Here is a 57671-nt window from a genome sequence, read left to right as displayed (position 1 = left end):
TCGGCCACTCCGACCCCGGCGGACTGTCACCGGACCGGCCGTTCAAGGACTTCGGCTTCGACTCGCTGACCGCGGTGGAACTGCGCAACCGGCTGGGCCGGGCGACCGGGATACGGCTGCCCGCGACCGTGGTGTTCGACCACCCCACCCCCGCCGCACTCGCCGGATACCTGCGCGGCGAACTCGTCGGCGACGCCACTGGGAGCAACCCGGTGGCCGCCGCCCCGGTGGTGGCCGCCGACGAGCCGATCGCCATCGTCGGCATGGCCTGCCGCTTCCCGGGCGGAGTCGCCTCCCCGGAGGACCTGTGGGACCTGGTGGCCGACGGCGTCGACGCCGTCGGCGGGTTCCCCACCGACCGGGGCTGGGACGTCACCGGCCTGTACGACCCCGACCCGGACCACCCGGGCACCAGCTACACCCGGCACGGCGGCTTCCTCTACGACGCCGGCCGGTTCGACGCCGGGCTGTTCGGGATCTCGCCGCGCGAGGCCCTCGCCATGGACCCGCAGCAGCGGCTGCTCCTGGAGACCGCCTGGGAGGCGCTGGAGCGGGCCGGGATCGATCCGTCCTCGGTACGCGGCAGCCAGACCGGCGTGTTCACCGGCGTGATGTACCACGACTACGCCACCACGCTGCGGGAGCTGCCCGAAGGCGTCGAGGGACACCTGCTCACCGGCACCGCCGGAAGCGTCGCCTCCGGCCGGGTCGCCTACACCCTCGGTCTGCAGGGGCCCGCGGTCACCGTGGACACGGCGTGCTCCTCCTCGCTGGTGGCGATGCACCTCGCGGCACAGGCGTTGCGCTCCGGTGAGTGCTCGCTGGCCCTGGCAGGCGGTGTGACGGTGATGGCCGAGCCGACCACGTTCACCGCGTTCTCCCGGCAGCGCGGCCTGGCCGCCGACGGACGGTGCAAACCCTTCGCCGGGGCCGCCGACGGCACCGGCTGGTCCGAGGGCGTCGGCCTGCTGCTGCTCGAACCGCTGTCCGCCGCGCGCCGCGACGGCCACCGGGTGCTGGCCGTGCTGCGCGGCTCGGCCGTCAACCAGGACGGCGCGTCCAACGGCCTGACCGCACCCAACGGCCCCTCCCAGGAACGGGTGATCCGCACCGCACTGGCCGCCGCCGGAATCTCCCCCCAGGACGTCGACGCGGTCGAGGGCCACGGCACCGGGACACCGCTGGGCGACCCGATCGAGGCACAGGCGCTGCTGGCCACCTACGGGCGGGACCGCGCCGGCGATCCGCTGTGGTTGGGCTCGGTCAAGTCCAACATCGGGCACGCGCAGGCCGCGGCCGGAATGGCCGGCGTGATCAAGATGGTGCAGGCGATACGGCACGGGGTGCTGCCCCGCACCCTGCACGTCGACGAGCCCTCACCGCACGTGGACTGGACGTCCGGTGAGGTGCGGCTGCTGACGGAGGCGCGACTGTGGCCGGAGCGCGGCCGCCCGCGCCGGGCCGGGGTGTCCTCGTTCGGCATCAGCGGGACGAACGCGCATGTCGTCATCGAGCAGGCGGAGCCGGAGGCGTCCCCCACCGCCGAGCGAGTCGATGGGGCCGGTGAGCCCGGTCAGGCCGAGGGGTTCGCCGAGACAGGGCCGGTTGAAGGGGTCGCCGAGGCCGGGCAGGTGGACGTGTTCGCTGGGGCGCGGCCGTACACCGAGCCGTGGCTGATGCCGGTCGTCGTGTCGGGGCAGACCGACGAGGCCCTGCGCGCGCAGGCCGCCCGGCTGGCGGTGCATCTCGCCGAGCACCCCGGCGACCGGGTGCGGGACATCGCCTGGTCCAGCGTGGCCGGCCGGGCCGCGCTGGAGCATCGCGCGGTCGTCCTGGCCGCCGGTCCGGAGCAACTCGGCGAACGGCTCGGCGCGCTGGCGGAGGGCCGGGACGTTCCGGGTGCGGTACGCGGTACCGCGGCCGACGCGGCACGGCGGGTGGCGTTCGTGTTCCCCGGCCAGGGCGCGCAGTGGGCCGGGATGGCGCTGGAACTCCTCGACTCCGCACCGGTGTTCGCCGCCCGGCTGGCCGAGTGCGCCGCCGCGATCGAGACGTACGTCGACTGGTCGGTGCTGGACGTGCTGCGCGGGCTGCCGGGCGCGCCGACGCTGGAACGGGTGGACGTGGTGCAGCCGGTGACCTTCGCGGTCAACGTGTCGCTGGCCGCGCTGTGGCGCTCGTACGGCGTGGAACCGGAGGCGGTGATCGGCCACTCGCAGGGCGAGATCGCCGCCGCCTGCGTGGCCGGCGCACTGTCGCTGGCCGACGCCGCCGCGGTGGTGTGCCTGCGCAGCCGCGCGCTGACCGAACTCTCCGGCAAGGGCGGCATGATGTCGGTGGCGCTGCCCGCCGACGAGGTGCGGGCCCTGTTCACCGACGACCGGCTGGGCGTGGCCGCGGTCAACAGCCCCACCTCCACCGTCGTCTCCGGCGACCCGGACGCCCTGGAAGAACTACGCGCCGCGTGCGAGGAGCGCGGGGTGCGGGCCCGCCGTATCGCGGTGGACTACGCCTCGCACTCCACCCACGTCACCGCCGTGAAGGAGAGCCTGGCCGAACTGCTCGCCGGGATCAGTCCGCAGGCGGCGCGCACCGAGCTGTACTCCACGGTCACCGGGCAGCGGCTGGACACCCGCGAACTCACCGGCGAGTACTGGTACACCAACCTGCGCCAGACCGTCCGGTTCGCCGACGCGGTGCGCACCGCGCTGGACGCCGGGATCGGCACCTTCATCGAGATCAGCCCGCACCCGGTGGTCGCCCCGGGTGTGCAGGAGACGGTGGACGCCGCCGGCGCGCGGGCCGCCGTGCTCGCCACGCTGCGGCGCGACGACGGCGGCTGGCCGCGCTTCGCCCAGTCGCTGGCCGAGGCGTTCGTGCGCGGGGCCGGGGTACGGCTGGCCGAGGTGTTCGAGGGGACCGGTGCCCGACGGGTCGACCTGCCCACGTACGCCTTCCAGCACCGCTGGTACTGGCTGGCCGAGCAGGCCGGACCCCGGTCCGACACCTGGCGCTACCGCGTCGAGTGGCGGCCCGCCGGCCCGCCGGAGCGCACCGGACCGGACGGCGAGTGGCTGGCGCTGGTGCCCGCCTCCGGCGCCGACCAGGACTGGCTGAAGACGCTCACCGGCGGCCTTCCGGTGCGGACCCTCACCGTGGACACCGAGCACGCCGACCGCACCGGCCTCACCGACCGGCTGCGCCGCGCGCTGGCCGAGCACACCCCACGCGGGGTGCTGTCCCTGCTGGCCGCCGACCGCCGCCCGCATCCGGACCACCCGGTGGTGCCCGCCGGAGTGGCCGCCACCCTGGCCCTGGTGCAGGCGCTCGGCAATCTGGACGCGGCGGTGCCGCTGTGGCTGGTGACCTCCGGCGCGGTGAGCACCGGCGCCACCGATCCGCTCCGCGAACCGAGTGCGGCGCAGGTGTGGGGCCTGGGCCGGGTGGCGATGCTGGAACACCCGGCGTTCTGGGGCGGCCTAGTCGACCTGCCCGCCGAACTCGACGAGGCCGCGCTGGAACAGCTGCGCGGAGCGCTCGCGGGCGACTGGGGCGAGGAGGACCAGCTCGCCGTGCGCGGATCCGGCACGCTGCTACGGCGGTTGGTGCGCGCCCCGCTCGACGGCGGCGCGACCGGCGACTGGCGGGCCCGCGACACCGCGCTCGTGACCGGCGGCACCGGCGCGCTCGGCCCGGAGGTCGCCCGCTGGCTCGCCGCACAGGGCGTACGGCACGTGGTACTGGTCAGCCGCAGCGGCGCGGACGCCGACGGGATCGCCGAACTGACCGCCGAACTCGACGGCCTCGGCGTACGGCTGACCGCGCGCGCCTGTGACATCGGCGACCGGGCCGCCGTGGCCGCCCTGCTGGCCGGGCTGCGCGAGCAGGGCGAGACGGTACGCACGGTGGTGCACGCCGCCGCGCTGATGCGGCTGGCCCCGCTCCCCGACACCGACCTCACCGAGTACGCCGACGTCCTCACCGCCAAGGTCCAGGGCGCCCGGCACCTCGTCGAACTGCTCGACCCGGCCGAACTGGACGCCCTGGTCTTCTACTCCTCCATCGCCGGAGTGTGGGGCAGCGGCGACCACGGCGCCTACGCAGCCGCCAACGCCGAACTCGACGCCCTCGCCGAGCAGGCCCGCGCCACCGGTCTGCCGGTCACCTCAGTGGCCTGGGGCGTCTGGGACGGCGCCCGCTTCCCCGACGGGGTCGACGCCGGCCAACTGCGCCGCCAGGGACTGCCGTTGATCGCCCCCGGACCGGCGCTGGACGCGCTCCGCACCGTCCTCGAACGCGCCGAGAGCGGGCTGTCGGTCGCCGACGTCGACTGGGCCAGGTTCATGCCGCTGTTCGCCTCGGCCCGCAGCAGGCCGCTGTTCGCCGAGATCCCCGAGGCCCGGCGCGTGCTGGACGGCCCGTCCGAACCGGGAGCGCAGCCGTCCGGCTCCCCCTGGGCACAGCGGCTGGCCGGGCTGTCGGACACCGAACGCCGCAGCACCCTGCTACGGCTCGTACGCGAGCAGGCGGCCGTCGTGCTGGGCCACTCCGGTGCGGCCGCCATCGGCGCCGACCACGCCTTCCGTGACCTGGGCTACGACTCGCTGACCGGGATCGAACTGCGCAACCGGCTCGGCGAGGCAACGGGCCTGGCCCTGCCGGCCACCCTCGTCTTCGACCAGCCCACCCCGGCCGCGGTCGCCGCATACCTGCGCACCCGGCTCGCGCCCCCCGAACCACCCCTCCTCACCGAACTGGACCGGCTCGCCGAGCGGCTGTCCCGGACGGACGCCGACGACGACCGGGCCGGCATCGAACTGCGGCTGCGGGCGATGCTCTCGCAGTTCAGCAGCGACTTCAGCAGGGACATCAGCGGGGACTTCAGCAGCGACGAGGAGGACTTCGACCCGATGTCGAACGAGGAGATGTACGACCTCATCGACCGCGAACTCGGCGCGAACTGAAGGGGGTTGCACATGTCCGAAGAAGAGAAGCTGCGCGGCTACCTGAACCGGGTCATGGTCGACCTGCGCAAGGCCAACCGCCGCCTGCAGGACGTCGAACAGTCCCGCACCGAACCCATCGCCGTCGTCGGCATGGCCTGCCGCTACCCCGGCGGGGTCCGCTCCCCGGAAGACCTGTGGCAGGTGCTCTCCGAGGGCCGGGACGTCACCGGCGAACTGCCCACCGACCGCGGCTGGGACGTCGACGGCCTCTTCGACCCGGACCCGGAGCGCTCAGGCCACAGCTACGTACGCCGCGGCGGCTTCCTGGACGACCCCGGCGCGTTCGACGCGGGTTTCTTCGGGATCTCGCCGCGCGAGGCGCTGGCCATGGACCCCCAGCAGCGGCTGCTCCTGGAGACCTCCTGGGAGGCACTGGAACGGGCCGGCATCGACCCCACCGCACTGCGCGGCACCCGCACCGGCGTGTTCGTCGGCCAGAACTACCAGGAGTACGGCACCGGACTGGCCCACGCCCCCGCCGGCGTCGAGGGACACCTGGTCACCGGCGTGGTCCCCAGCGTGCTCTCCGGCCGGATCTCCTACACCCTCGGCGTCGAGGGCCCGGCCATCACCATCGACACCGCCTGCTCCACCTCCCTGGTCACCCTGCATCTGGCCGTGCAGTCGCTGCGCAACGGAGAGTCCACGCTGGCCCTGTCGGGCGGCGTGACCGTGCTGGCAGGACCCGGACCGCTCATCGAGTTCAGCCGCCAGCGGGTGCTGGCCGCCGACGGCCGTTGCAAGGCGTTCTCCGCCGATGCCGACGGCATGGGCATGGCCGAGGGCGTCGGCATGCTGGTCCTTGAGCGGCTGTCCGACGCGCGGGCCAACGGCCACCAGGTGCTGGCCGTGCTGCGCGGTTCGGCCGTGAACCAGGACGGCGCGTCCAACGGGCTCACCGCACCCAACGGACCCTCCCAGCAGCGGGTCATCCGCGCCGCCCTGAACGCCGCCGGGCTGACCCCCGCCGACATCGACGTGGTGGAGGCGCACGGCACCGGCACCTCCCTGGGCGACCCCATCGAGGCACAGGCCCTGCTGGCCGCCTACGGTGCCGACCGCGAACGGCCGCTGCTCCTCGGCACGGTGAAGTCCAACATCGGACACACCCTCGCCGCCGCCGGGGTGGCCGGGGTGATCAAGTCCGTGCTGGCACTGCGCCACGAGACCGTGCCGAAGACCCTGCACGCGGACACCCCGTCCCGGCACATCGACTGGTCCACCGGCACCCTCTCGCTGGCCACCGAGGCGGTGCCCTGGCCACGCGGGGAACGGCCGCGCCGCGCCGCGGTGTCCTCGTTCGGCATCAGCGGCACCAACGCCCACGTCATCGTGGAAGAAGCCCCCGAACCGGAAGCCGCGGAGTCGGAAGCCGCGGAGCCGGCGGCGGCTCCGCGGCCGGTGCTCTCGCTCCCGGTGCCGGTGGTCCTCTCCGGCCGTGGCGCGACGGGCCTGGCCGGCCAGGCCGCACGGCTGCGCGAGTTCGTCGCGGCCGACCCCGAACTGACCGTCGCCCGCCTGGCGTTCGCCGCCGCCACCACCCGGGGTGCTTTGGAGCATCGCGGTGCGGTGGTGGCCGCGGACCGGGATGAACTACTGGCTGGGCTCGGGGAGTTGGCGGCTGGTGGGCCGGGTGATGGCGGTGCCTTGGCTGACCGGGGTGGGCTGACGGGGTTCTTGTTCTCGGGGCAGGGGTCGCAGTGGTCGGGTATGGGGCGGGAGCTGGTCGAGCGGTACGCGGTGTTCGCGGAGTCGTTCGCGGATGTGTGTGGGCGGCTGGAGTCGGTGTCGGGGTCGCCGGTTCGGGAGGTGATTCTCGATGGCGGTGATCGGCTGGATGGGACGTTGTTCGCGCAGTGTGGTCTGTTCGCGGTCGAGGTTGCGTTGTTCCGGCTTCTCGAATCCTTCGGTGTGGTGCCGGACTTCGTGGTCGGGCACTCGGTCGGTGAGGTGGCGGCCGCACACGTGGCCGGGGTGTTGTCGCTGGATGATGCGGTCACTTTGGTGTGTGCGCGTGCGGGGTTGATGCAGGAGTTGCCGTCGGGTGGGGCGATGCTCGCGGTCAATGCCACGGAGGCGGAGGTCGCGGGGGTTCTGTCCGGCGAGGTGGGGATTGCGGCGGTCAACGGGTCTCGTTCTGTGGTGGTCTCCGGTGCGGAGCAAGCGGTGGAAGGTGTTGCCGGCGAGGCGCGGGCGCGGGGCTGGCGGAATACCCGACTGCGGGTGAGCCATGCGTTCCATTCGCCGTTGATGGAGCCGGTGTTGGACCGGTTCCGGGAGGCGATCGCAGGGGTCACCTTCGCCGCTCCGGGCATCCCGTTCGTGTCCACGGTGGATGTCGATACGGCGCCGGTGAATGCCGACTACTGGGTGCGCAATGTCCGCGAGACGGTCCGGTTCGCCGATGCGGTGGCTTACCTGCACGAGCAGGGTGTGACGAGGTTCGTGGAGGTCGGCCCGGACGCCGCGCTGACCGCCGTAGGACCGGGCTGTCTGCCGGAGGACGCGACCGCGGCGTTCGTGCCGCTGCTCCGCCGCGACCAGCCGGAATCGGTGACCCTGCCCACCGGACTGGCCCGCTTCCACGCACAGGGCGGCGGCATCGACTGGACCCGCTATCTGCCCGCCGCCGACCCGCTCGACCTGCCCACCTACGCCTTCCAGCACCGCCGCTACTGGCTGGAGAACGCCGAGCCGACCGACCCGGCCGCGCTCGGTGCGCTGCCCGCCGGGCATCCGCTGCTCGGCGCGCTGGTCGCCCTGCCCGGTGCCATCGACACCGTCCTGACCGGGCGGTTGAGCCTGCGGTCCCAGCCCTGGCTGGCCGACCACCAGGTCACCGGCACGGTGCTGCTGCCCGGCACCGCGTTCGTCGAACTCGCCCGGCACGCCGCCGAACTGCTCGGGGCCGACCAGCTGGACGAGCTGACCCTGGAGGTCCCGCTCGTCCTGCCCGCCGAGGGCGCCCTCGCCCTGCGGGTCGTCGTCGGAGAACCCGACGACGCCGGCAGCCGCGCTGTCGAGGTGCACTCCCGGCCCGAGGGCTCCACAGTGTCCTGGACCCGGCACGCCACCGGCGTGCTGTCCGAGAGCGGCGACGACAGCGTCGGTGCGGATCTCGTGCAGTGGCCCCCGGCCGACGCCGAGCCGGTCGACCTGGACGGGTTCTATCCCCGGCTCGCCGAGACCGGCCTCGGCTACGGCCCGGCGTTCCAGGGACTGCGGGCCGCCTGGCGGCGCGACGACGTGATCTTCGCCGAGATCACCCTGCCCGACCGACAGCGTGGCCAGGCAGGGGAGTTCGGCCTGCATCCGGCGCTGCTGGACGCGGCACTGCACGCCCTCGCCCTGCGCGGTGCCGACGGCCTGCGGCTGCCCTTCGCCTTCCGGGGGGTCCGCTGGTACGACACGGGCGCGACGGCGCTGCGGGTCCGGCTCACCGCCGAAGGGGAGGACGCGGTCCGGTTGGACCTGGCCGACGGCAGCGGGACCCCGGTCGGCACCGTCGAACACGTGGTGCTGCGTGCCCTCACCGGCGAACTGCGCACGCCCGCACGGCTGGACTCGGTGTACCGGCTGGACTGGACGCCCGCCCGCACCGGACGCCCTCGTGACACGGGAGCCGATGTGCTCCTCCGGGTCGAGGACACGCCCGTGGCCGAGCGCGTCGCCGCCGTACTGGAGCGGGTGCGCGCCCGGCTCGCCGAGGAGCCCGAGCCGGGGGCCCGGCTGGTCCTGGTCACCCGGGGCGCGGTCGCGGCCACCGCCGACGAGGTGCCCGACCCGGCCGGCGCCGCCGTGTGGGGGCTGGTGCGCTCGGCGCAGATCGAGTGGCCCGACCGGTTCGTGCTGCTGGACACGACCGACCTCACCGTCACGGACGCCGAACTGACCGCGGCACTGGCCACCGACGTACCCCAACTGGCCCTGCGGGCGGGCCGGGTGCTCGTGCCCCGGTTGGCGCCGGTGACGGAGGCGGTCGGGGAGGCGGTCGGGGACGCTCCTTGGTCGGCCGGGGACGTTGTGTTGGTCACCGGGGCGAGTGGGACGCTCGGGGGCCTGGTGGCGCGGCATGTGGTGGAGCGCCATGGGGTGCGTGGTGTGGTGCTTGCTTCTCGGCGGGGCGGTGACGCGCCGGGTATGGCGGAACTGGCTGCTGAGTTGCGTGAGTTGGGTGCCGAGGTGGCGGTGGTGGCGTGTGATGTGGCTGATCAGGATGCGGTGGCCGGGTTGCTGGCCGAGCATCCGGTGACGGCGGTGGTGCATGCGGCCGGGGTGGTGGACGACGGTCTGGTCACCGGTCTCAGCGAGGAGCGGTTGGCGGCGGTGCTGGCGCCGAAGGTGCTGGGCGCACGCTGGCTGGACGAACTGACCCGCGACCGGGACCTCACCCGGTTCGTACTGTTCTCCTCCGCCTCCGCGACCCTCGGCAACGCCGGACAGGCCGCCTACTCCGCCGCCAACGCCTACCTGGACGCGCTGGCCCGGCAGCGCCACGCCGCCGGACTTCCGGCCACCTCGCTGGGCTGGGGGCTCTGGGAGCAGCGCAGCGGCATCACGGGCGAGCTGTCCGAGGCCGACCTGGCCCGTATCGCCCGCAGCGGTATCGCGGCCCTGCCCACCGCGGAAGCCCTGGCGCTAATGGACGCCGCCGTGCGGCTCGGTGATGCAGCCGTACTGCCGATGCGACTGGATACCCCCGCCCTGCACCGGCTCGACCCGTTGCCGGCCGTGTTCGCCGGCCTGGTCCGTGGCCGCCGCCGTACCCGGCAGCAGTCCGGCTGGGCCGACCGGCTGCGCGCGCTGCCCGTACCGGAGCGCCGCCGCGCCGCCCTGGACCTGGTGCGCACCCAGGCCGCGGGGGTGCTGGACCTCGCCGGCGCCGAGCAGGTCGGCGCCGAGCAGTCCTTCGCCGACCTCGGCGTCGACTCGCTGACCGCGCTGGAACTGCGCAACCGTCTTGGCACCGCCACCGGGCTACGGCTGCCCACCACCCTGGTCTTCGACCACCCCACCCCGGCCGCGCTGGCCGGATTCGTCCTCGCCGAGGCCGGTGACCTGCAGACCGCACCGGAACCCGCCGCGCTCACGGCCATGGCCGCTGCGGACGAGCCGATCGCGATCGTGGGCATGGCCTGCCGCTACCCCGGCGGGGTCGGCACGCCCGAGCAACTGTGGGACCTGGTCGCCGCGGGCCGGGACGGCATCTCCGCGTTCCCCGCCGACCGGGGCTGGGACCTCGGCGCGCTGCCGGTGGGACTGGGCGGATTCCTCGCCGACGTCGCCGGCTTCGACCCCGGACACTTCGGGATCTCGCCGCGCGAGGCACTGGCGATGGACCCGCAGCAGCGGCTGTTGCTGGAGCTGTCCTGGGAGGCGCTGGAACGCGCCGGGATCGACCCGACGGGCGCCCGGGGCAGCCGTACCGGCGTGTTCGCCGGGCTGATGTACCAGGACTACGCGACCCGGCTGGCGCACGTGCCCGAGGAACTGGAGGGCTACCTGGGCAACGGCAACCTGGGCAGCATCGCCACCGGCCGGGTCGCCTACACCTTCGGGTTCACCGGTCCCGCGGTCACCGTGGACACCGCCTGCTCGTCCTCGCTGGTGGCACTGCACCTGGCCGCCCAGTCGCTGCGCTCCGGCGAGTCCACCCTGGCGCTGGCCGGCGGGGTGACGGTCATGTCCAGCCCGACCCCGTTCCGCGAGTTCGACCGGCAGCGCGGCCTGGCCGCCGACGGCCGCTGCAAGTCCTTCTCCGCCGACGCCGACGGCACCGGCTGGTCCGAGGGCGTCGGCATGCTGGTGCTGGAGCGGCTGTCCGACGCGCGGGCCAACGGTCACGAGGTGCTGGCCGTAGTGCGCGGTTCGGCGGTGAACCAGGATGGCGCGTCCAACGGGCTCACCGCACCCAACGGGCCTTCGCAGGAGCGCGTGATCCGCGCCGCGCTGAGGGCGGCGGGACTGTCCCCCTCGGACGTGGACGTGGTGGAGGCGCACGGCACGGGCACCACACTCGGCGACCCGATCGAGGCGCAGGCTCTGCTGGGCACGTACGGCGCCGATCGCGAGCGGCCGTTGTGGCTGGGGTCGGTGAAGTCGAACATCGGACACACGCAGGCCGCCGCAGGCGTGGCCGGCGTGATCAAGGTCGTACAGGCCATGCGACACGGGCGGCTGCCCCGCACCCTGCACATCGACGAACCGACCCCGCACGTGGACTGGTCGGCCGGTGACGTACGGCTGCTCACCGAGGCGATCGACTGGCCGGAGAGCGGGGTCCGTCGGGCCGCGGTGTCGGCGTTCGGGGTGAGCGGGACCAACGCGCACGTGATCATCGAGCAGGCGCCGGCTGTTGAGCCTGTATCTGTCGGCGAGCAGGTGTTGCCGGTGCCGGTGGTGGTGTCCGGGCGGAGTGCTGAGGCGTTGCGTGGTCAGGCGGCGCGGTTGCGTGAGTACGTGCTTGCCGAACCGGGCGTCGGCGTTGCGGAGGTGGCGCGTGCGGCGGCGCTGTCCCGGGCCGCTTTGGAGCATCGCGGTGCGGTGGTGGCCGCGGACCGGGAGGAACTGCTCGCTGGCCTGACGGAGTTGGCGGGTGATGGCGGTGCCTTGGCTGACCGGGGTGGGCTGACGGGGTTCTTGTTCTCGGGGCAGGGGTCGCAGTGGTCGGGTATGGGGCGGGAACTGGCCGAGCGGTACCCGGTGTTCGCGGAGTCCTTCGAGGACATCTGTGCGCGGCTGGAGTCGGTGTTGGGGCGGCCGGTTCGGGAGGTGATTCTCGGCGGTGGCGTGGGGCTGGATGAGACGTTGTTTGCGCAGTGTGGTCTGTTCGCGGTCGAGGTTGCGTTGTTCCGGCTTCTCGAATCTTTCGGTGTGGTGCCGGACTTCGTGGTGGGGCATTCGGTGGGTGAGGTGGCGGCGGCTCATGTGGCTGGGGTGTTGTCGCTGGATGATGCGGTCACTTTGGTGTGTGCGCGTGCCGGGTTGATGCAGGAACTGCCGCGGGGTGGGGCGATGCTCGCGGTCAATGCCACGGAGGCGGAGGTCGCGGAGGTTCTGTCCGGCGAGGTGGGTATCGCGGCGGTTAACGGGGCTCGTTCTGTGGTGGTCTCCGGTACGGAGCAGGCGGTGGAGGGGGTTGCCGGTGAGGCGCGGGTGCGGGGCTGGCGTAACACCCGACTCAGGGTGAGTCACGCGTTCCATTCGCCGTTGATGGAGCCGGTGTTGGACCGGTTCCGGGAGGCGATCGCCGGGGTCACCTTCGCCGCTCCGAGCATCCCGTTCGTGTCCACAGTCGATGTCGACACGGCGCCGATGGATGCCGATTACTGGGTGCGTAACGTCCGGAACACGGTCCGCTTTGCCGAGGCGGTGGCTCACCTGCACGAGCAGGGCGTGACGAGGTTCGTGGAGATCGGCCCGGACGCCGCGCTGACCGCCGTAGGACCGGACTGCCTGCCGGAAGACGCGACGGCATCCTTCGTGTCGTTGCTGCGCCGTGAGCAGCCCGAAGTTCGTTCGCTGGCTTCCGGGTTGGCCCGGTTCCATGCGCATGGCGGCGTCGTCGACTGGGCGTCCTATCTGCCTGCCGCGGCCCGGGTCGACCTGCCTACCTACGCCTTCCAGCACCGCCGCTACTGGCTGGACAGCGCCGAACCGCCGCACCGGAGCGGCTATCCGCTGCTGGACGCGGTCGTGGAGTTCGCCGAGGAGGACGGCTTCCTGCTGTCCGGGCGACTGGCCACCCGGGCGCAGCCCTGGCTGGGGGAGCACACCGTGCTCGGCGCGACCGTCGTACCCGGCAGCGTGTTCGCCGAACTGGCCCTGCACGCCGCCGCGGAGACCGGCGCCGGCGAGGTCGCCGAACTGACCCTCCAGGCGCCCCTGGTGCTGCCCGAGCATGGTGCGGTCGAGGTACAGATGAGGGTCGGCGCGCGAAATGCGGCGGGGGAGCGGCCGCTGACCGTGCACGCCCGCCCGGCCGAGGACGGCAGCCCGTGGACCTGTTACGCCCGCGCTGTACTTGGCTCGGTGTCGGCAGAGCCTCGGGACGCGGAGACCGCCTGGCCTCCGCCGGGAGCCGTCGCGCTGGACGTCGGTTCGGCCTACGCCGAGTTCGCCGCCACCGGGCTGGAGTACGGCCCGGCGTTCCAGGGGCTGCGCGCGGCCTGGCGGCGCGGTGACGAGATCTTCGCCGACATCGAGTTGCCCGATCTGACCGATGCCGGCCGCTACGGGCTGCACCCGGCCCTGCTGGACGCGTCGCTGCACGCCTTGCGCTACCTGCACGAGGACGACGGCGACCGCACCTTGCTGCCGTTCGCCTGGAACGGGATCGCGCTGCGCCGCACCGGGGCGTCCGCGCTGCGGGTGCGGATCTCCCCGGTCGCCGCCGAGGCGGCCAGGATCGAACTGGCTGACGCGACGGGCGCCCCGGTCGGGGTCGTCGAGTCTCTCGCGGTCCGGCCGATCTCGGCCGAACAGCTCGGCCACCATGAATCGCTGTATGCCGAGGAGTTGGTGCCCGCGGCCCTGCCGGGCGGCCCGGAGCCGACCGTGCTGGACTGCGCCGCGCTGGCCGAACTGCCCGACGGGGAACTGCCCGAGGTGGTGGTGCTGGCGGCCGGGACCGAGGCCGATCCGGTGGCCGCGGCCGGTCGGGCGCTGGGCGCGGTGCGGGCCTGGCTGGCCGAGGACCGCTTCGCCGGCACCGGCACCCGGCTGGCGCTGCGGACCCGGAACGCGCGCACCGATCCGGCCGCCGCCGCGGTCTGGGGTCTGCTGCGCTCGGTGCAGCAGGAGCACCCGGACCGCTTCCTGCTGGCCGACTCCGAGGACGCCGACGATACTGCCGCTGCCGCGGGCACCGACGGCGCCGGGATTCCCGCCGCCGCCTGGAACGTGCCCGGCGGGCAACTGGTGGTGCGCGACGGCGCGGTGCTCGTGCCACGGCTGTCCCATGTCCCGCTGGCCAGGATCACCGACCGGGACGGCGCCATCTGGGATCCGGGCGGCCCGGTGCTGATCACCGGGGGACTGGGCGCACTCGGTGCGGCCCTCGCCCGTCATCTGGCCGACGACTGCGGAGTGCGCGAACTGGTGCTCACCGGCCGCCGCGGCCCGGACACCCCGGGCGCCGCCGAACTGGCCGGCGACTTGCGTGAGTTGGGTGCCGAGGTGGCGGTGGTGGCGTGTGATGTGGCTGATCGGGATGCGGTGGCCGGGTTGCTGGCCGAGCATCCGATGACGGCGGTGGTTCATGCGGCCGGGGTGGTGGACGACGGTCTGGTCACCGGTCTCAGCGAGGAGCGGTTGGCGGCGGTGCTGGCGCCGAAGGTGCTGGGCGCACGCTGGCTGGACGAACTGACCCGCGACCGCGAGCTGACCGACTTCGTGCTGTTCTCCTCCGCCGCCGGGGTGCTCGGCGCCGCCGGGCAGAGCGCCTACTCGGCGGCCAACGCCGCACTGGACGCCCTGGCCAGGGCCAGGTACGCCGCCGGGCTCCCGGCCACCTCGCTGGCCTGGGGGCTGTGGGAGCAGCGCAGCGGCATCACCGGCGAACTGTCCGGTGCCGACCTGGCCCGCATCGCCCGCGCCGGGCTGCGACCACTGACCACCCCCGAGGCGCTCGAACTGTTCGACCTCGCGCGCACCGTCGACGAACCGGTACTCGCCCCGATGCGCCTGGACCGGACGGCCCTGCGCACAGGCGGCCCGGTCCCGGCGGTCCTGCGCGGCCTGGTCCGGGAAGCGCCCGCCACGGCCGCTGCCACGGCCATGGCCGCCGGCGTGAACTCCGCACCCGCCGCCGCACTGGCCGTGTTGTCCGGACCCGACCGGGAGAAGGCGCTCCTGGAGCTGGTCCGCGCCGAAGCGGCCAGGGTGCTGGCCTACGACTCGCCGGCCGCCGTGGCCGAACACCGAACCTTCGCCGAACTCGGCGTCGACTCGCTGGCCGCGGTGGAACTGCGGAACCGGCTGTCCGAGACCACCGGCATCCGGCTGCCCGCCGCGGTGGTGTTCGAGTACGCCACCCCGCTGGCGCTGGCCGCGCACCTGCACACGTCCATGCCCGCGGCCGACGGCACACACGCCGGCTCGCCGCTCGCCGGGCTCGACCAGCTCGAAGAAGCCCTGGCCGGTGCCGAACCCGGCGCCGTGGACCAGGCGAAGCTGCGCATGCGGCTCACCGCGCTGCTCGCCAAGTACGGCGGCGAGGAGCAGTCCGGCGCCGCACCGGAGCACGACCTGTCGTCGGTCTCCGACGACGAACTGTTCGGCCTCGTCGACGGCCTCGGCGCCGACCAAGGGTGAGGAAGGGAACCGCGTGGCTAACGAGGACAAGCTCCGGGACTATCTCCGGCGTGCGCTGACCGAGGCGCAGAGTGCGCAGCGCAGGCTCGCCGAGATCGAACAGGCCAGGCGCGAGCCCATCGCGATCGTCGGCATGGCCTGCCGCTACCCCGGCGGCGTCGGCACCCCCGAGCAACTGTGGAAGATGCTGGCCGCGGGCCGGGACGGGATCTCCGGGTTCCCCGCCGACCGCGGCTGGGACCTGGCCGGACTGCCGGTCGGGCTCGGCGGGTTCGTCGCCGACGCCGGTGACTTCGACCCCGGGTTCTTCGGGATCTCGCCGCGCGAGGCGCTGGCCATGGACCCGCAGCAACGGCTGCTCCTCGAGACCTCCTGGGAGGCGTTCGAACGCGCCGGGATCGACCCGCTCACCGCACGCGGCAGCCGCACCGGTGTCTTCGCGGGCGTGATGTACCACGACTACGCGACACTGATGGACAGCGTGCCCGAGGAACTGGAAGGTTTCATCGGCAACGGCAACGCCGCCAGCATCGCCACCGGCCGGGTCGCCTACACCTTCGGTCTCGAAGGCCCCGCCGTCACCGTGGACACCGCCTGCTCCTCGTCCCTGGTCACCCTGCACCTGGCGGTACAGTCGCTGCGCTCCGGGGAGACGACGCTGGCCCTGGCCGGCGGCGTGACCATCATGTCCACCCCCGGCACCTACGTGGAGTTCGACCGGCTCGGCGGACTGGCCGGTGACGGCCGCTGCAAGGCGTTCTCCGCCGACGCCGACGGCACCGGCTGGTCCGAGGGCGTCGGCATGCTGCTGCTGGAGCGGCTCTCCGACGCACAGCGCAACAACCACCCGGTGCTCGCCGTCATCCGCGGCTCCGCCGTCAACCAGGACGGCGCCTCCAACGGGCTCACCGCCCCCAACGGCCAGGCACAGCGCCGGGTCATCGTGGAGGCACTGACCAACGCCGCACTGTCCCCCGGGGACATCGACGCGGTGGAGGCACACGGCACCGGCACCTCGCTGGGCGACCCGGTGGAGGCGCAGGCCCTCCACGGCGTCTACGGCGCCGATCGCGAGCGGCCGTTGTGGCTGGGGTCGGTGAAGTCGAACATCGGACACACGCAGGCCGCCGCAGGCGTCGCCGGCGTGATCAAGGTGGTTGAGGCGATACGCCACGGGGTGCTGCCCCGCACCCTGCACGTCGACGAACCGACCCCGCACGTCGACTGGGCCGGCGGCCCGCTGGAACTCCTCGCCGAGTCCCGGCCCTGGCCGGAGACCGGGGTCCGTCGGGTCGCGGTGTCGGCGTTCGGGGTGAGCGGGACCAACGCGCACGTGATCATCGAGCAGGCGCCGGCTGTTGAGCCTGTATCTGTCGGCGAGCAGGTGTTGCCGGTGCCGGTGGTGGTGTCCGGGCGGAGTGCGGAGGCGTTGCGTGGTCAGGCGGCTCGGTTGCGTGAGTACGTGCTTGCCGAACCGGGCGTCGGCGTTGCGGAGGTGGCGCGTGCGGCGGCGCTGTCCCGGGCCGCTCTGGAGCATCGCGGTGCGGTGGTGGCCGCGGACCGGGAGGAACTGCTCGCCGGGCTTGAGGAGCTGACGGACGGGTCGGTCACCGGCGTTGCCGGGCACGGGGGTGGCACCGGGTTCTTGTTCTCGGGGCAGGGGTCGCAGTGGTCGGGTATGGGGCGGGAACTGTCTGAGCGGTACCCGGTGTTCGCGGAGTCCTTCGCGGACGTCTGTGCGCGGCTGGAGTCGGTGTTGGGGCGGCCGGTTCGGGAGGTGGTTCTCGATGGCGGTGATCGGCTGGATGGGACGTTGTTCGCGCAGTGTGGTCTGTTCGCGGTCGAGGTTGCGTTGTTCCGGTTGCTGGAGTCGTTCGGTGTGGTGCCGGACTTCGTGGTGGGGCATTCGGTGGGTGAGGTGGCGGCCGCACACGTGGCTGGGGTGTTGTCGCTGGATGATGCGGTCACTTTGGTGTGTGCGCGTGCCGGGTTGATGCAGGAACTGCCGCGGGGTGGGGCGATGCTCGCGGTCAACGCTACGGAGGCGGAGGTCGCGGAGGTTCTGTCCGGCGAGGTGGGTATCGCGGCGGTCAACGGGGCTCGTTCTGTGGTGGTCTCCGGTGCGGAGCAGGCGGTGGAGGGTGTTGCCGGCGAGGCGCGGGAGCGGGGCTGGCGTAACACCCGACTCAGGGTGAGCCATGCATTTCATTCGCCGTTGATGGACTCGGTGTTGGACCGGTTCCGGGAGGCGATCGCCGGGGTCACCTTCGCCGCTCCGAGCATCCCGTTCGTGTCCACAGTCGATGTCGACACGGCGCCGGTGGATGCCGACTACTGGGTGCGTAACGTCCGGAACACGGTCCGCTTTGCCGACGCGGTGGCTCACCTGCACGAGCAGGGCGTGACGAGGTTCGTGGAGGTCGGCCCGGACGCCGCGCTGACCGCCGTAGGGCCGGACTGTCTGCCGCAGGATGCGACCGCAGCTTTCATCCCGTTGCTGCGTCGCGAGCAGTCCGAAGTTCGTTCCCTGGCAAGCGGGTTGGCTCGGTTCCATGCGCATGGCGGTGGCGTCGACTGGGCGTCCTATCTGCCTGCCGCGGCCCGGGTCGACCTGCCTACCTACGCCTTCCAACGCCGCCGCTACTGGCTGGAGTCGGCCCCCGGCGGCAACCTAGCCGCCTCGGGACTGCTCCCGGCCGGCAATCCGCTGCTCGGTGCGGCCACCGCGCTGGCCGGGTCGGACGCGTATCTGCTCACCGGCCGGCTCTCGGTGGTGTCCCAGCCCTGGCTGGCAGACCACCGTGTCAATGGTGCGATCGTGCTGCCCGGCGCGGCGTTCGTGGAGCTGGCGGTGCAGGCCGCCGACCGTGTCGGCTGCGACCGGGTCGAGGAACTCGTGCTGAGCGCGCCGCTGGTGCTGACTGACACGGGCGCGGTCCGGCTGCAGTTGGCCGTCCGCGAGGCGCAGGACTCCGGCCATCGCGCCGTGGAGATCTACTCTCTGGCCGAGGACGCGTCCGAGGACGAGCCGTGGACGCTGCACGCCACCGGCACTCTCGCCGCCGGCCCGCACGAACCCGTCGCCGCCGAGGAGGTCTGGCCGCCGACGGACGCCACCCCGGTGGCCGTGGACGCCGCCTACGCCGATCTCGCCGCTCGCGGCCTCGGCTACGGACCGGCGTTCCAGGGGCTGCGCGCGGCCTGGCGGCGCGGTGACGAGATCTTCGCCGACATCGCCCTGCCCGACGAACTCCGCGACAGGGCTGGCGGGTTCGGGCTGCACCCCGCGCTGCTGGACGCCGCCCTGCACGCGCTCGCGCTCACCGACGACACCGGTACCGCGCGGCTGCCGTTCTCCTGGGCCGGCGTCCGGCTGCACGCCGCCGGAGCAGCCGCCCTGCGGGCGCGGCTCGCCCCCACCGGCGAGGGTGCCTTCGCGCTCGACCTGTTCGACGGCACCGGTGCCCCGGTCGCCTCCGTCGAAGCGCTGACTCTGCGGGCCGCGACCGGACAGGGGACGAGCCGGGTGCCCCGGGACTCGCTGTTCCGGCTGGACTGGGACACCGTCCCGGCCCCCGCCGAACCGGCCGTCGGCCGGTGGGCGGTGTTGGGTGCGCTGCCCGAGTCCCTGGCAGCCGGCCTGCGGGCCGGCGGGGCCGACCTCGCGGGTGACGGTGCCGCCGACGTCACCGTGCTGGCCGTTCCAGCGGGGCAGCCCGCCGAAGCGGTCACCGCCACCGTGCTGCGGCAGGTGCAGGAGTGGCTGGCCGGCAGCGCGGCGCCCGCCCGGCTGCTCGTGGTCACCACCGGCGCGGTCGCCACCGAACCCGCCGACCCCCCGGCCGACCCGGGAGGCGCTGCGGTGTGGGGGCTGTTGCGCGCCGCGCAGGCCGAACAGCCCGGGCGGATCGTGCTGGCCGACCTCGACGACACCGCCGAGTCCCGCCGCGCACTGTCCGCCGTGCCGGCCAACGGGCAGCCTCAACTGGCGTTGCGCCGAGGCCTGTTGCGCACGCCGCGGTTGGTCAGGTCCGAGCTGGTGCCGCCCGTGGAACCGCACTGGCGGCTGGCCGTCACCCGCCCCGGCACTCTGGAAAACCTCGCGCTGGTGCCCGCCCCGGCCGCGGCGGCTCCGCTGCGGCCGGGCCAGGTGCGCATCGCCGTGCGGGCCGCCGGGCTGAACTTCCGTGACGTGCTCATCGCTCTGGGCATGTACCCCGGCGAGGTGGCCCTCGGCGGCGAGGGCGCCGGTGTGGTCACCGAGGTCGCCGACGACGTCACCGACCTGGCACCGGGTACTCGGGTCACCGGCCTCTTCGGTGACGCGTTCGCCCCGGTCGCGGTGGCCGAGCGGGCGGCCGTGGCACCGGTTCCGGACGGCTGGACGTTCGAGCAGGCCGCCGCCATGCCGATCGCGCACCTCACCGCCCAGCTCGGCCTGGTCGAGCTCGCCGGACTGCGGGCCGGAGAGAAGGTGCTGATCCACTCCGCGGCCGGCGGCGTCGGCACGGCCGCCGTACAGCTGGCCCGGCACCTCGGCGCCGAGGTCTACGGCACCGCGAGCGAGGGCAAGTGGCAGGTGCTGCGCGACCTCGGTCTGGACGACGCGCACATCGCCTCCTCGCGGGACACCGGCTTCGCCGCGAAGTTCGGCCCGGTGGACGTCGTACTGAACTCGCTGTCCGGCGAGTTCGTGGACGCCTCGGCGGGGCTGCTGCGCCCCGGCGGCCGGTTCCTGGAGATGGGCAAGACCGACCTGCGCGACCCGGCCGACTTCCCGGACGTCGACTACCTGCCGTACGACCTGATGCAACTCCCGCCGCAGGAGATGCAGCGGCTGCTGGTCGCGGTGCTGGAGCTGTTCGCCGCGGGCGCGCTGACCGTACCGCCGCCCTCCGTCTGGCCGGTCTCCCGGGCCGTCGACGCGTTCCGGTACCTCAGCCAGGCCCGGCACACCGGCAAACTGGTGCTCACCCTGCCCCGCCGGCTCGACCCCCGGGGCACCGTCCTGATCACCGGCGGCACCGGCACCCTCGGCGGGCTGGTCGCCCGGCATCTGGTGCGCGAGCACGGCATAAGGCACCTGGTGCTGACCAGCCGCCGTGGCAGCGCCCCCGAACTGGAGGCCGAGCTCACCGGACTCGGCGCCGACGTGCGCGTGGTGGCCTGCGACGCCGCCGAACGGGACGCGTTGGCCGCGTTGTTGGCCGACGTGCCTGCCGAACATCCGCTGACCGCCGTGGTGCACGCGGCCGGGGTCTCCGACGACGGGCTGTTCACCGCGCTCACCCCGGAGCGGCTGGCCGCGACGCTGCGGCCCAAGGTGGCTGCCGCACTGCACCTGGACGAGCTGACCCGCGGCCTGGACCTGGCCGCGTTCGTACTGTTCTCCTCGGCCACCGGCACCCTCGGCGGCCCAGGGCAGGCCAACTACGCCGCCGCCAACGCCTGCCTGGACGCACTGGCCGGCCGACGGCGCGCCGCCGGGCTCCCCGCCCAGTCGCTGGCCTGGGGGCTCTGGGCCCCGCCGAGCGGCATCACCGGCGAACTCTCGGCCGCCGACCTGGCCCGGATGGCCCGCGCCGGAGTGCAGGCGCTGTCCGCCGAGGAGGGGCTGGCGCTGTTCGACGCGGCGTTGACCGTGGACGAGCCGGTGCTGCTGCCGGCCAAGGTCCGGTTGCACACCGCCGACCCGGCGCTGCTGCCACCCCTGCTGCGCGGCCTGACACGCGGCCCGCGACGTCGTACCGCCGCAGCGGCCGGGTCCGGTACGGCCACCCGTCCGGCCCACCTCACCCCCGAGGAACTGCTGACCCTGGTGCGCGCCGAGACGGCCGCCGTCCTCGGCCACGCCGACGCCGACTCCGTCGACCCGCGGGCGGAGTTCCGCGCACTCGGAGTGGACTCGCTGTCCGCGGTAGAACTGCGCAACCGGCTCACCGCGGCCACCGGCACCGCCCTGCCCGCCACGCTGGTGTTCGACTACCCGACCCCCGCCGCGGTCGCCGGACGCCTGCACCAGGACACGCCCGAGAACACGCCCGCGCCGGCCCCGGCCGGTGTCGGCACCGACGAGCCCATCGCGATCGTCGGCATGGCCTGCCGGTTCCCGTCGGAGATCCGCTCCCCGGAACAGCTGTGGCGGTTCCTGCTCGACGGCGGTGACGGCATCACCGGGTTCCCGGCCGACCGCGGCTGGGACCTGGACTCGCTGTTCGACGCCGACCCCGACCGGCCGGGCACCTCCTACACCCGGCACGGCGGATTCCTGCGCGCCGCCGCCGACTTCGACGCCGACTTCTTCGGCATCAACCCGCGCGAGGCGCTCGCCACCGACCCGCAGCAGCGGCTACTCCTGGAGACCTCCTGGGAGACCTTCGAACACGCTGGGATCGACCCGGCCGCGGTGCGCGGCAGCCGGACCGGGGTGTTCGTCGGCGTGATGCGCCAGGACTACGGACCGATGCTGCACCACGCCGCCGAGGGCGTGGAGGGCTACCGGCTCACCGGCAGCGCGGCCAGCGTCGCCTCCGGCCGGCTCGCCTACACGTTCGGCCTGGAAGGCCCCACCCTGACCGTCGACACCGCCTGCTCGTCCTCGCTGGTGGCCCTGCACCTGGCCGCCCAGGCGCTGCGCCGCGGCGAGTGCGACCTGGCGCTGGCCGGCGGGGCCACCGTGATGGCCACCCCCGGGCTGTTCGTGGAGTTCTCCCGGCAGCGCGGCCTGGCAGCCGACGGCCGGTGCAAGTCGTTCTCGGCCGACGCCGACGGCACTTCATGGTCGGAGGGCGCCGGGATGCTGCTCGTGGAGCGGCTCTCCGACGCCCGCGCGGCCGGGCACCCGGTGCTGGCCGTGGTGCGCGGCTCCGCGGTCAACTCCGACGGCGCTTCCAACGGGCTCACCGCCCCCAACGGCCCGTCCCAGCAGCGGGTGATCCGCACCGCGCTGGCCACGGCCGGACTGTCCACCGGGGACGTGGACGCGGTGGAGGCACACGGCACCGGCACCACCCTGGGCGACCCCATCGAGGCGCAGGCCCTGCTGGCCACCTACGGCCAGGGCCGGGACGGCGAGCCGCTGTGGCTCGGGTCGGTCAAGTCCAACATCGGGCACACCCAGGCCGCCTCCGGTGTCGCCGGGATCATCAAGATGGTCCTCGCCCTGCGGGAAGGGCTGCTGCCCCGCACCCTGCACGTCGGCGCACCCAGCCCGCACGTGGACTGGGCCTCCGGCGCGGTGTCCCTGCTCACCGAGGCACGGCCCTGGCCGGAGACCGGCCGGGCCCGCCGTGCCGCCGTGTCCTCGTTCGGCGTCAGCGGCACCAACGCGCACATCGTCATCGAGCAGGCCCCGGCCGAGGCGGCTCCGCAGCCGCGGGACCGGACGCCCCTGCCGCTGCCGGTCGTGCTCTCCGCCCGCACCGAGAGGGCCCTGACCGCCCAGGCCGCCCGGCTGCTGACCCACCTCGGCGACCACCCGGACCTCGAACCGGCCGCGCTGGCGCACTCGCTGCTGACCACCCGCGCCGCGCACCCGCACCGGGCGGCGGTGCTGACCGGTCCGCATGCCGGGGGGCTCCACACCGGACTGGCCGCCCTCGCCGACGGCACCCCCGACGCCGACGTGGTCACCGGCTTCGCCGCCGACGCCGGGAAACTGGCCTTCCTGTTCCCCGGCCAGGGCTCCCAGCGCCTCGGGACCGGTCGCGAACTGGCCGCAGGGTTCCCCGCCTACGCCGAGGCGTTCGACGCGGTGTGCGCCGAACTCGACCGGCACCTGCCCCGGCCACTGCGCGAGGTGCTGTTCGCCGCCGAGGGCAGCCCCGAGGCCGCCCTGCTCGACCGCACCGACTTCACTCAGGCCGCGCTGTTCGCCGTCGAGGTCGCACTGGTCCGGCTCACCGAGAGCTGGGGGCTGCGCCCGGATCTGGTGGCCGGCCACTCCGTCGGCGAGATCGTCGCCGCACACATCGCCGGAGCGCTCACCCTGCCCGACGCCGCCACGCTCGTCACCGCCCGCGGCAGGCTGATGGCGGCGGGCACGGCGGGCGGCGCGATGGTCGCCGTCCAGGCCACCGAGGCCGAACTCGCCCCGCTGCTCGCCGAGTACGCCGGGCAGGTGCGGCTGGCCGCCGTCAACGGCCCGACCGCGGTGGTGGTGTCCGGCGACGCCGACGCGGTCGCCGAGATCGGCGCGCACTGGCGCGAACGAGGCCGCCGTACGCGGCAGTTGCGGGTAACCATGGCCCCGCACTCCCCGCACATGGACGGCATCCTGGACGAGTACCGGGAGATCGTCAGCGGCATCCCGTTCGGCGCGCCACGCCTGCCGGTCGTGTCCACGGTGACCGGGGCGCCGCTGTCCGAGCGGGAGATCACCGACCCGGAGCACTGGGTGGCCAACGTCCGGGACAGTGTGCGGTTCCTGCCCGCGGTGCGCGCCCTGGCCGCGGCGGGGGCCACCGCGTTCGTCGAGATCGGCCCGGCCGCCGCACTGACCGCGATGGCCCGCGACTGCCTGACCCCGGCCGAACCCGACGACGAGCCCGACAACGGACCCCACTCCGGAACGGTCGTGCTGCCCACCCTGCGCGACGGCCGGGACGAGTTCCCGGCCCTGCTGGACGCGCTGACCCGGCTGCATGTGCACGGCATCTCCGCCGACTGGGCCGCGGTCACCGAAGGCCGCGCACCGGCGCCGGTCCCGCTGCCCACCTACCCATTCCAGCACCGCCGGTTCTGGATGACCGGCGAGACGGCCGCCGACGCCGGCGCGGCCGGCCTCGGCACCGTCGGGCACCCGCTGCTCGGCGCGGCCGTCACGCTGGCGGACGGCGCCGGGGTGCTGTTCACCGGGCGACTGTCCACCACCGCCCAGCCCTGGCTGGCCGACCATGTGGTGGCCGGCCGGATCGTGCTGCCCGGCACCGCGTACGTCGACCTCGTCGCCCGCGCCGGGGACGAACTCGGCTGTGGCTGGATCACCGAACTCACCCTGGACGCACCGCTGGTCCTGCCCGAGCGGGGCAGCGCCGCACTGCAACTGGTGCTCGGCACCCCCGACGACCAGGGCCGCCGGACGGTGACCCTGTACTCCCGGGCCGAGGCGGGCACCACCGACGAGCCGTGGACCCGGCACGCCACCGGCACCGTCGAACCGGCGGACGACAGCGCGCCACCGTTGGGCGACTGGCCCCCGGCCGAGTCCGAGTGGGGTGAGCCCGGTGGGCTGTACGAGCTGCTGGCCGACCGTGGCCTCGCCTACGGACCGGTGTTCCGGGGCCTGCGCCGGGTCTGGCGGCACGGCGAGGAGCTGTACGCCGAGGTCGCCCTGCCCGAACCGGCCGAGCCCGCGGGCTTCGGGGTGCACCCGGCGCTGCTGGACGCCGCGTTGCACGCCCTGGCCACCGACCCGGAGGCGACCACGGCCGCCCTGCCGTTCGCCTGGACCGGCGTGACCGTCCGGCAGCCCGGAGCCGACTCGCTGCGGGTACGGCTGACCCCGGCCGACGGTGGCTTCGCCATCGCCGCGTACGACGGTTACGGCGCCCCGGTGCTCACGGTGGACCGTCTCGCGCTGCGCCCGATCCCCGCCGGACTGAGCGCCGGAGACGCCGGGACCGAGGCACTGCACAGGGTCGACTGGACGCCAGTGCGCACCGCCGCGGAGGACCCCGTGCCCACCGACACCGAGTCCCCCGATGCCATCGAGCTCGGCGCGGATCTCGACCTCACCGCGGTGACCGACCTCGGAGAGTGGCTGCTCGCCGCGCTGCCCGCCACCACGAACGACCCGGCCGGCATCGCCACCGCCACCCACCGCGCCCTGGCCCTGCTGCGCACGTTCCTGACCGAGGAGCGGTTCGCCGGCACCACGCTCGCCCTGCGCACCACCGGAGCCGTCGACGGCACCGACCTGGGCGCCGCCGCCGTCTGGGGCCTGGCCCGCTCCGCCCAGTCGGAGAACCCGGGCCGGATCGTGCTGCTGGACAGCGACGGCAGCCTGCCGGACCCCGTCGCCCTGGCCACCGGCGAGCCCCAACTGGCCGTCCGGGACGGCATGGTGCGCGTGCCCCGGCTGGTCCGCGCCGACGTCGGCGAGCCCGCCGTATGGCACCCGGAGGGCACGGTACTGATCACCGGCGGTACCGGCGCCCTCGGCTCGGTACTGGCCCGGCACCTCGCGGCCGAGCACGGCGTACGGCACCTGCTGCTCACCGGCCGCCGTGGGCCCGACACTCCGGGCGCCGCCGCACTGGTCACCGATCTCGCCGAACTCGGCGCCACCGCCCGGGTGGTGGCCTGCGACGTGGCCGACCGGGACGCGCTGGCCGCCCTGCTGGCCGGCATCCCCGACGCGCACCCGCTGACCGCCGTGGTGCACGCCGCCGGTGTGCTGGACGACGGGATGCTCGCCGCGCAGACCCCCGAGCGCATCGACCGGGTGCTGCGGCCCAAGGCGGCCGCCGCACTGCACCTGGACGAGCTGACCCGCGGCCTGGACCTGGCCGCGTTCGTGCTGTTCTCCTCGGCCGCCGGGATCCTGGGCAGCCCCGGACAGAGCAACTACGCCGCCGCCAACGCCGTCCTGGACGGCCTCGCCGCCCGCCGCCGCGCGGCCGGCCTGCCCGCCGTGTCGCTGGCCTGGGGCCTGTGGGCCGGGGGCATGGGCGACACGGCGGACGGCACCGCCCGGCAGCGCATCGAACGCCTCGGTGTGGTGCCGCTCGAACCGGCCGAGGGCATGCGGCTGTTCGACGCCGCCGTACCCGGCGAGAACGCCCTGGCCGTCCCCGTCCGGCTCAACCTGGCCGCGCTCCGCGAGCAGGCCCGCACCGTCCCGCCGGCCCCTGTGCTGCGCGGCCTGGTCCGGGTCCCGGCCCGCCGCGCCGACGGCACCGGCGCGCTCCGGACGGCGTTCGCCGGGCTCGACGAGGCCGCCCGCGGCCGGCTGGTGCACGACACCGTACGCACCGCGGTCGCCGCCACCCTCGGCCACGGCGACGCGGCCGAACTGGGCGACCGGCGCGCCTTCACCGATCTCGGCTTCGACTCGCTGACCTCGGTGGAACTGCGCAACCGGCTGGCCGCCGGCACCGGCCTCGCGCTGCCCGCCACCCTGGCCTTCGACCACCCGAGCATCGCGGCCACCGCCGCCTACCTGCTGCGCAGGCTCACCGCGACCGCCGCCCCCGCGCGCACCGCACCCCGCCGCACCGGCCCGGCCGACGAACCGATCGCCATCATCGGCATGGCCTGCCGCTACCCCGGCGGAGTGCGCTCCCCGGAGGACCTGTGGCGGCTGGTGAGCGGGGACGGCGACGGGATCTCGCCGTTCCCCACCGACCGCGGCTGGAAGACCGAACAGCTCTACGACCCCGACCCCGACCGCGCCGGGCGCACCTATCTCACCAAGGGCGGATTCCTGCACGACGCGGCCGACTTCGACACGGGGTTGTTCGGGATCTCGCCGCGCGAGGCCCTCGCCATGGACCCGCAGCAGCGGCTGCTCCTGGAGACCTCCTGGGAGGCGCTGGAGCGCACCGGCATCGACCCGCTGTCCCTGCGGGAATCCGACACCGGCGTGTTCGTCGGCGTCATGTACCACGACTACGCCACCCGGCTCCCCAGCACCCCGCAGGACGTCGAGGGCTACCTCGGCGCCGGCACCGCGGGCAGCGTCGCCTCCGGTCGGGTCGCCTACACCTTCGGCCTGCAGGGCCCGGCGGTCACCGTCGACACCGCCTGCTCCTCCTCTCTGGTCACCCTCCACCTCGCGGCGCAGGCGCTGCGGGCGGGGGAGTGCTCGCTGGCTCTGGCCGGCGGCGCGACCGTGATGTCCACACCCGGAACCTTCATCGAGTTCTCCCGGCAGCGCGGACTGGCCGCCGACGGCCGGGTGAAGGCGTTCTCCGCCGATGCGGACGGCACCGTCTGGTCCGAGGGCGTCGGCCTGCTGGTGGTGGAGCGGCTCTCCGACGCGCGCCGCAACGGCCACCGCGTCCTCGGTGTGCTGCGCGGCTCGGCGGTCAACCAGGACGGCGCCTCCAACGGACTCACCGCCCCCAACGGCCCCTCCCAGGAACGGGTCATCCGCACCGCCCTCGCCGCCGCCCGGCTGTCCCCCGCGGACGTCGACCTGGTGGAGGCGCACGGCACCGGCACCGCCCTGGGCGACCCGATCGAGGCCCAGGCGCTGCTGGAGACCTACGGCGCCGATCGCGAACAGCCCCTGTGGCTCGGGTCGGTCAAGTCGAACATCGGGCACACCCAGGCCGCCGCCGGGGTCGCCGGTGTGATCAAGGTCGTCCAGGCGATGCACCACGGGGTGCTGCCGCGCACCCTGCACATCGGCGAACCGACCTCGCACGTGGACTGGTCGGCCGGTGCGGTACGGCTGCTCACCGAGGCACGGCCGTGGCCGGAACGGGAGGGGCCGCGGCGGGCGGCGGTGTCCTCGTTCGGGATCAGCGGCACCAACGCCCACGTGATCATCGAACAGGGCCCGGAGGTTGCGGCCCCGCAGCCGGCGCCCCGGCGGGTGGTGCCGGTGCCGCTGTCCGGCAACACCGAGGCCGCACTGCGTGCCCAGGCCGGCCGGCTGCGCACCTGGCTGGCCGCCGCACCGGAGGCCGGAATCGCCGAGTCGGCCGCCGCGCTGACCACGGGGCGCGCCGCGCTGACCCACCGCGCCGTGGTGGTCGCGGCCGACCGCGAGGACCTCCTCACCGGACTGACCGCGCTGGCCGCCGGCGACACCGCACCGCACATCGCCACCGGAACGGCCGGGACCACCGGCCGCACGGTGTTCGTCTTTCCCGGTCAGGGGGCACAGTGGGCGGGGATGGCGGTGGAACTGCTGGACTCCTCGCCGGTGTTCGCGGAGCGGATGGCCGAATGTGCCTCGGCGCTGGGCGAGTTCGTGGACTGGTCGCTGTTCGGTGTGCTGCGGGGTGAGTCTGGTCAGCCGTCCCTGGAGCGGGTGGACGTCGTACAGCCGGTGTCGTTCGCGGTGATGGTGTCCCTGGCCGCGTTGTGGCGGTCGTTCGGCGTCGAGCCGGATGCGGTGGTGGGGCATTCGCAGGGGGAGATCGCGGCGGCGTGTGTGGCGGGGGCGCTGTCCCTGCGCGACGCCGCATTGGTGGTCTGCGTGCGGAGCGGGCTGATCGCCGGGGAACTGGCCGGACACGGCGCGATGGCCTCCGTGACGCTGCCCGCCGACGAGGTGACCGCCCTGCTGCCCCCGGGCGTGACGGTCGCCGCGGTCAACGGCTCCGCCTCGACGGTGGTCTCCGGCGACCCGGCGGCCCTGGACCGGCTGCTGGCCGACTGCGAGGAGCGGGGCACCCGCGCTCGTCGTATCGCGGTGGACTACGCCTCCCACTCCCCGCAGGTCGAACGGATCGAGGCACGACTGGTCGAGGCGCTCGCGGAGGTGCGCCCGCGGACGGCGGACGTGCCGATGTTCTCCACGGTCACCGCCGACTGGGCCGATACCGCCACGCTGGACGCGGAGTACTGGTACCGCAACCTCCGCCAGACCGTTCATTTCGAAGCCGCCGTCCGCGCCTTGGCCGAGCAGGGCCACCGTGGCTTCGTCGAGGTCAGTCCGCACCCCGTGCTGACGCCCGGCATCGACCAGACGCTGGACGGGGTGACCGTCGTGGGCTCGCTGCGCCGCGACGAGGGCGGCCTCGAACGGTTCCTGCTCTCCGTCGCCGAGGCACAGGTCGCGGGGCTCCCGGTGCAGCTGACGGCCGCCTTCGACGGCACCCGGCCCGCCCCGCCGGACCTGCCCACCTACGCCTTCCAACGACAGCGCTACTGGCTGACCGCCCCGGAGCACACCGGAACGGACGCGGCGGACGGCACGTTCTGGGCGGCCGTCGACCCGGCCGACCCCAAGGCCCTGGCCGACCTGCTCGGCGTGCCGGCCGAACCGCTCGCCGAGGTCCTGCCCGCACTGGCCGCCTGGCGCGCCGCCCAGGAGACGACCGCCACCACCGACAGCCGGCGCTACACCGTGGGCTGGCGGCCCGTCGAGGCCACCGACGCCGTGCTGAGCGGCACCTGGCTGGTGGTCGGCCCCGACGACCAGGCCCTGGCCGAGGAGTGCGCCGCCGCGCTCGGCCGCGCCGGGGCCGAGGCCCGCGTGGTCGACCTGGAGACCGTCGCGGCCGAGGCCGGCACGGCGACCGGGGTGGTTTCCCTGCTCGGCCTGGCCGAGGGCCCGCACCCGGACCATCCCGCCGTGCCCACCGGACTGGCCGCCACCCTCGACCTGGTGCGCGTCCTCGCCGACACCGGCACCGCGCTGTGGCTGGTCACTTCCGGGGCGGTCGCCGCCACCCCGGCCGACCGGCTGCGCCACCCCGAACAGGCCATGCTCTGGGGCCTGGGCCGCACCCTCGCGCTGGAGCAGCCGAAGCTGTTCGGCGGCCTCGTCGACCTGCCCGAGGATCCGGGCCGGGGACTCGACCGGCTGGCCGCGCTGCTGGCCGGCACCGAGGACCAGGCCGCCGTACGCGAGACCGGGCTGCTGGTGCCGCGCCTCGCGCACGCCCCGCTGGGCGGGCGCACCCCGGCCCGGCCCTGGCAGCCCACCGGGACCGTGCTGGTCACCGACGGCCTCGGCCCGATGGGACTGCCGGTGGCCCGCTGGCTGGCCGCGGGCGGCGCACAGGCGCTGGTCCTCACCACCGACGACCCGGCCGCCACCGCACCGGACGACCTCGGCGTCCCGGTCACCGTCAGCACCTGCGACCCGGCCGACGAGACCGCGCTCGCCGAACTGCTCGCCACCGTCCCCGCGGAGACACCGCTGACCGCCGTGGTGCACACCGCGGGCACCCTGCGCTCCGGCCCGCTGGCCGGCACCGACCTCGCCGAGGTCGCCGCCACCCTCGACGCGAAGGTACGCGGCGCGGCCAACCTGCACCGGCTCACCGGGGAGTTGGACGCCTTCGTGCTCTTCTCCTCCGTCGCGGCCACCTGGGGCGGCAGCGAACAGGGCGCGTTCGCCGCGGCCAACGCCTACCTCGACGCGCTGGCCCAGCACCGGCAGGCCCGCGGGCTGCCCGCCACCGCCGTCGCCTGGGGCCCCTGGGAAGGCGCCGGGTTCGGTGCCGCGGACGCCGATACCGAGGCCCGGCGCCGAGAGGAACTGCGCCGCCGGGGCGTGCTGGCGCTGCCCCCGCAGGAGGCGCTCGCGGCGCTGGCCGACGCGGTGCGGCACGCCGACACCACTGTGACTGTCGCCGACGTGGACTGGGCCGGCTTCGCACCCGCGTTCACCGCCGCCCGGCCCAGCCCGCTGCTGGGCGACCTGCCCGAGGTACGGGACGCGCTCACCACCGTGACCGGCGAACCGGACGCCGCCGAGTCCCGGCTCGCCGACCGGCTCGGGGCGCTGCCCGAGGCCGACCAGCAGCGCGAACTGGTCGAGCTGGTACGACGGGAGGTCGCCGTCGTCCTCGGGCACGGCGACCCGGACGCGTTGCCCACCGGGCGGCCGTTCACCGACCTCGGCTTCGACTCGCTGGCCGCGGTCAACCTGCGCAACCGGCTCGGCGCGGCCACCGGCGTACGGCTGTCGGCCAGTGCCGTGTTCGACCATCCGACCCCCGCCGGACTCGCCGACCACCTGCGCAGGCAGCTGGTGGTGCCGGCCGCGACCGCCGTCGGCTCGCTGGACGAGGAACTCGACCGGCTGGCCGGAGTGCTGGCCGAGGTGTCCGGCGAGGACGACCGGCGGCGGGCGCTGGCCCGGCTGCAAGGACTGGTCGGCCGGCTGAACCCGCGCGCCGACGGCGGCCGCGAGTCGGTCACCGAGCAGCTCGGGGCCGCCAGCGACGAAGAGATCTTCCGGTTCATCGACTCGGAGTTGAGCTGATCATGAGTGATGTCGACCGTCTCCGCGACTACCTGCGCAAGGTCACCGTCGACCTGCACGAGACCCGGCAGCGGTTGCGGGACTACGAGCAGCGCGACACCGAGCCGATCGCCGTCGTCGGCATGGCCTGCCGCTTCCCCGGCGGCATCGCCTCGCCCGAGGACCTGTGGGAGGTGGTGGCGGCGGGCCGGGACGTGATGTCGGCCTTCCCCACCAACCGGGGCTGGCCCCTGGACCGCCTCTTCGACCCCGACCCGGACCGGCCCGGCACCACCTACGTCAAGGAGGGCGGGTTCCTCTACGACGTGGCCGACTTCGATGCCACGTTCTTCGGGATCTCGCCGCGCGAGGCCCTCGCCATGGACCCGCAGCAGCGGCTGCTCCTGGAGACCTCCTGGGAGGCCCTGGAGCGGGCGGGCATCGACCCGCTGTCGCTGCGCGGCAGCCGGACCGGCGTGTTCGTCGGCAGCGGCGCCCAGGACTACGGGATGCTCGCCGCGCAGGCCGCCGAGGACCTGGAGGGCTACCTGCTCACCGGCAACGCGGTCAGCGTGCTCTCCGGACGGCTGTCGTACACCCTCGGCCTGGAGGGGCCCGCGCTGTCCGTGGACACCGCCTGCTCGGCCTCCCTGGTCGCCCTGCACCTGGCCCGCCAGTCGCTGGCCCGCGGCGAGTGCTCGCTGGCGCTGGCCGGCGGCGCGTCGGTGCTGTCCACCCCGGCCGGGTTCGTGGAGCTGTCCCGGCAGCGCGGCCTGGCCCCGGACGGCCGCGCCAAGGCGTTCGCCGAGGCTGCCGACGGCACCGCCTGGGCCGAGGGCGCCGGGATCCTGGTGGTGGAACGGCTCTCCGACGCGCGCCGCAACGGCCACCGCGTGCTCGCCGTGGTGCGCGGCTCGGCGGTCAACCAGGACGGCGCCTCCAACGGGCTGACCGCCCCCAACGGGCCCTCCCAGGAACGGGTCATCCGCGCGGCGCTCGCCGACGCGGGCCTGGCCGCCGCCGACATCGACGCCGTCGAGGCACACGGCACCGGCACCGCGCTGGGCGACCCCATCGAGGCCAACGCGCTGCTCGCCACCTACGGCCGCAACCGCCCCGCCGACCGGCCGCTGTGGCTGGGCTCGCTCAAGTCCAACCTGGGCCACGCCGGTGCGGCCGCCGGGGTCGGGGGCATCATCAAGACGGTGATGGCACTGCGCGGCGACCGGCTGCCGCGCACCCTGCACGTGGACGCACCCACCTCCGAGGCGGACTTCGCCTCCGGCGCGGTGGCGCTGCTCACCGAGGAACAGCCCTGGCCGGACACCGGCCGCCCGCGCCGCGCCGGCGTCTCCGCGTTCGGCATCAGCGGCACCAACGCACACGTACTGCTGGAACAGGCCGACGAGTTCGCGGCACCGGAGCCGGACCGCGAGAACCCCACCGACGACCGCGGCACACCGACTGCCACACCACGTCCGCGCCCGGCCGCCACCCCGGTTCCGCTCCCCGTCTCCGCCCGCACCCGTGAGGCCCTGCACGCGCAGGCCGAACGCCTGCTGCCCCTGGTACGGAGTGGCATCCCGCTGCCCGACCTCGCCGCGGCCCTGCTGCACTCCCGCGCCGCCCTCGACCACCGCGCCGTGGTCGTCGCCGCCGACCCGGACACCGCCGCTGAGGGACTGGCCGCCCTGGCCGCGGGCCGGTCGCACGACACCCTGGTCAGCGCCACCGCCGTACCGGACGACCGGGTGGTGTTCGTGTTCCCCGGCCAGGGCTCCCAGTGGGCCGGCATGGCCGCCGAACTCCTCGACTCCGCCCCGGTGTTCGCCGCGCACCTCGCCGAGTGCGACACCGCGGCCCGCGCCTTCGTGGACTGGTCCCTCACCGACGTGCTGCGCGGGGCGCCCGGCGCGCCCGACATGGAGCGCATCGAGATCCTGCAACCGGTGCTGTTCGCGGTGATGGTGTCGCTGGCCGAACTGTGGCGCTCCTACGGCCTCACCCCGGCCGCGGTGGTCGGCAGCAGCCAGGGCGAGATCGCCGCCGCCTGCACGGCCGGGGCGCTGTCCCTGCACGACGCGCTGAAGATCGTGGTGCTGCGCAGCCAGTTGTTCGCCGACGAACTGCGCGGCAACGGCGCGGTGGTGTCGGTGGCCGCGCCCGAGGAGCAGGTCCGTGCCCGGCTGGCCGCCCAGGGCGACGCGCTGCACATCGGCGGGGTCAACGGCCCGAACGCGGTCACTGTGGTCGGCGAGCAGGCCGGCCTGGAGCGGTTCGTCGCCGAGGCCACCGCCGACGGGCTGCGTGCCCGGCTGGTCGCCTCCACCGTCGCCTCGCACTGCGACCAGGTGGACCCGCTGCGCGACCGCATCCTGGACATGTTCGCGGACGTACGGCCCACCGCCACGGAGGTGCCGTTCTGCTCCACGGTCACCGGCGACTTCACCGACACCGGCACCCTGGGGGCGGAGTACTGGTTCGACAACGCCCGCCGGCCGGTGGCCTTCGACCCGGCCGTGCGCACCCTGCTGGCCGCCGGGTTCCGGTACTTCGTCGAGGTGAGTCCGCACCCGGTGCTGGTCACCGCCGTGCAGGAGATCGCCGAGGACGCCGGAGCCGATGCCGCCGCGGTCGGTTCGCTGCGCCGCGAACAGGGCGGCCTGGACCGCTTCCTGCGCTCGGCGGCCGACGCGTACACCCGCGGCGCCCCGGTCGACCTCGACGCCGCCCTGACCGGCCGGGAGACCGCCTGGGTGGACCTGCCCACCTACCCCTTCCAACGGCAGCGCTACTGGCCGGAGCCCGACCCCACCGCCGCCACGGCCACCTCCGATCCGATGGAGTCCGGCTTCTGGGAAGCGGTCGAGAACGCCGACCTGGCCGGCCTCAGCGACGCCCTGGAAGTGGACACCGCACCGCTGGCCGCCGTACTGCCCGCGCTGTCGGCGTGGCGACGGCAGCGGCGGGAGCGGTCCGTCGTGGACTCCTGGCGCCACACCCTGGACTGGCGGTCGGTGTCCGACCCCGCGAGCGCCCGGCTCTCCGGGGACTGGCTGCTCGCCGTACCCCCGGGGCACACCGGTCCGGAAGCCGACGCGCTGTCCAGGCACGGCGCCCGGGTGATCCGGGTCGAGGTCACCGTCGGCCCGCCGGACCCGGAAGCCCTGCGCACGGCGCTGGCCGACACGCAACCCGCCGGTGTGCTCGCCCTGTTGGCCTGGCCGGCCGCCGTGACCCTGGTCCGCGCCCTCGTCGAAGCGGGCGTGGCGGCCCCGCTGTGGTTCACCACCACGGAAGCGGTGGCCCTGGACGCCGAGCCGGACGGCGACCCGGACCGGGCCGGGCTGTGGGGCCTGGCCCCCACCGTGTCCCTGGAACACCCCGCCCTCACCGGCGGCATCGTCGACCTGCCCGCCCAGGCCGACGAACGGGCGCTGACCCGCTGGTGCGCGGCGCTGTCCGGGCGGACCGGCGAGGAACAACTGGCCGTCCGCCCCGCCGGGTTGTTCGCCCGCCGCCTGGTACGCAGCCCGCTCACCGCCCCGGCGGGCGCCGGTTGGCGGCCCACCGGCACCACCCTGGTCACCGGCGCGGACACCGCCGTCGGCGCGGCCACGGCCCGCTGGCTGGCCGCGGCGGGCGCCCCCGCCCTGCTGCTGACCGCCGACCCGGACACCGCCGTGGCCGCGGACCTCGTCGCCGAACTGCGCGACCTGGGCGCCGAAGTACACACCGCCGCTTGCGATCTGACGGACCGTGAGGCAGTCGCGGAGCTGCTCGCCGGGCGGCCGGTCACCGCCGTGCTGCACACCGCCGTACCGCTGACCGAGGCGCCGCTGACCGCCCTCGACGGCAGTGTCGCACCCAACCCCGGGGTCACCGCCGCCCGGCATCTGCACGACCTCACCCGCGACACCCCGCTCACCGCGTTCGTGCTGTTCTCCTCCGTGTCCGGCACCTTCGGCGGTGTCGGCCAGGCCGGTTACGCCGCGGCCGCCGCCGCACTGGACGCGCTGGCCGAACACCGCGCCGCCGCCGGGCTGCCCGCCCTGTCGGTGGCCTGGGCGCCCTGGGACGACCCGGCCGACACCGGCGGGGTGGCGGCCACCCGCCGGGAACGGCTGGCCGGCCGGGGCATCGCGGTCCTCGACGAGCACCGTGCCCTGGCCGCGCTCGGCGCCGCGCTCACCGCCGGGGACACCCGGCTGCTGCTGGCCGACGTGGACTGGCCGCGGTTCCGGGCCGCGTACACCTTCACCGGACCGCGCCCGCTCATCGCCGACTTCACCCCCGACCGCGGCCGCCGCGAGCCCACCGGCCCGTCCACTCCGGACGCCGGCCGGTTGGCCGCCCTGCCCGCCGCCGAGCGGTACGGCGCGCTGCTGGCCGCGATCGCCGGACAGGCCGCGGCCGTCCTGGGCTTCGCCGACGGCTCCGCGATCGACCCGGCCCGCCGCTTCCTCGAACACGGCTTTGACTCGCTGACCACCCTGGAGCTGCGCAACCGGCTGTCGGCGGCCACCGGGTTACGGCTCACCGCGGCCACCCTGTTCGAGTACGACACCCCCGAGGCGCTCGCCCGGCACCTGCGGGGCGAACTCGGCCCGGACCCGGCCGCCGCCCCCGAGGCCGGGATGTTCACGGGCCTGTGGCGCGCGGCGGCCGAAGCCGGGAAGACCGGCGAGTTCGTCGAACTGCTCGGCTCGGCGGCCAAGTTGCGCACCACCTTCGGCTCCGCCGGCGAGGCGGGCCCGCTGCCCGGACCGGTGGAGCTGACCGCCCACGACGAGGGCCCGCTCCTGGTCTGCCTGCCCACCGTGCTGGCCACCTCAGGACCGCACCAGTACGCCCGGTTCGCCGCCGGGCTGCACGGCCGGCGCGCGGTCTCGGCACTCGCCCTGCCCGGCTACCTCGACGGCGAACCGCTGCCCGCCGACCGGCCCGCCGCGATCGAGGCCGCCACCCGGCAGGTGGAGGCGGCGGCGGGGGAGCGGCCGGTGGTGCTGGTCGGCTACTCCTCGGGCGGTCTGCTGGCCGACGGCGTCGCCGCCGAGCTGACCGCGCGGGGCCGGCCGGCCGCCGGACTGGTCCTCGTCGACACCTTCGTCTTCGGCCCCGAACTCCCCGCCGAAGGCGCCGCCCTGTTCGAGCAGATGTTCGCGAGGCTGGCCGAGAACGGCGCGGTCACCGACGCCCGGCTCACCGCCATGGGCGGCTATCTGCGACTGCTCACCGACTGGGAACCCGCCGCCTCCGCCACGCCCGTCCTGGTGGCCCGCGCCACCGAGCCGCTCACCGGGTTCGACCGTCCGCCCGCCTCCTGGGCGTACCCGCACGACGTGGTGGAGCTGGCCGGCGACCACTTCACCGTCCTCGAAGAGCACGCCGACCGTACTGCCCAGGCGGTGCACGAGTGGTTGGAGAAACAGTGACACAACGACGTACCACCGTTCTGGTCGTCGGCGCGGGCCCGTGCGGCCTGGCCATGGCCGCACAGCTCAGCCGGCTCGGCGTGGCGGTCACCGTGGTCGACGCGGCGGACCATCCGCACACCGGCTCCCGGGCGATCCTGCTGTGGCCGCCGGTACGGGAAGTGCTCGGCGAACTGGGGCTCGCCGAGCGGGCCGCCCGCGACAGCGTCCAGCCCGCCGCGCTCCACTACCACCTGGGCTCCGGCGGCAGCGTGCGCGTGCCGCTCAGCGAGGCCAACGCCCCGCTGGTGCTGCCCCAGGAGCACACCGGCCGGCTGCTCGCGGAGGCCTTGGCCGACCGGGGCGTCGACGTCGAGTGGGGCACCCGGGTCACCAAGGTCGCCCCGGACGCGCACACGGTCACCGTCACCGCCAGCCGCGCGGACGGCACCACCACCGAGATCGAGGCCGACTGGGTGGTGGGCGCGGACGGGCTGCACAGCCAGGTCCGTGCCCAGCTGGGCATCGACTTCTCCGGGGCCCGGTTCCCGGCCACCTTCCTGCTCGCCGAGGGACGTATCGCCGGCGAGCACGGCACCGGCGGGATCAGCACCGAGGAGATCCACTACTTCCTCGCCGACACCGGGGTCGCGCTGATCGCCCCGCTGCCCGGCGGCGAGTTCCGCATCTCCGGCGCGGTCCCGGACGGCACCGAGGCCACCGCCGAGCAGGCCCAGGCACTGCTGGACGAGCGCGGCCCCGGCGGGCTCCGCTTCACCGAGGTGCGCACCGTGACCCTGTTCGCCAGCGACGAGCGGGTGGCCGGCGCGCTGCGCGCCGGCCGCTGCTTCCTCGTCGGCGACGCCGCCCACGTACACAGCCCGATTGGCGGCCAGGGCCTCAACCTGGGCATCCCCGACACCCGCAACCTCGCCTGGAAGCTCGCCGGCGTGGTGCACGGCCGGCTGCACGAGTCGGTCCTGGACACCTACGACCCGGAGCGCCGCGCCGCGATCGAGCAGACCCTCCAGGCCACCGGCCGGATGGCCCGGCAGGCCGTGGTCGGCCCGCTGGCCCGTCAGATCCGCAACATCACCTGGCGGTTGCTCGACGCCACCGGCGTACTGGCCCGCGGCTACGCCCCGATGCTGGCCGGCTGGCGCAGCCACTACCCGGACGTCCTCTTCGGCGGCACGGAACGCGCCCGGCCGCGCCCCGGCACCCGGGACCCCCGGTGGATCCCCAAGCCGGCCGACGAACTGGCCGGCCGGTTCCAGCTGATCACCTACGGCGGCAAGGACACCCGACTGGCCACCGAGGCGGCGGAGTTGGCCGACCGACTGCCCGAACTGGTCGCGCACTTCCCGCTGGACGGACCCGCCGAGAAGTACGTGCTGCTGCGCCCGGACGGCTATGTGGCCGCCGGCGGCCCCGCCGACCGGTTCCCCGGCGCCGCCGCGAAGCTCGCCGCGCTGGTCCCCACCCCGTCGTCACCGGCCGGGCCCGCCCGGTGACGGCCGAGCACCCCACGAGTTGAGCACCCCACGATGAGAGGACACGACATGCCCCACCCCGACGGCGCGCCGGCCACCGGCTGTCCCGTGCACGCCGACGCCACGGCGGCCCCCCGCCCCTGGGCGCCCGGGCTGCCCGAACCCGGCCCGGTGGAGCAGCTGCTGCTGCCCGACGGCAACCCGGTCTGGATGATCACCCGGTACGACGACGCGCTCGCCGCACTCAACAACCGCAAGCTCAGCAAGCACTTCGACAACGCACTGCCCGAGCTGTGGCCCTCCGTGGGCTACGACGGCCGTAAATCCATCCTCAACCAGCACATGAACCTCGCCGACCCGCCCGAGCACACCCGGCTGCGCAGACTGGTCTCCAAGGCGTTCACCCCGCGCCGGGTCGCCGACCTCGGCGAGCGGATCCAGCAGATCACCGACGAACTGCTCGACGCGGTCGCCGAGGCCGGCACCGCCGACCTGAAATCCTCGTTCATCTCCCCGCTGATCTCCACGGTGCTCTACGAGATGCTCGGCGTGCCGCTCGCCGACGTCGACGAGTTCGAGCGCAACACCTACATCTTCGTCGGCCTCGGCAACTCCTCCAGCCCCGAGGAGGTCGTCGCCTCGGTCGGCTGGTTCGAGGAGTACCTGACCAAGCTGACCGCGCAGCGCCGTGCCGACCCCGGCCCCGACCTCATCTCCGGCCTGGTGCAGGCCAACGAGGACGGCGACGCCCTCGCCGACCTGGAGATCCGCTCCACGGTCATGCTGCTGCTCCTCGCCGGCGCCGAGACCACCATCAACCTGCTCTCCAACGGCATCCTCGCGCTGCTGCGCAACCCCGAGCAGCTGGCCGAGCTCAAGGACGACCCCGAGGGGCTCGCCCCGGCCATCGAGGAACTGCTGCGGCTGACCAGCCCGGTGTTCACCGTGGTGTACCGCTTCGCCACGGAGGACATGGAGCTGGGCGGCGCGCAGGTCAAGGCGGGCGAGCACGTGATGATCTCGCTGGCCGCGGCCAACCACGACCCGGGCCAGTTCAGCGACCCGGAGACGCTGGACATCCACCGCGACGCCTCCAAGCACCTGGCGCTCGGCCACGGCACCCACTTCTGCATCGGCGCCCCCCTGGCCCGGCTCAAGGCCCGGATCGCGCTGCGCACCCTGTTCGACCGGTTCGACGACCTCCGACTCGCCGTTCCCGACGAGAAGCTGACCTGGACGCCCAGCCTGGTGGCCAACAGCCTGGACCACCTGCCGGTGACGTTCACCGCGGCGACCCCGGCAGCCGCCGGCTGACCTCCTCCGCGCACTCCTTGCTCCTGCGTACCGAGATCTGTACCGAGACTCTTTTCCGCGCGGTGACGGCCGTCCCCGCGCGGGGTTGGGAACGACAGCGATGACCGAGGCACCGATGCTGGACCCGGGCTTCATAGCCCAGCTGCTGCCCTTCGACCCCTTCGATCCGGCCTTCCTGGCCGACCCCTACCCGATCTACGCGCAGATCCGGGAGAAGGGCCCGGTGACCCGCACCCCGCTGGGGCTGTGGGCGGTGACCGGGCACGAGGCCTGCTCGGCCGTACTGCGCGACCAGCGCTTCGGCTGGGGCGACGGCGCCACCGTCGCCGACCACTTCCGCACCGAGGCCGACGGCACGGTGGTGCGGCCGTTCATCTTCTCCGACCCGCCCGAGCACACCCGGATCCGCGCCCTGGTCGGCAAGGCGTTCGCGGCCCGCCAGGTGGACCGGATGCGGACCACCGCCGAACAGGTCGTACGCGAACTGATCGAGACCGCGCGCGCCGAGGCCGGCGACGGTCCCATCGACCTGATGAGCGCGGTGGCGCACCCGCTGCCCGGCCGGATGCAGAACGCCCTCCTGGACGTCCCGGCCGAGCACGCGGCCCGTTTCGACGAGCTGTCCGGGGACATCGCCCGCGGCCTGGACCCGAGCTTCCTGCTCGGGCCCGAGGAGATCGCCAAACGCGACAACGCCCGCACCGAGCTGTACCGGTACATCGGCGAGCTGGCCGAGCAGCGCCGGGCGAAGCCGGGCACCGACCTCATCAGCGAACTGGTCGCCGTCGAGGAAGGCGGTGACACGCTGACCCCGGAGGAACTGGAGGTCACCTGCACCCTGCTGCTCTCCGCGGGGTACGCCACCACCGTGAACCTGATCGGCAACGGCATGTTCGCACTGCTGGGCCGACCCGACCAGCGGGACTGGCTGCGTGCCCACCCCGGCCAGGTGCCCGCCGCGGTCGAGGAGATGCTGCGCTTCGACACGCCGGTGCAGATGATCTCCCGGGTCGCCCTGGCCGAGGCCGAGATCGCCGGGCACACCATCCAGCCGGGCGAGCAGGTCATGCTGATGATCGGCGCCGCCAGCCACGACCCGGACGTCTACGACGACCCCGACGAGCTGAGGCTGGACCGGCCCGCCGGCCGCAACCTGGGCTTCGGCCTCGGTATCCACTTCTGCGTCGGCGCCCCGCTGGCCCGGCTCACCGCACAGGCCGCGGTGTCCGCCCTCGCGGAGCTGGACCTGGAACCGGTCACCGGCACACCGGCCCGGGTGCCCAACATCATCATGCGCGGCCTGGCCGAACTGCCCGTCCGGGTCACCGGCTGACCCGCAGGACACCGGGCGGACGCCCACCGGAGCTCTCCGGTGGGCACGCACCGCATCCGCACGGCGTCCCGCACCCGATCACACGCCGACGGCCTCACCGCACCCGATCACACGGCCACGGCCTCACCGCACACGGAGACTACGGGGATGACCGACACTCTCACCGCACCAGAACTCTGGATCCGCCGCTACCGGCCGGCGCCCCAGCACACCGACCTGTCGCTGGTCTGCTTCCCGCACGCGGGCGGCTCCGCCAGCTACTTCCGGCCGCTCGCCGACGCCCTGGCCCCCGTCGCCGACGTCCTGTCCCTGCAGTACCCGGGCCGCCAGGACCGGCGTGCCGAACCGCCCCGCACGGCGATCTCGCAACTGGCCGACGAGATCCTCACCGTGCTCGAGTCCCTGCCGCGGCGCCGGCTGGTGCTGTTCGGGCACAGCATGGGCGCCTGCGTGGCGTTCGAGGTGGCCCGCCGGATCGAGCAGGGCTCCTCGCTCGACCTGCTCGGACTGGTCGCCTCCGGCCGCACCGCCCCGCCCAAGGTGCGCGACCGCGGGGTCCGTTCGATGGACGACGCCGGTGTCGTCGCCGAGATCCGCCGGCTGAACGGCACCGACGAGCGGCTGCTCCTCGACGACGACGTCATCCAGATGATCATGCCGGCCATCCGCGGTGACTACACGGCGGTGGAGTCCTACCGGTACCTGCCGGGGCCGCCGCTGCGCTGCCCGATCAGTGTGCTCGTCGGTGACGACGACCCGCAGGTCACCCTCGCCGAGGCAGAGGAGTGGCGCGACCACACCGAGGGCGCTTTCACCCTGCGCGACTTCCCCGGCGGCCACTTCTACCTGGCCGAGCAGCAGGCCGGGGTGGCCCGGGCGCTGACCGAGGACCTGGCGGCCTTCCGCCGCGGCCCGGGACGCGACGCCTGACCGAACCGTCCCCGAGCACGCCCCCCAGACCGAAGGAAGCCTGTGGTGATGACCGACCTGGCCGCCGCGATCGAGTCACCCGACGCGCAGACACGTGACTTCGCGTCCCTGCCGGTACCGGAGTCCTACCGGGCCACCGTGCTGCGCAAGGACGAACAGCACATGTTCGACGGCGTCCCGGTCGGCGACCGCGAACCCGCCAAGGCCCTGCACATCGGTGACGTTCCGACCCCGGAGCCCGGCCCCGGCGAGGCCCTGATCGCCGTCATGGCGAGCTCCGTCAACTACAACACGGTGTGGAGCGCGCTGTTCTCGCCCGTGCCGACCTTCGCCTTCCTCGAACGCTACGCCCGCACCGGCGGCCCGGCCGCCCGGCACGACCTGCCCTACCACGTGATCGGCTCCGACCTGTCCGGTGTGGTCCTGCGCACCGGGCCCGGGGTGCGCCGCTGGCAGCCCGGTGACCGGGTGGTCGCGCACTGCCTGTCCGTCGAGCTGGAGGACGCGGCCGGCCACGACGACACCATGCTCGACCCGGAGCAGCGGATCTGGGGCTTCGAGACCAACTACGGCGGGCTGGCCGAGCTGGCGCTGGTGAAGGCCAATCAGCTGATGCCCAAGGCCGGGCACCTGACCTGGGAGGAGGCCGCCGCCCCCGGCCTGGTCAACTCCACCGCCTACCGTCAGCTCGTGTCGCGCAACGGCGCCGCCATGAAGATCGGCGACACCGTGCTGATCTGGGGTGCGGGCGGCGGTCTCGGCTCGTACGCCACCCAGTACGCGCTGGCGGGCGGCGCGATACCGATCTGCGTGGTCTCCAGCGAGCAGAAGGCGGAGATCTGCCGGGCGATGGGCGTCGAGGCGATCATCGACCGCGGCGCGGAGAACTACCGGTTCTGGCGGGACGAGGAGACCCAGGACCAGCGGGAGTGGAAGCGGTTCGGCAAGCGCATCCGTGAGCTGACCGGCGGCGACGACGTGGACATCGTCTTCGAGCACCCGGGCCGGGAGACCTTCGGCGCCTCCGTGTACGTGGCCCGCAGGGGCGGCACGATCGTCACCTGCGCCTCCACGTCCGGCTACCGGCACGAGTTCGACAACCGCTACCTGTGGATGCACCTCAAGCGGATCATCGGCTCCCACTTCGCCAACTACCGTGAGGCCTGGGAGGCCAACCGGCTCGTCGTCAAGGGCCGTATCCACCCCACCCTCTCGCGCACCTACCCGCTCACCGAGACCGGCCGGGCCGTCACCGACGTCCACCGCAACCACCACCACGGCAAGGTCGGTGTGCTGTGCCTGGCCCCGCGGGAGGGTCTCGGCGTCACCGACCCCGAACTGCGGGCACGGCACGAGCCGGCCATCCACCGCTTCCGCACGGTGTGAGCGCGGGCCGGCGGGGTCGCGGTTCCCGTCGGCCCGGTACCCACCGATGTTTGGTCTGCACCATTGACATGTCCGCGGACCAGGGCCTTCAATGCGGCACGTCTACGTATGTCTTCCGACGTTCACGTATGAGGAAGGTCCTGGTATGAACACCCCCCACCCGGACATGGCCTGGCCCCGCACCCTGTTAAGACTCCTCGCTCTGGTCGCCGTCGTGCTCGGCGTCCAGGCCGCACCCGCAGGCACCGCCCGGGCCGCCGCGCCCGTGAATGTGATCGCCTTCTACGACGGCACCTACGACGCGGCACACATCAGCTTCGTCCACGAGGCCAACACCTGGTTCCCGCAGGCCGGCGCCCAGAACGGCTTCACCTACACCGCGACCACGGACTGGAGCCGGCTCAACACCGCGACGCTCGCCAACTACCAGGTGGTGATGTTCCTCGACAACTACCCGCACACCGCGTCGCAGCAGTCCGCCTTCCAGAACTACATGGCGGGCGGCGGCGGATTCATCGGCTTCCACGTCTCGGCGTACAACGACAACACCAGTGACTGGCCCTGGTACCACAACACGTTCCTCGGCACCGGCACCTTCAGGAGCAACACCTGGGGTCCGACCGCGGAGACCCTTCAGATCGACGACCCCACCCACCCCGCGACCGCGAACCTCCCGTCCACCATCACATCCTCGGTCAGCGAGTGGTACAGCTGGCAGAACGACCTGCGGCAGAACCCTGCCATCGACATCCTCGCCTCGATGGCCCCGTCCACCTTCCCGATCGGCACCGACCCCAACCAGACCTGGTACAGCGGCTATTACCCGATCGTCTGGTCCAACCGCAACTACAAGATGGTCTACAACAACTTCGGCCACAACGCGATGGACTACGCGACCAACACCACCCTGTCGTCCACGTTCGGGAGCGCCCAGCAGAACCAGCTCCTGCTCCAGGAGATCAAGTGGGCGTCCGGCCAGTCCGGTCCGGTCACCCCGCCCACGAACACCGCCGGTCCGATCCACGGATACGGCGGCAAGTGCGTGGACGTGGCAGGCGCCGCCACCGCCAACGGCACCGCCGTACAGCTCTACGACTGCAACGGCAGCAGCGCGCAGAACTGGACGGTCTCCACGGCCGGGACCCTCAGCGCGCTCGGCAAGTGCATGGACGTGACCGGGGCCTCCACCGCCAACGGCGCCAAGGTGCAGCTCTACGACTGCAACGGCACCGGATCACAGGTCTGGCAGCCCGGCGCGAACGGCTCCCTGGTCAACCCGCAGTCGGGCAAGTGCCTCGACGCGACCGGTCCCAGTTCGGCCAACGGCACCCGGCTGCAGATCTGGTCGTGCTCCGGTTCCGCCAACCAGAACTGGACGCTGCCGTCCTGAACCGTCCTCCCGTGAAGGCCGGCATGCCGCAGCCGCGGCATGCCGGCCCAGGGACCGGGGGTCAGAAAAGGGTGCGTACGGGCGTTCCGGCGCTCCAGGCCGCGATGTCCTCGACCGCGTCCCGGTAGAAGACCTCGTACAGATCCCGGGCGACGTACCCGATGTGGGGAGTGACCACGGCGTTCGGCAGGGTGCGCAGCGGATGCCCGGCCGGCAGGGGTTCCCGGTCGAAGACGTCCAGCGCGGCCGACGCGATCCTCTTCCCGGTCAACGCGCCGATCAGCGCCGCCTCGTCCACCAGGGGCCCGCGCGAGGTGTTCACCAGGATCGCCGTCGATTTCATGAGGCCCAGTTCGCGCTCGCCGACCAGACCCCGGGTGCGGTCGCTGAGGACGAGATGAATGCTCAGCACGTCGGAGCGGGCGAACAGTTCGTCCTGCGAGACGTATTCCGCCCCCTTCGCCTGCGCGTCCGCGGGCGTCAGGTTCTGGCTCCAGGCGATGGTCCGCATGCCGAAGGCGCGCCCGATCTCCGCCACCGCGGTCCCGAGCCGGCCGAGACCCAGCACCCCGAGAGTGGCGCCCCGAAGGCTCGTCCCCAGACCCTCCTGCCAACCGCCCCGGCGTACGGAGTCCACCTGCTGGGGGACCAAGCGGGCCGCGGAGAGGATGAGCGCCCAGGTGAGTTCGACCGTCGGGTACCCGAAATAGCCCGTGCCGCAGACGGTGATCCCCGCACGGCGAGCGGCCTCCAGATCGATCGCCGCGTTGACCGGCCCGGTGGTCACGAGCAGCTTCAGGCCCGGCAGCCTGCCCAGGGTCGAGGACGGGAAACGCGTCCGCTCCCGCATGGCGACCACCACCTCGTACTCGGCGAGCGCCGCCACGACCGCCTCCTCGTCCTCGAAGGCATCCCTGAAGACGTGCACCTCGGCCCGGAGCGAGTCCCAGTCGGCCAGGCTCAGGGCCACGTCTTGGTAGTCGTCCAGGATCGCGATCCTCATGCGGATTCCTCTCGCTCTCGGCAGCCGGGCCGACATACAGATGGGTGAGGCACGTACCGAACGAGGGTACGGGGGCGAACCGCCGGGGCTCGTGGGGCACGTGGGCTCCGTGACCGAAATGGTCGTCACCCACGTGCGGTTTCTGTGCACACATCTCGAAAAGACCTGTCAAGCGCGATGTTCCTCACAGGAAAAAGCGGCTCCGGGGCGGCCGTCTACAGCAGTTTTGCGGTGGTAGCCTCAAATGAGTGAGCAATCGTCTCCTCGTCAAAGGCGTCGGCCGGCACAGCCTTCGCGATGTCTCCGTGGAATTGCCCAGGAACTCGCTCATCGTATTCAAGGGAGTTTCCGGTTCTGCTAAGTCGAGCCGGGCGTCCGACACCGTATTCGCGGAAGGCCGGCCGAGGTATATGGAATCGCTGTCCGCATACGCACGGCAATTCCTCGGACGGCCCGTCGAGCACGATGCCGACGTCCCACGCTCCACGGTCGGCAGCGTCACAGAGGTCTGCGGCGGCAACCGGGCCGCCGGATCCGGCACCTCCCAGAACCGGTTCGCCGCCGAACCGCGGCGCCGCACCCGCCACGTGGTCGACGAACCCACCACCGGTCCGCACTCGGCCGGTGCGGGACCTCTGCCGGCGGCCCTGCACCGACGCGTCGACGACGGGAACACGGTCGTCGTCATCGAGCACCGCCCCGACGTCGTCACGACGGCCGGCCGGCTGATCGGCATGGGTCCGGAAGGGGGCCACCGGGGCGGACAGGTGATGGCCGCGGGTACCCCGGAACAGATCGCGGCCCACCCGGGATCGCACACGGGCGGGTATCTCGGTGCGCTGCTGGAGGAGATCCCATGAGCCTCGCCCACATGGAACCCGTGACGACGCAGGCGCTGTCCCCGTTCGACGACGAGACCGACGGTCCTGAACCGCGGCTCCCGGCGGAGGGCGGCAGCACCGACCCGGTGAAGGACTACCTGCGCCTCATCGCCCGGGTCAAGCTGCTCACCGCGGAGCAGGAGGTGGACCTCGCTCGGCGCGTCGAGGCAGGACTGTACGCGCAGCGGCTGCTGACGGAGGGCGAGAACCGGCACCCCCGGGAGGAGCTGGCGCTGCTCGCCGAGGACGGCCACCGGGCGAAGGCCCACCTCACCGAGGCCAACCTCCGCCTGGTCGTCTCCGTGGCCAAGCGCTTCACCGGCCGGGGCCTGGACTTCCTGGACCTCATCCAGGAAGGCAACTCCGGTCTCATCCGTGCGGTGGAGAAGTTCGACTACACCAAGGGCTTCAAGTTCTCCACGTACGCGACCTGGTGGATCAAACAGGCGGTCACCCGCGCCCTGGCCGACCAGAGCCGCACGATACGGATCCCGGTCCACACCGTGGAGCTCATCAACCGGGTGGCCCGGGCGCGCAGGGAACTGATGCTGGACACGGGCGTCCTGCCCACCCCGCAGGATGTCGCCGCGAAGGCCGAGATCCCGGTCGCACGGCTCGTCGAACTCGATGCCTACACCAGGGAACCCGTCTCCCTGCACGCCACGCTCAACGAGGAGGGCGACGGCGAGTTCGGCGACCTCATCGAGGACACCGACACGCCTTCTCCCTGGGCGTCCGTCACCCACCACCTCCTCCAGGACACCATCCGCGGCCTGCTCACCGCCATGACCTCCCGCGAGGCCGGCATCATCGCGCTGCGCTACGGACTCACCGACGGCCGCCCCCACACCCTGGAGGAGATCGGCGTCGTCTACGGCGTGACCCGCGAACGCATCCGGCAGATCGAGGCCAAGACGATGAGCAAGCTCCGTCACCCGTCCCGCTCCCAGGTACTGCGGGACTACCTCGACGACACCTGACCCGACCCGCCGGGTTCCCGTCCCCGTCCTCCTCCACCACAGGAAGGGGTTGGCGGTCGGACCCACCGGGGAGAAGGCGACCCAGTAGCGGGCAGCCGGGTACGGCGGCCGTCAGAGGCCGCGCCACACGTTGTCGAAGGCCGCGTCCTCGATCTCGCGCCGCTGCCGGACGGCGGCCAGCTCCGTCACCGCGCCGTCCACGGCCGCCACCACCGTGACGGTCGCGTCGGAGACGACGTCCGCGAGGTCCTTGGGCGTCTCGTCCTGGATGCCCACCGCGGCCGCGAAGGCGGAGAGCACGGGCTCGCCCGACGTCCAGCGCTCACGCGCTCGGGCATGCTCGGGCGAGTCGGCCGGCGCCGTCCGCCCGGTCGGCAGCGGCAGCCAGCGCCGCCGCTGCCGGGTGACCGTGCCGTCCTCCTCCAGCTCGGTGAGATAGGCGGCGGACAGACCGCGCCCCCGGCGCCACAGCCAGTCCTCGACCGACTCGTAGGGCGTGTCGCGCTTCAGCGCCGCCCCCGCCTGGTCGAGGAGCCGGTCACCGGTCCCGCCCTCGGTGGCGGGCACGACGATCTCGTCGTCGAGGGTGGCCGTCCCGGCGTCGAGAAGATCGACCAGTTCGGCTCCCGCGAGGGCCAGCGAGAGGTCGCCCTGCTCGACGGGCCGGGCCGCGGCGTCGTACACGGTGACGATGAACAGGTCCCGGGGTGTGGTCATGTCGGACTCCCCAACAGAGATGGCGGCAGAGGTATCTGCGGCAATGGTCGCGCGGAAGAAGCGGAAGAACACGATGCCCGCTGCGGGCGCCAGGCAGTCTCTCGCGCTTCGCCCGCGCAGGTCACTCGTTCCGCCCAGGCCGGGCGCGTGGCGTGCCGCTTCCCGCGCCGTACCACCACGATGTGCCGCGACGAGCCGACGCGCAGCGCGACACGGGCGGGCGGGGGCCGGGGGAGCGGCGATCCACAGCGCCGGTGCGGTGCCGGCATGCGCGATAGGCTGCTTGGCGATCAGAAGGGTGACATCGGCCGGAGGTGGGTGGACATGACAGCGGAGGTCGAGCCGTCGTCCGCCGTCGGCGCGGGCGGCCGGGACAGCCGGCTGGGCCCACTGATCATCACCCTGTTCGGGCTGTACGCGCGCGGTGAGCACAACTGGCTCTCCGTGGCCTCGGTGATACGTCTCATGGCCGACCTCGGTGTCGAGGGTCAGGCCGTCCGCTCGGCGGTCTCCCGGCTCAAGCGGCGCGGGGTGCTGCGCAGCGAGCGCCACGAGGGGGCCGCCGGATACGCCGTCGCCGACAGTACGCTGGAGGTGCTGGAAGAGGGCGACATACGCATCTTCGAGCGGCACCGGTCCGCGGCCGGCGACGGCTGGCTCGTCGTCGTCTTCTCGGTGCCCGAGTCCGAGCGGGACAAGCGCCACGCCCTGCGCACGGCCCTGACCCGGCTGGGCTTCGGCACCGCGGCCCCCGGTGTCTGGGTGGCCCCCGGCATCCTCGCCGACGAGACCCGCCGCACCCTGCAGCGCCTCGAACTGACCCCGTACGTCGACATCTTCACCGGCGACCACTTCGCCTTCGGCGACCTGTCGGAGAAGGTCCGTGAGTGGTGGGACCTCGACGAGCTCACCGCGCTCTACGCGGACTTCCTCGCGCGGTACGGGACGGTGCGCGAGCGCGCGGCCGCGGGCGGGATCGCCCCGCGGGAGGCGTTCGGGATCTATCTGCCGATGCTCACCGAGTGGCGCCGGCTCCCGTACCGCGACCCCGGCCTGCCGCTGTCCCTGCTGCCGCCGGGCTGGCGCGGCGAAACCGCCGGCGCGCTCTTCGAGGAACTCGACAGGACGCTCCGGGCGCCCGCCCGCGAACACGCCCTGGCGGTCATCCGCACGGCCTAGGCCTACGGCCTGACCAGCCGTTCCTCCGGGATCACGGCCACGCCGAGGATCTCGATCAGCGCCTCCGGCTGCCAGAGCGCGGTGCAGCCGATGCCCGCCATCGCCGGATACACCGGCCCCGCGAGCTCCCGCCACACCTTGCCGATCTCCTTGCCGTGGGCCTGGTAGTCGGGGATGTCGGTGAGATAGATCGTCAGGCTCACCAGGTCCGCCGGCTCGCCGCCCGCCACCCGCAGCGTGGTGAGCACATTGCCGAACGCCTGGCGGAACTGCTCCACGATCCCGCCCGGAACGATCTTCATGTCGGCGTCGAGCGCGGTCTGGCCGCCCAGATGGAGCGTGTTCCCCGCGAGCGTTCCGTGCGAGTAGCCGCTCGGGGCGGGCAGTTCGGGCGGGTTCACGGCGACGGGAGTCATGAGGCCTCCGGTTCGGTGGTGTCCGGCTCCGGCCGCACGGCCGGTCGTATTGACAATAAATGACGACCGTGAAAAATACGAGATAGGGCGCGGTCCTCCTCCGGACCTCGACAGGCCGATGACCCCGACAGGCCGACGATCCCGGCAAGCCCACGGAAACGGAGCCGTTCCATGGAGCCCGACCTCAGCAAGTACCGACTCGAAGGCGACAGCGAGATGTACCGGCTGCCCAGCGGCATCGTCGCGCCCGTCGTCACCCGGGCCGGTCAGGAGGACGTGAACACCGCCGACTCGGGCGGCGCCGTCCGGGTGTCGGGCGTCAGCGCCCAGCACACCCCGGCGCGCCGCCTCTGGTACGGCAAGGTCAGCAACGAGCCCGGCTACCGCTCGGTCACCCACCACCACGGCGAGGCGGAGACCGGCGGTTACGTCCTCTCCGGCCGGGCCCGGATCTACTTCGGCGAGAAGTTCGAGGACTACGTCGACATGACGGAGGGCGACTGGGTCTTCGTCCCGCCCTTCATGCCGCACGTCGAGTGCAACCTCTCCCGGAGCAGGCCGCTGGTGTGGATGACCACCCGGACCCCGGAGAACATCGTGGTGAACCTGCCCGACGTGGCCGACACCGACCTGCGCGACTGGCTGAACCGATGACCGCCGCCCCGACCTCCGCGATCGTCACCGCGGCCCTCACCCTCAAGCCCGCCGCGCCCGAGCACTTCGACCTCGCCTTCACCGCCACCACCCAGCCCTGCCCCTGGCCCAAGGCCTACGGCGGCGACCTCGTCGCCCAGGCCGCCGCGGCCGCGATCCGCTCGGTGACCGACGGCAAGTCGCTGCACTCGATGCACAGTTACTTCCTGCGCCCGGCCGACATCGGCGCCGAGGTCCGCTACGAGGTGGAGGTGGTGCGCGACGGCCGCGGCTACAGCACCCGCCAGGTACGCGGCTACCAGAACGGCAAGGCGCTGTACGTCTGCCTCGCCAACTTCGCGGCGGGGGAGCCGGGCGGCTCCTTCCACACCGAGTTCGCCGGGGAGATCCCCGCCCCCGAGACCCTGCCCAGCTCGGCCGAGTACCTCGCCGAGCGCACCGGCGGCACCATGACCGCCGAGTCCAGGGCCTACTGGCGCGGCGGCCGCGGCTTCGACATGCGCCACGTCCCCGGCCCCGTCTACCTCACCGTCGAGGGCGAGCGGCTGCCCCACCAGGCGGTCTGGCTACGGCCGTTCGACGCGCTGCGTCCCGTCGAGGGACTCACCGGCGCCCAGCGCGACCTCGCCGCCCTCGCCTACGTCTGCGACTACACGATCCTCGAACCCGTCCTGCGGGTCCTCGGCCTGGCCTGGGCCGACCCCGGCCTGGTCACCGCCAGCCTCGACCACGCCATGTGGTTCCACCGTCCCGCACCGATGGACGACTGGCTGCTCTACGCCCAGGAAGCGGTGGCCGCCGACGCGGGCCGCGGCCTCGGCACCGGACGCTTCTTCACCCGCGACCACCGTCACCTGGCCACTGTCGTCCAGGAGGGCATGATCCGCCCCGCCTGACCGCCCGCCGCAAGTCACCGGCGGGCTCCCGGAAGGAACCCCACGTTGGCCGTTCCGCTCTCACCGACCGCGCACCTGGACACCTTCGCCCGGGACCATCTCCCGCCCGCCGAACTGTGGCCCACGATCGAGTTCACCACGCCCGAACTCAGCTACCCGGCCCGCCTGAACGCGGCCACCGAGCTCATCGACGCGGCCGTGGAACGCCACGGCCCCGACCGCCCGGCCCTGCGCACCCCGGCCGGGGAGCTGTGGACGTACGGCGAACTGCGCACCCGCGCCAACCAGGTCGCCCAGGTCCTCACCGAGGACCTCGGTCTGGTACCCGGCGGGCGCGTCCTGCTCCGCGCACCCAACACCCCCTGGACGGTGGCCTGCTGGCTCGGCGTCCTGAAGGCCGGCGGAGTCCTGGTCACCACGATGGCCGCCCTGCGCGCCCGCGAGATCACCCCGATCGCCGAACGCACCAAGCCCGCCATCGCCCTGGTGGACCACCGCTTCACCGACGAGCTCCGCACCGTCCTGCCCGGCCTGACACCGGTCGAGTACGGCGGGCCCGGCCCCGAGGACCTGGTGGCCCGGTGCGCCGCCAAGTCCGGCGAGTTCAGGGACGTGGAGACGGCCGCCGACGACGTGGCGCTGCTCGGCCCCACCTCCGGGAGCACCGGCGTCCCCAAGATCACGATGCATTTCCACCGGGACATCCTGTCCATCGACAACACCTTCGGCCGCCACCTGCTGGGGCTGCGCGAGGACGACCTGGTGGCCTGCACCGCGCCGTTCGCCTTCACCTTCGGCCTCGGCATGCTGGTCGTCTTCCCGCTGCGGGCCGGCGCCTGCGCCCTGCTGACCGAGGCGGCGACCCCGGCCCAGCTCGCCGACCTCGTCGAGAAACACGGCGTCACCGTCCTCGCGACCGCGCCCACCGCCTACAAGGCGATCGTCCGCGACGGCCGGGAAGGGCAGCTGAGCGGCGTCCGGGTCGGGGTGTCGGCGGGCGAGCACATACCGCTCACCACCTGGCAGGAACTGCGCGACCGCATCGGGCTGAAGGTGATCGACGGCATCGGCGCGACCGAACTGCTGCACATCTTCATCTCCGCCGCCGGCGACGACATCCGGCCCGGCGCCACCGGACGCCCGGTGCCCGGCTATCGCGCCACGATCCTCGGTCTGGACGGCGAGGAGCTCGGCCCGGGGGAGCCGGGGCGGCTCGGCGTCATCGGCCCGGTCGGCTGCCGCTACCTCGGCGACAGACGCCAGCAGGACTACGTCGTCAACGGCTGGAACGTGACCGGTGACATCTTCCACCGCGACGAGGACGGCTACTTCCACTACCACGCCCGCAGCGACAACATGATCGTCTCCTCCGGGTACAACATCGGCGGCCCCGAGGTGGAGGCCGCCATCGACACCCACCCGGACGTCGTCGAGTCGGCGGTCGTGGCCCGGCCCGATCCGGAACGCGGCTCGGTCGTCTGCGCCTTCGTCGTCCTGCGCGAGGGGGTCACCGGGGACCCGGCGAAGGCCAAGGAGATCCAGGACCACGTCAAGCAGGTCCTGGCGCCCTACAAGTACCCGCGTGACGTCCGCTTCCACGACGCCCTGCCGCGCAACACCAGCGGAAAACTCCAGCGGTTCGCGCTCCGCAAGATCATCGAAGCTGAACAGACCGCTGAGCAGTGAGAGGAACTCCCTTGAAAATCGCGATCATCGGCGGTGGCCCGGGAGGGCTCTACCTCGCGGCGCTGCTGAAGCAGCTGGACCCCGCCCACGAGATCACCGTGTGGGAGCGCAACGCCCCCGACGACACCTTCGGCTTCGGCGTGGTGTTCTCCGACGAGACACTCGGCGGCATCGAGAACGCCGACACCGTCTTCTCCGACGCCATGTCCCGCCGCTTCGCCCGCTGGACGGACATCGACATCCACTACCGGGGCGAGAGCCACACCGTCGGCGGCCAGGGCTTCGCCGCCATGAGCCGCAAGGAACTGCTGCACCTCCTCCAGGAGCGCTGCCGGGAACTGGGCGTCACCCTGCACTTCTCGACCCCGGCACCCGAGGTGGCCGCGCTGCGCGCCTCGCACGACCTCGTCGTCGGCGCGGACGGCGTCAACTCGGGCGTCCGGGCGGCCCATGCGGACGCCTTCCGCCCGTCCCTGGACCGGCGGCACAGCAAGTACATGTGGCTGGGCACGGACCGGGTCTTCGAGGCCTTCCAGTTCTTCGTCAAGGAGACGGAGTGGGGGGTCGTGCAGGTCCACGGCTACCCCTACTCCGACACCGGCTCGACCTTCATCGTGGAGATGCACGAGGACGTCTGGCGCCGGGCCGGCTTCGACGCCGCGGAGGACGCCGTGTTCGCGCCGGGGGTCTCCGACGAGCGGGCCGTGGCCCGCATCCGGGAACTGTTCGCCGACGAGCTCGGCGGGCACCACGTGTTCGCCAACAACTCCAAGTGGCTGAACTTCACCACCGTCCGCAACGAGCACTGGCACCACGGCAACCTCGTCCTCATCGGCGACGCCGCCCACACCGCCCACTTCTCCATCGGCTCCGGCACCAAGCTGGCCATGGAGGACGCCCTCGCCCTCGCCGCCTGCCTGCACGAACACCCGGACGCGGAGAGCGCGTTGACCGCCTACGAGAGCGAGCGCCGCCCGGTCGTGGAGTCCACCCAGCGGGCCGCGCAGGCCTCCCTGGAGTGGTTCGAGAACATCGGCATGTACGCCGGCCAGGAACCCACCCAGTTCTGCTTCAACCTCCTGACCCGCTCGCGCCGGATCACCTACGACAACCTGCGCACCCGGGACCAGGAGTTCGCCGACCGCGTCGACGCCGCCTTCGCCGCGGCGCAGGGACTGGACACGGAAGCGCCCGCGATGTTCCAGCCGTTCCGCATCGGGCGGCTGGAGCTGAAGAATCGGGTGGTCGTCTCCCCGATGGACATGTACTCCGCCGTCGACGGCGTGCCCGGTGACTTCCATCTGGTCCATCTGGGGTCGAAGGCGATGGGCGGGGCGGGTCTGGTGATGACGGAGATGGTGTGCGTCTCGCCCGAGGGCCGTATCACCCCCGGCTGCACCGGCCTGTGGAACGACGAACAGCTCGGCTCCTGGCAGCGGATCGTCTCCTTCGTCCACGACCGGAGCACCGCCCGCATCGGCCTCCAGCTCGGCCACTCCGGCCGCAAGGGCTCGACCCGCCTGATGTGGGAGGGCATGGACGAACCGCTCCCCGACGGCAACTGGGAGGTCGTGGGCCCGTCCGGGCTGCCGTACGGCCCCGGATCGCCCGTCCCCCGTGAACTCACCCGCACCGAACTCGACGCCGTCACCGCCGAGTTCGTCGAGGCAGTCCGCCGTGGCGCCGAGGCCGGCTTCGACCTCCTCGAACTCCACTGCGCCCACGGCTACCTGCTCTCCTCCTTCCTCTCGCCGCTCGCCAACCGGCGCACCGACCAGTACGGCGGCTCGCCGGAGAACCGGCTGCGCTACCCCCTGGAGGTCTTCGACGCGGTCCGCGAAGTCTGGCCCGCCGAACGGCCGATGACCGTGCGGATCTCCGCCACCGACTGGGCCCCCGACGGCAACACCGAACACGACGCCGTGGAGATCGCCCGCGCCTTCATCGCGCACGGCGCGGCCGCCATCGACGTCTCCACCGGCCAGGTCACCAAGGAGGAACGCCCCGCCTACGGCCGCTCCTACCAGACCCCCTTCGCCGACCGGATCCGCCACGAGGTGGCCGCCGGGAGCGGCGCGGCCGTGATCGCGGTCGGCGCCATCGCCTCCTACGACGACGTGAACTCGATCCTGCTGGCGGGCCGCGCCGACCTGTGCGCCGTAGGACGCACCCACCTGTACGACCCGCACTGGACCCTGCACGCGGCCGCCGACCAGGACTACCGGGGACCGGCCGCCGAATGGCCCGTGCAGTTCGGGGCCGGGCGCCGCAAGCCGCCCACCGCACGCACCGACGCCGTTCGCCCCCGCCTGTCCCTGCTGCGGGCGGACCCGGCGGGGGAGAGCGTGCACCTGCGGTGGAAGCCCCTGGGGGAGGGACTACCGGTGGTGGGGTGACGTCAGGTAGTGCTGGCGGATCAGCTCCTTGCCGTAGTCGTTGCCGTTGGGCGTGCGGATGACCGAGTGCACGTGCATCTGGGTCGGGCCGCTGCCCTGGCTCGCGCCGTACGCCCCGGCGAGCGGGCCGGGGCCCTGGCAGTCGACCTCGACCCAGACCACCGGGCTGTGCACCCGGACGTAGAAGGCGTCGTCGGCACCCGTGCCGCCGGCCCAGGTCACGTACGTGTCGTCGAGGTGAGCCCGCACCTCGGCCAGGCGCACCCTGGCCGCGTCCGCCTTGGCCCGGCCGGTGAACGCCTCGACGATGCCGAGCAGCTTCTGCTTCTGCATCCGGGTGAGGGCGTTGCCGCGGATCCCCTCGTAGGCCTGGACCGCGTTGTCGGAGAAGGCGCCCGCCTTCATCGACTCGTTGGTCTTGGTGGCCGACGCGATCGCGACCGCCTGCTGGTCGGCGGTGAGGGAGTTGACGAAGGCGAGACTCGCGAGCACCTCCTCGTGGCAGACGGTCACCGTCTCGCCGTCGATCTCCATCGAGGTCGGCTCCGAGCCCCAGAAGCAGGGGCTCATGACGACCTGGTCACCGAGCACGAAGTAGTTGATGACCAGATGGTGGCCGTCGAACTGGAAACCCCAGGGCTCGGTCGCGGACGGGGTGCCCATCAGCGTCCAGTAGTAGGCGTCCTCGTTGAAGGACCGGGTGTTGCCGATCGCCTCGCCGGCCGCCTGGTTGATCTTCCGGATCTTCTCCGTGGTCTCCAGGCCGTCGGCGCTCAGCGCGGCCTTGAGCAGGGCCGTGCCCAGGTCCTTCTGCGTGTCGCTGAGATCGGCGAGCGAGACGCCCTGCCGGGTGTAGGAGTCGACGTTGCTCCACAGCCGCCACTCGGTGGAGTGGATCGTGAACTGGGTGGCGGTCTTCTGGGTGTCGGTCAGACCGGCCAGGAAGGCGTTCGCAGCGGAGATCACCGGGGCCGTGTCGACCTTGGTGGAGTGGATCGTGAACAGGTCGTCGATCCGCCTGCCGTCGGTCGTCAGGCCGAAGAACTCCTCGGTCAGCGACTGGTTGCCCGGACCACCGGCCCCGCCACCGCCCGGGCCACCGCTCGGCGGGGCGCTGGGGGAGGGGCCGGCCGAGGCGTCGGCCGAGGCGTCGGCCGTCCCCGTGCCGTCGTCGGCGAGTGCCGTCCAGGCCCCGGCGCTGCCCATGGTCACCAGGGCCGTCGCCCCGGATGCCAGGAACACCTTGCGCATGAAGTGACGACGACTCGCCTCGGGACGCTCCGGGGCTTCCGGCATCCGTGTCGCGTCTTCGCCGGCGTCGATCTCGGACATGCGGCTCCCTTCGTCATGGGCGTCCCTCGCGGACGGCCACCGGGCGACCAGCCTGGAGCGGCCAACTGAGGCTGCGCTGAACCGAGTTGCTCTCAATGGTCCGGAGAGCCCCGGTGACCTGGGGTCATATGAGGATGCTGAGGATTCAGGAGACCTTCAGGGAGACCAGGGCCGCGGTGCCGGCGAGCGGCAGTGTGACGGTGAACTCGGTGCCACCGGGCGCGCTGTCCACCCCGACCCGGCCGCCGTGCGCCTGGGTGATCGCCGCCGCGATCGCCAGCCCGAGCCCCGCCCCGCCCTCGGTACCGGGGGCCCGGGAGCGGGAGGCGTCGCCCCGCGTGAAGCGCTCGAAGACCGTCGGCAGCAGAGCGGTCGGTATGCCCGGCCCGTCGTCGTGCACCCGGATCGCGCAGTGCCCGTCCGCCGCCTCCACGGTGACCGTGATGCGGGTGCCGTTGGGGGTGTGCACCCGGGCGTTGGCCAGCAGGTTGGCCACCACCTGGTGCAGCCGGGACCGGTCGCCGACCACCGTGGCGGGCGCGTCCAGGCGCAGCACCAGCTGCCAGTGGTGGTCGGACCCGGCGGCCCGTGCGTCCCACACCGCGTCCCCGACCAGGGTGGCGAGGTTCACCTCGGCCGCCTCCAGCGGTCTGCCCTCCTCGAGACGGGCGAGCAGCAGCAGGTCCTCGACCAGTCCGGTCATCCGTGCCGACTGGTCGGAGACGCGGCGCCAGGCCAGCTCAGGTTCGATCTTGCCGGTGTCCACGCCCATCAGCATCAGCTCGGCGTACCCGGCGATCGAGGCGAGCGGGGTGCGCAGTTCGTGGCTGGCGTCGGCGAGGAAGCGCCGCATGTGCTCCTCGGTGCGCTGGCGTTCGCGGAGGGACCACTCCACGTGGTCGATCAGCCGGTTGAGGGCGACGCCGACCTGGCCGACCTCGGTGCGTGGATCGGTGTCCGCCGCAGGTACCCGCGTGAGCCCGCTGACCTCGCCCCGGTCGAGGGGCGCGTGCGAGACCTCGACGGCGGTGGTGGCGTCCCGCCGCAGCCGCCGCAGCTGGCGGCGGGTCGCCAGGGGCG

The 57671-nt window shown here is 73.4% G+C and carries 21 protein-coding genes and 1 pseudogene (1 of these 22 cut by a window edge); 17 read left to right on the top strand and 5 right to left on the bottom strand.

Annotated elements, in window-relative coordinates:
- The 10 genes from ACFWXC_RS40825 to ACFWXC_RS40780 form a co-directional block, all read left to right on the top strand.
- Positions 1 to 4964, top strand: partial view of an SDR family NAD(P)-dependent oxidoreductase gene (locus ACFWXC_RS40825; protein WP_384487181.1) — the 3' portion only. The gene continues 7924 nt to the left of window position 1, outside the view; only the last 4964 of its 12888 coding nucleotides appear in the window; its start codon lies off the left edge, out of view; the stop codon is at positions 4962 to 4964.
- 6 nt (positions 4965 to 4970) lie between these two features.
- Positions 4971 to 15320 (top strand): SDR family NAD(P)-dependent oxidoreductase, encoded by a 10350-nt coding sequence (locus ACFWXC_RS40820; protein ID WP_384487179.1) that lies wholly within the window; start codon positions 4971 to 4973, stop codon positions 15318 to 15320.
- Positions 15321 to 15333: 13 nt separating this feature from the next.
- Positions 15334 to 31212, top strand: a complete 15879-nt coding sequence (locus ACFWXC_RS40815) for a type I polyketide synthase (RefSeq protein WP_384487177.1) — start codon at positions 15334 to 15336, stop codon at positions 31210 to 31212.
- A complete protein-coding gene (locus ACFWXC_RS40810) occupies positions 31212 to 36626 on the top strand; it encodes a type I polyketide synthase (protein ID WP_384487197.1) in 5415 nt (1804 codons plus the stop codon). The genes ACFWXC_RS40815 and ACFWXC_RS40810 overlap by 1 nt, the downstream gene beginning before the upstream one ends.
- Positions 36623 to 38119: an FAD-dependent oxidoreductase gene (locus ACFWXC_RS40805; protein WP_384487175.1), complete on the top strand. Its 1497-nt coding sequence runs from the start codon at positions 36623 to 36625 to the stop codon at positions 38117 to 38119. The genes ACFWXC_RS40810 and ACFWXC_RS40805 overlap by 4 nt, the downstream gene beginning before the upstream one ends.
- Before the next feature lie 48 nt (positions 38120 to 38167).
- The gene (locus tag ACFWXC_RS40800; protein ID WP_384487173.1) at positions 38168 to 39412 is read left to right on the top strand and encodes a cytochrome P450; all 1245 of its coding nucleotides are present in this window, start codon (positions 38168 to 38170) and stop codon (positions 39410 to 39412) included.
- A gap of 100 nt (positions 39413 to 39512) precedes the next feature.
- Positions 39513 to 40745, top strand: a complete 1233-nt coding sequence (locus tag ACFWXC_RS40795; protein WP_384487171.1) for a cytochrome P450 — start codon at positions 39513 to 39515, stop codon at positions 40743 to 40745.
- 147 nt (positions 40746 to 40892) lie between these two features.
- Complete coding sequence (locus ACFWXC_RS40790) at positions 40893 to 41675, top strand: thioesterase II family protein (protein WP_384487169.1); 783 nt, start codon at positions 40893 to 40895, stop codon at positions 41673 to 41675.
- 48 nt (positions 41676 to 41723) lie between these two features.
- Entirely contained in the window at positions 41724 to 43061 is a 1338-nt protein-coding gene (gene ccrA, locus ACFWXC_RS40785; protein ID WP_384487167.1) for a crotonyl-CoA carboxylase/reductase, read from the top strand.
- 145 nt (positions 43062 to 43206) lie between these two features.
- Positions 43207 to 44451 carry a ThuA domain-containing protein gene (locus ACFWXC_RS40780; RefSeq protein ID WP_384487165.1) on the top strand — a complete coding sequence of 415 codons (1245 nt, stop codon included), beginning with the start codon at positions 43207 to 43209 and terminating at the stop codon, positions 44449 to 44451.
- A gap of 61 nt (positions 44452 to 44512) precedes the next feature.
- On the opposite strand, the gene ACFWXC_RS40775 is transcribed toward ACFWXC_RS40780, so the two are convergent.
- Complete coding sequence (locus ACFWXC_RS40775) at positions 44513 to 45454, bottom strand: D-2-hydroxyacid dehydrogenase family protein (RefSeq protein ID WP_384487163.1); 942 nt, start codon at positions 45452 to 45454, stop codon at positions 44513 to 44515.
- A gap of 248 nt (positions 45455 to 45702) precedes the next feature.
- Here ACFWXC_RS40775 and ACFWXC_RS40770 point away from each other — a divergent pair.
- Positions 45703 to 45903: pseudogene (locus tag ACFWXC_RS40770) on the top strand (hypothetical protein); the annotation flags it as partial.
- Positions 45904 to 46310: 407 nt separating this feature from the next.
- On the top strand, positions 46311 to 47315 hold the full coding sequence (locus ACFWXC_RS40765) for an RNA polymerase sigma factor (protein WP_384487160.1): 1005 nt from the start codon (positions 46311 to 46313) through the stop codon (positions 47313 to 47315).
- 111 nt (positions 47316 to 47426) lie between these two features.
- Here the strand turns inward: ACFWXC_RS40765 and ACFWXC_RS40760 are convergent, their stop codons facing one another.
- Positions 47427 to 48032, bottom strand: coding sequence for a GPP34 family phosphoprotein (locus ACFWXC_RS40760; RefSeq protein WP_384487158.1), 606 nt, complete (start codon positions 48030 to 48032; stop codon positions 47427 to 47429).
- Positions 48033 to 48356: 324 nt separating this feature from the next.
- On the opposite strand from ACFWXC_RS40760, the gene ACFWXC_RS40755 reads away from it, so the two are divergent.
- Positions 48357 to 49211 carry a PaaX family transcriptional regulator C-terminal domain-containing protein gene (locus ACFWXC_RS40755; RefSeq protein ID WP_384487156.1) on the top strand — a complete coding sequence of 285 codons (855 nt, stop codon included), beginning with the start codon at positions 48357 to 48359 and terminating at the stop codon, positions 49209 to 49211.
- A gap of 2 nt (positions 49212 to 49213) precedes the next feature.
- On the opposite strand, the gene ACFWXC_RS40750 is transcribed toward ACFWXC_RS40755, so the two are convergent.
- Positions 49214 to 49627: a RidA family protein gene (locus tag ACFWXC_RS40750; protein ID WP_384487154.1), complete on the bottom strand. Its 414-nt coding sequence runs from the start codon at positions 49625 to 49627 to the stop codon at positions 49214 to 49216.
- Positions 49628 to 49798: 171 nt separating this feature from the next.
- Between ACFWXC_RS40750 and ACFWXC_RS40745 the strand changes: the two genes are divergently transcribed.
- Genes ACFWXC_RS40745 through ACFWXC_RS40730 form a run of 4 tightly spaced genes read left to right on the top strand, consistent with a single transcriptional unit; the run spans position 49799 to position 55259 of the window.
- Positions 49799 to 50281, top strand: a complete 483-nt coding sequence (locus ACFWXC_RS40745) for a cupin domain-containing protein (RefSeq protein ID WP_362566732.1) — start codon at positions 49799 to 49801, stop codon at positions 50279 to 50281.
- On the top strand, positions 50278 to 51177 hold the full coding sequence (locus tag ACFWXC_RS40740; protein WP_384487152.1) for an acyl-CoA thioesterase: 900 nt from the start codon (positions 50278 to 50280) through the stop codon (positions 51175 to 51177). Before ACFWXC_RS40745 ends, ACFWXC_RS40740 begins: the two co-directional genes overlap by 4 nt.
- A gap of 45 nt (positions 51178 to 51222) precedes the next feature.
- On the top strand, positions 51223 to 52863 hold the full coding sequence (locus ACFWXC_RS40735) for an AMP-binding protein (protein ID WP_384487150.1): 1641 nt from the start codon (positions 51223 to 51225) through the stop codon (positions 52861 to 52863).
- A gap of 11 nt (positions 52864 to 52874) precedes the next feature.
- Positions 52875 to 55259 carry a bifunctional salicylyl-CoA 5-hydroxylase/oxidoreductase gene (locus tag ACFWXC_RS40730; RefSeq protein ID WP_384487148.1) on the top strand — a complete coding sequence of 795 codons (2385 nt, stop codon included), beginning with the start codon at positions 52875 to 52877 and terminating at the stop codon, positions 55257 to 55259.
- Here ACFWXC_RS40730 and ACFWXC_RS40725 read toward each other — a convergent pair.
- Both ACFWXC_RS40725 and ACFWXC_RS40720 read right to left on the bottom strand, forming a co-directional pair.
- Positions 55242 to 56591 carry a DUF3500 domain-containing protein gene (locus ACFWXC_RS40725; protein ID WP_384487146.1) on the bottom strand — a complete coding sequence of 450 codons (1350 nt, stop codon included), beginning with the start codon at positions 56589 to 56591 and terminating at the stop codon, positions 55242 to 55244. The two genes, ACFWXC_RS40730 and ACFWXC_RS40725, sit on opposite strands and share 18 nt — an antisense overlap.
- A gap of 145 nt (positions 56592 to 56736) precedes the next feature.
- On the bottom strand, positions 56737 to 57671 hold a 935-nt coding region (locus ACFWXC_RS40720; RefSeq protein WP_384487144.1), incomplete at its 5' end, for a sensor histidine kinase.

Origin of the sequence: Streptomyces sp. NPDC058683 (assembly GCF_042716195.1) — a bacterium.
In the GTDB taxonomy this organism is placed as follows: domain Bacteria; phylum Actinomycetota; class Actinomycetes; order Streptomycetales; family Streptomycetaceae; genus Streptomyces.
Note: the sequence above shows the minus strand (reverse complement) of the source record. Positions and strands in the feature narration are given on the sequence as shown.

Bases quoted from the DNA above. Each gene is read 5' to 3' on its own strand.
- ACFWXC_RS40750 (WP_384487154.1), bottom strand. From the start codon at position 49,627: ATGACTCCCGTCGCCGTGAACCCGCCCGAACTGCCCGCCCCGAGCGGC.
- ACFWXC_RS40745 (WP_362566732.1), top strand. From the start codon at position 49,799: ATGGAGCCCGACCTCAGCAAGTACCGACTCGAAGGCGACAGCGAGATG.
- ACFWXC_RS40765 (WP_384487160.1), top strand. From the start codon at position 46,311: ATGAGCCTCGCCCACATGGAACCCGTGACGACGCAGGCGCTGTCCCCG.
- ccrA (WP_384487167.1), top strand. From the start codon at position 41,724: ATGACCGACCTGGCCGCCGCGATCGAGTCACCCGACGCGCAGACACGT.
- ACFWXC_RS40755 (WP_384487156.1), top strand. From the start codon at position 48,357: ATGACAGCGGAGGTCGAGCCGTCGTCCGCCGTCGGCGCGGGCGGCCGG.
- ACFWXC_RS40780 (WP_384487165.1), top strand. From the start codon at position 43,207: ATGAACACCCCCCACCCGGACATGGCCTGGCCCCGCACCCTGTTAAGA.
- ACFWXC_RS40760 (WP_384487158.1), bottom strand. From the start codon at position 48,032: ATGACCACACCCCGGGACCTGTTCATCGTCACCGTGTACGACGCCGCG.
- ACFWXC_RS40775 (WP_384487163.1), bottom strand. From the start codon at position 45,454: ATGAGGATCGCGATCCTGGACGACTACCAAGACGTGGCCCTGAGCCTG.
- ACFWXC_RS40795 (WP_384487171.1), top strand. From the start codon at position 39,513: ATGACCGAGGCACCGATGCTGGACCCGGGCTTCATAGCCCAGCTGCTG.
- ACFWXC_RS40740 (WP_384487152.1), top strand. From the start codon at position 50,278: ATGACCGCCGCCCCGACCTCCGCGATCGTCACCGCGGCCCTCACCCTC.
- ACFWXC_RS40800 (WP_384487173.1), top strand. From the start codon at position 38,168: ATGCCCCACCCCGACGGCGCGCCGGCCACCGGCTGTCCCGTGCACGCC.
- ACFWXC_RS40790 (WP_384487169.1), top strand. From the start codon at position 40,893: ATGACCGACACTCTCACCGCACCAGAACTCTGGATCCGCCGCTACCGG.
- ACFWXC_RS40725 (WP_384487146.1), bottom strand. From the start codon at position 56,591: ATGTCCGAGATCGACGCCGGCGAAGACGCGACACGGATGCCGGAAGCC.